Here is a 56921-nt window from a genome sequence, read left to right on the forward strand (position 1 = left end):
GACCGAGATGATCCTGCGCGCCGCCTCCGAGGGCGTCGTCGGCACGGACACCGACGGCCGGGTCGTCCTCGTGAACCCCGCCTTCGCGCAGATCCTCGGCTACCGCGCCGGCGAGCTCGGCGGCGCCGAGCTGCACGGGCTGATCCTCCCCAAGCGCGCCGACGGCGAGCCCTTCCCCTATGAGGAGTCGCCGCTCGCCGACACCCTCAAGTCGGGCCGCAAGCACCGGGTCCGCGGGCAGGTGCTCTGGGCGAAGAACGGCGACCGCGTGCCGGTCGACCTCACCACCGCGCCGGTGCGGGACGGGGACCAGCTCGTCGGCGCCGTCATGACCTTCACCGACCGCAGGCCGTACGAGCAGCTCGTCGAGGCCCACGCCGCCGAGCTCGCCGACCTCACGGAGAAGCACGACGCCGAACTGGCCGAGCGGACGGGCGAGCTCACCGCCCAGCTCGCCGAGCGGACGGACGGGCTCACCGCCCAGCTGGAGCAGCAGAAGGAGCGGTACGAGAGCGAGCTGGCCGAGGAGCGGCAGCGGGTCGCGGCCCTCACCGCCCGGCACGAGCAGCTGACCGCCGTGCTCGCCGAGTCCCTCCGCGGGCCGCTCGACGAGCTGCGCGCCGAACTGAGCGCCCTGGCCGCCGACGACGCCGGGCAGCTCTGGCCCGAGGCCAACCAGGTCCTCCACCACCTCGCCGCCGGCTACGCCCGGATGACCACCCTGGTCGACAACGTCCTCGGCTACCAGCGGCTCGACGCGGGCGCGGAGCAGCTGGACAAGCGCGTCGCCCTGCTCGACGGCATCGTCACCGCCGGCATCGACGGCTCCGTCGAGCTGATCGGCCCCGGGCGGGCCCAGTTCGCCGTCCACGCGCCGCCGATCGAGGCCGAGGTCGACCGGGCGCGGCTCACCACGGCGCTCTCGCACCTCGTCGCGGACGTCGCGGGCGTCGACGCGACCGGCAAGAGCAAGGCCACCCAGTCCGGCGGCTACGCGGACTCCACGATCGTCGTCGCCGCCGCCCAGCGCGGTGACGTCGTACGGATCGAGGTCCGCGGCCCGTACGCCGGCGGCGACCCGGTCCATCAGCCGATCGTCCGCGGGATCGTCGCCGCGCACGGCGGCGTGGTGCAGACCCACGAGGTGCCGGGCACGACCGGCGGCGCGTACGTCGTCGAGGTTCCGCTGGGCGCCGGGCGGGGCACCGTGCCGGCTCCGCCCGTACCCGTACCGGACCCGTCCGCGCCGGGGGCCGCCGAACAGCACGCCCTCGAGCCGGCGCGGGGCGGGACGCCCGGGCACCCCGGCCTCGAGCCCGCGCAGGCCGGACTCGCACCGGCCGGACTCGCGCTGCCCGGACCCGCGCTGCCCGGACCGGATGCGCACGCCGCACCGCACGCGCACGCCGAACCGGCGCGGACCACGCACACGCAGGGCGGACTCGCCCTGCACGGGCCCGGCTCGCCGAACGTCTCGCAGAACCTCTCGCCGAACGTCTCGCCGACCGGCTCGCCGCAGGCCGAGGCCCCGGCGGCCGAGCAGGCTCGCCCCGTCCCCCCGCAGTCCATCGGCCCCGTGTCCATGGCCCCGCAGCCCGCGCCCACCGCCGACGCCGAGAGGCCCGCGCTTCCCGCGCAGGCCCCGCCCGCCGACGCGAGCCTCGGCGGAGCCGCCCCGGGCGCCACCAACGGTGGCGGGCGGCGGCGGGCCCGGCGGGCCGCGTCCACGGACGCGTTCCTGCAGAGCCCGCTGGCGCCCGAGGGCGGCCCCGTGCCCGAGCCGACCGGACGACGCCGCGGGCGTACGGACGACACGCCGCCCGCCGGTACGCCGGGGGCAGCGGCCGAGCTGATCCCCGCCCAGAGCGCGGGGGCCGACGCCCCCACCGGCACCGGGCGGCGTCGTGGCCGGCCCGCCGAGGGCGCCGTCGTGACCGCCGCCGAGAGCGCGCAGGGGCGCCCGGCGCTCGGCGACACCGTGCCGCCGCAGGGCGTCCCGGTCGATGCCGCCGCCCCGGCGCTCGCGCCCGTACCGGCACCGGCTTCCGCGCCCGCAGCCGCACCCGCGCTGCCCGCCGTCGCGTCGGAGGGGGCCGCGCCGCAGCCCACCGGGCGTCGGCGGCGTGCGCTGGCCGCCGCACAGGAGCGGGCCGCCGCGGCCGACGCCGGACCGCGCACGCCGTTCGCGCTGCCGCCGGCCGGGGCCGACCGCGACGACGCCCCCGAGCACCGCCCCGACCACGAGGAGCGGCACGAGGCCGTACGCACGCTGCCGGAGGACGAGCACACGCCGTCGCAGCCGCACCCGCTGCCCGCGGCGGTCGCCCCGGTCACGGCGCCCACCGCCAGTGGCACCGGCACCGGGTCCGTACCGCTCCCGCCGGAGGTGCCGGTTGCCCCGGCGGCCCCGGCTGCTCCCGCCGCCCCGGTCCTGCCGCCGGCCGCGCCGGTGCCCGCTCCCGCTCCCGCTCCCGCTCCTCCCAAGGACACCGCGCAGGGGCGTGCCTTCAGCGTGCGGACGCTCGGCCAGGGCGTGCCCTTCGTCCAGCCCGCGGCCGCGACGACTCCGCCCGGCGGGACCCCGGTCGCTCCCTCCGGGCGGCGACGCAAGCTCGGCAACCCCGCGGAGGAGGGCCGGCCCGCGGTTCCGGAGGCCGTGGCCAAGGCCCAGCCGCAGCCGGAGCCGCAGCCTCAGGCGCCGCAGGCACAGCCGGAGGCTCCGGTGCCGTCGGTCCCCGCGCCCGTGCCCGCCGCTCCCAAGCTCGGCCCGACGCTGGTTCCGGCGCCCGCGCCCGAGGGGCGTGCCTACGCCATAGGGGCGCCCGCCGAGGGCTCGGCGGAGGGGCCGGAGCCGCTGGACGGCCCCGGCGGTGCGGTGGAGGTGTCGAACCAGCCGCTGCCGCAGCCCGTCGACGACGAACTGCCCCCGGAGCCGCTGGACAATCCGCGTCGGCTGCTCGTCTGGCCCGCTCCGGACGTGGCCACCCAGCAGGCGCTGAGCGACCGCGGCTACCGGCCGGTGATCGTGCACTCCCGCGAGGAGGTCGACGCGCAGATCGCCGCCTTCCCGGCCGCGCTCTTCGTCGACCCGCTGACCGGGCCCATCACCCGTACCGCGCTGCAGTCCCTGCGCCAGGCGGCCGTCGCCGCCGAGGTGCCGGTGCTGCTGGCCGCCGGGCTCGGGCAGGCGACCCGGGAGGCTGCGTACGGCGCCGATCCGGCCGTCCTGCTCAAGGCGCTCGCGCCGCGCGACAGCGAGCAGCACCCCTCGCGGGTGCTGCTGATCGAGGAGCACGACGACATCGCGCAGGCGCTCGCGGCGACCCTTGAGCGGCGCGGGATGGTGGTGGCGCGGGCGGCGACCGACACGGAGGCGGTCACGCTGGCGCAGCAGACGCGCCCGAACCTGGTGGTGATGGACCTGATGCAGGTACGTCGCCGCCGGGCCGGGATCATCGACTGGCTGCGCGCGAACGGGCAGTTGAACCGCACCCCGCTGGTCGTCTACACCTCGACCGACCTCGACGAGGCCGAACTGCCCACGCTGGCCTCCGGCGAGACGGTGCTCTTCCTCGCCGAACGGGCGACCAGCACCGAGGTGCAGGCCCGGATCGTCGACCTGCTCGCGAAGATCGGCACCAACTAGGGCGCGTTGCGGGACTTCCGCAACACGCCCTGGGCCCCCTCGGGGTGCCGGTCGGTGCCGTCCTCCCGTACGGCTACAGCTGGGTGACGTCCAGCTCGCCCTCCGCGTACTGCTTGCGGATCACCTTCTTGTCGAACTTCCCGACGCTCGTCTTCGGGACCGCCGGCACGATCGCCCAGCGCTCCGGGAGCTGCCAGCGGGCGATGCCGCCCTCGGCGGCGAGGAAGGCGCGCAGCTCGGCGTAGTCCGCGCTCGCGCCCTCCTTGAGGACGACGGTCGCGAGCGGACGCTCGCCCCACTTCTCGTCGGGGACGGCGACGACGGCGGCCTCGGCGACGGCCGGGTGGCCCATGAGCGCGTTCTCCAGCTCGACCGAGGAGATCCACTCGCCGCCGGACTTGATGACGTCCTTGGCGCGGTCGGTGAGGGTGAGGTAGCCCTCGGTGCTGATGACGCCGACGTCGCCGGTCTTGAGCCAGCCGTCCGCGCTGAACTTGTCCTCGGGACGGAAGGCCTCGCCCCCGGCGCCGCCGTAGTACGCGCCGGCGATCCAGTTGCCGCGGACCTCCAGCTCGCCCGCCGACTCGCCGTCCCAGGGCAGGATCTCGCCGGCGGGGCCGACCAGGCGGGCCTCGACGCCGGTCGGGAAACGCCCCTGGGTGATGCGGTACGGCCACTCCTCCTCGACGGTCAGACCGGCCGGCGGGTGGGCCATGGTGCCGAGCGGGGAGGTCTCCGTCATGCCCCAGGCGTGACAGAGGCGGACACCGAGCTTGTCGTACGCCTCCATGAGGGAGGGCGGACAGGCGGCGCCGCCGATGGTGACCTGGGCCATGGAGGTCAGGTCGCGGGGGCGGGCCAGGACCTCGGCGAGCAGGCCCTGCCAGATGGTGGGGACGGCGGCGGCGTGGGTCGGCTTCTCGCGCTCGATCATCTCGGCGAGCGGGGCCGGCTGGAGGAAACGGTCCGGCATCAGCATGTTGATGCCGGTCATGAAGGTGGCGTGCGGCAGACCCCAGGCGAGCACGTGGAACTGCGGCACGACGACAAGGGTCGTGTCCTTGTCGGTGAGGCCCATCGACTCGGCCATGTTGACCTGCATGCTGTGCAGGTAGATGGAGCGGTGGGAGTAGACGACGCCCTTGGGGTCGCCGGTGGTGCCGGAGGTGTAGCACATGGCGGCGGCGGAGCGCTCGTCCAGCTCGGGCCAGTCGTACGTGGCGGGGCGGCCGGCGATGAGCTCCTCGTAGTCGTGCACGCGGGGCGCGACGCCCTCCAGGACGGAGCGGTCGCCGGGGCCGGTCACGACGACGTGCTCGACGGTCGGCAGGTGCGGCAGCAGCGGGGCGAGGAGGGGGAGCAGCGAACCGTTGACGATGACCACCCGGTCGGCGGCGTGGTTGACGATCCAGGCCAGCTGCTCGGCGGGCAGGCGGAGGTTCAGGGTGTGGATGACCGCGCCCATCGAGGGGATCGCGAAGTACGCCTCGACGTGCTCGGCGTTGTTCCACATGAGGGTCGCCACGCGCTCGTCGGCGGTGACCCCGAGTTCGTCGCGCAGGGCGTTGGCCAGCTGTCCGGCCCGGGCGCCCGCCTCCGCGAAGGTGCGGCGCTGCGGCTCGGCCTCTCCGGTCCAGGTGGTGATGGTCGACTTCCCGTGGATCCTCGTCCCGTGCTCCAGGATGCGGGTCACGGTCAGTGGTACGTCCTGCATGGTGCTCAGCACGGCGTCCTCCCGGTGGGCGCTACGCGGCAGTAGGTGATGTGGGGGTGGGGAGATTCTGCGCACGTACCAGGCGGTATGTCACTACCCGGGAGTAGCCAATTGCCAGTGATGACTGGCGTAACTGAGGGTAACTTCCGCTGCGGCGGGGCCGGGCCCCGGGTCGGCGGCGCATCCGGGGGCGAAACGGGTCACCGTACGGGGGACAGCTCCGGGTCCTCGCGGAGCTTGCCCAGCGCCCGGGAGACGGCGCTCTTGACCGTCCCGACGGAGACGCCGAGCACCTCGGCGGTCTGCGCCTCGCTGAGGTCCTCGTAATACCTGAGGACGACCATCGCCCGCTGGCGGTCGGGGAGCTTCATCACCGCACGCCACATCGCGTCGTGCAGCACCTGCCGCTCCGCCGGGTCCGGCTCCGGGAGCCCGACCGGCTCCGGCAGCTCCTCGCAGGCGTACTCGTCGACCTTGCGCTTGCGCCACTGCGACGTGCGGGTGTTCAGCAGCGCCCGCCGGACGTAACCGTCCAGGGCACGGTGGTCCTCGATGCGCTCCCAGGCCATGAAGGTCTTGGTGAGCGCGGTCTGGAGCAGGTCCTCGGCGTCCGACGGGTTCGCGGTCAGCGAGCGCGCGGTGCGCAGGAGGACGGGGCCACGGGCCCGCACGTACGAGGTGAACGTCGGGTACGAGGCGAGCGGCGCCCGGCCGTTCGCGGCCTTGGAGGCGCCGGCGCAGACGGGGCCAGAGGGTGGCGGAGTCATGGCTCCACGCTATGAGCGGGCGACCGCCCCGGGGATCGGCCCCAGGTCCCGAACCGCGATCCCCCTCAGGTTGTAGGGGTGGGGATGTCTGCACCTCCTGAAGGTGGAGGGGCGGGCGCCTCTCGTCAGGGTCCGGGGACGGACCGGGGCGCGGCCGGGCGGGACCACGCCCCTCCGATGCGGGCGACGGGGGCGTCGACGGCGCTGCGGTCGGTCATCCGCCGACCGCCGCATCCGCCCCCTCCGATGCGGGCGACGGTGCGTCGACGGCGCTGCGGTCGGTCACCATCCGCCGACCGCACCGACCGCAGCATCGGCCGGCCCGGCGCGTGCGCCGAGGCCCTCCACCCGGGCGTCAGCTCCCGCGGCACCCGGCACCCGGCACCCGGCACCCGGCACCCGGCACCCGGCACCCCCGGCCACGGTCCGCGGAGCACACCCCGACGGCCCGGCACGGCGACGCCCGCCAGGCCCGCAGCACCGCCGGCGACGGCGCTCGCACGTGCCGAACGCCTTCCCGGCGAAGGACCGGGCCCGGAGGGCCCGTGAGCCCCCGTGCGGCCACCGTCGGGGCCGGATCGTCAGCCGTCCGCGCCCAGGACCAACCCGGACGTGGGAACCCCGGTGCCCGCCGTGACCAGGGTCCTGGCCGCCCCGGGTATCTGGTTCACGGACGTGCCGCGCAGCTGTCGGACCGCCTCCGCGATCCCGTTCATGCCGTGCAGATACGCCTCTCCCAGCTGGCCCCCGTGGGTGTTCAGCGGCAGCGTGTCCGCCGCCACGAAGTCCGCCGCCTCGCCCTTACCGCAGAAGCCGAACTCCTCCAGCTGCATCAGCACGAACGGGGTGAAGTGGTCGTAGAGGATGCCCACGTCGATGTCGCCGGCCGCGAGCCCCGAGGTGCGCCAGAGCTGACGGGCCACCACGCCCATCTCCGGCAGCCCGGTCAGACCGTCCCGGTAGAAGCTGGTCATCGCCTCCTGGTTGCGCCCGGCTCCCTGGGCGGCGGCCAGGACCACCGCGGGCGGGCGGCGCAGGTCACGGGCCCGCTCGACGGAGGTGACGACGATCGCCTGGCCGCCGTCGGTCTCCTGGCAGCAGTCGAGCAGCCGCAGCGGCTCGGCGATCCAGCGGGAGGCGGCGTGGTCGGCGAGCGTGATCGGCTTGCCGTAGAAGTACGCGGCCGGGTTGGTGGCCGCGTACCGCCGGTCCGTGACCGCGACGTGCCCGAACGCGTCCGGGGTCAGCCCGTACGCGTGCAGATAGCGCTGGGCGATCATGGCGACCCACGAGGCCGGCGTGAGCAGCCCGAACGGCAGCTGCCAGCCGAGCGCGGCGCCCTCCGCTGACGGCTCGCGCTGCTGCACCCCGGAGCCGAAGCGGCGCCCCGAGCGCTCGTTGAACGCCCGGTAGCAGACGACGACTTCGGCGATCCCGGTGGCGACGGCCAGCGCGGCCTGCTGGACGGTGGCGCAGGCGGCGCCACCGCCGAAGTGGACGCGGGAGAAGAAGGACAGCTCACCCATGCCCGCCGCCTGGGCGACGGTGATCTCCGGGCTGGTGTCCATCGTGAACGTGACCAGGCCGTCGACGTCGGCGGGGACGAGCCCGGCGTCGTCGAGCGCCGCGTGCACGGCCTCCACGGCGAGGGTGAGCTCGCTGCGGCCCGAGTCCTTGGAGAACTCGGTCGCGCCGATACCGGCGATGGCGGCCCGGCCGCCGAGCGAGTCCCGGGTGCGGACGCTCATCGCTCCCCCTCCCCCGGCAGCGCGACGGTGACGGTGCCGGTCACGTGGTGGCCCAGGCCGTTGGCCCCGATCACCCGCACCTGCACCACGGTGCCGTCCACCTCGGTGACCGTGCCGGTCAACGTCATCGTGTCTCCGGGGTAGTTGGGGGCACCGAGCCGGATGGCGACCTTGCGGAGCTCGGCCCGGGGGCCGAAGTGGTCGGTGATGTAACGCCCGACCAGGCCGTTGGTGGTGAGGATGTTCATGAAGATGTCCGGGGAGCCCTTCTCCCTGGCCAGCTCGGCGTCGTGGTGCACGTCCTGGTAGTCGCGGGAGGCGACCGCCCCGGCGACGATCAGGGTGCGGGTGATCGGCACGACGAGCGGCGCCAGCTCGTCCCCGGCCCGCACGGACCGTCCGGTCCCGCTCATGCCGCCTCTCCCTTCGCGAGCAGATCGCCCAGTTCGGCGAGGAGTTCCGTGCCGCAGCCCAGATACGCGTCGAGCTGGCGCCCCCACAGGAAGTGCCGGTGGACCGGGTGGTCCAGGTCCGCGCCCATGCCGCCGTGCAGGTGCTGACCGGCGTGCACGACCCGCTTGCCCGCCTCGGAGGCCCACCACGCGGCCGTCAGCGCGTGCTCGGCCGCCGGCAGGCCCTGGTCGTACCGCCACGCCGCCTCGTAGGCCGTGACCCGGATGGACTCCGTGTCCATGTGCGCGTCCGCGGCGCGCAGCTGCACCGCCTGGTTCGCGGACAGCGGCCGCCCGAACTGCTCCCGCACCGAGGTGTACGCGACCGCGCGGGCCAGCGAACCGGCGCAGACGCCCGCCTGAAGGCCGGCGAAGGCGATCCGGGCGGCGGCGAGGACGTCCGCGTACGTCCCGGCAGGGTCCTCCGCCGCGCCGCGGCCGCCGGGGCGTTCACCCGGTGTCCCCTCGCCGAGGCGTTCACCCGGTGTCCCGTCGAGGACGAGGCGGCCGGCGGACCAGGGGGCGGTGAGCTCGACCGGATCGGCGGGGCCGGTGGTGTCCGCCGTGCGCACCAGCCACAGGGCCCGGTCCTCGTCCGGCACGAGGACGTGCGTGGCGTCCCTCAGCCAGGGCACCCACGGGACGGTGCCGGTGAGCCGGCCGCCGGGCGCCGCCCGCACCGCCCCCTGGCCCTCGGCGGCCGGGAAGCATCCGGTGACCACCGTCGTGCCGTCCCGGAGCCCGGGCAGCAGCCGGGCGCGCTGCTCCTCCGTACCGTGCCGGGCGACGGCGAGCAGCCCGTACGCGCAGCTCGCCGTGAAGGGGACCTGCGCCGTCGTACGTCCCTGCTCCTCGGCGAGCAGGACGAGTCCGAGGAGTCCGGTCTCCTCGACGGCCTCGGGGAGGCCCGCGGCGCACAGCGCCTTCCACAGCTCGGCGTCGCTGCCGCCGCCGACGGCGGCGAGCCGCTCGGGGGTGGCGAGGTCGCCGAAGATCCGCGCGGCCAGCTCGCGAGCGGCCTGCTGCTCCTCGGTGGGGGTGAAGTCCATGTCAGCCCTCCCCTCCGGCGCCGGTCTCCGCCCGGAACACGGGGAGTTCGAGCTCGTCGTCCACCCGGAGGAACTCCAGTCTGACCGGCATCCCGATCCGCACCTTGTCGTACGGCACCCCGACGACGTTGCTGATCATCCGCACTCCCTCGGCCAGTTCGACGAGCCCCACCGCGTAAGGGGGGTCGAAGGCGGGGAAGGGCGGGTGGTGCATCACCACGTACGAGTAGACGCTCCCCTCGCCGCTCGCCTCGACGGTGTCCCACTCGCGCGAGCCACAGGCGTTGCACCCCGGCAGCCAGGGGAAGCGGAGGGTCGCGCAGCCGCCGCACCGCTGGATCAGCAGCCGGTGCGCGGCCACGCCGTCCCAGAATCCGGCGTTGTCGCGGTTGATCACGGGCCGGGGCCTGCGGGGCGCGGCCACCCGCGCCGGCTTGGGGGCCCTGGCCGCCGGGGCGTACTTGAGGACGCGGAAGCGGTGCGTGCCGGCGAGCTCGCCGGCGGCCCGCACGTCCATGCGGGTGGTGATGAAGTGACCGGTGCCGAGCTTCGTGGTCTTGCGCGGCGAGACGGACTCGATGACGTTGGCGAAGGTGATCTCGTCCCCCGGGCGCAGGGGCCGCAGATACTCCTGCTCGCAGTCGGTGGCCACGATCGAGGTGAATCCGGCCTCGTCGAGGAGGGCGGACAGCTCCTCGTACGCCCCGGAGCGGTCGGGGTGGCCGGACAGGCCGCCCATGGTCCACGCCTGGAGCATGGTGGGCGGCGCGACGGCCGCCGGCCCTCGGTAGGCCGGGTTGGCGTCGCCCATCGCCTCGCACCAGTGCCGGATCATGGGCTCGTTGACCGGGTCCTTGCCGACGGCGGCGTTGGACGCGGACCTTCCTTCGTACGTCTTCAGCCGCTCGTACAGCGGATCACTCACCGGGGCGCTCACCGGAGTGCCCACGGGGGTCTTCACCGGCTCGCCCACCGGCTCGCTCGCCGGGGCGCTCACCGGGGCGCTCACCGGGTCGCTCGCCGGGGCGCTCACCCGGTCGGTCTGCCCGCTCGCCGGGGCGCTCACCCGGTCGGTCTGCTCGGGGCTCATCGGCGCCCCCTCCCCTTCATGCCGAGCCGCATCGTCGCGACGATCTCGCGCTGCACCTCGCTCACCCCTCCCCCGAAGGTGTTGATCTGGGCGGCCCGGTTCATCCGCTCGAGCTCGCCGCCGGCGAACGCTCCCGGCGACCCCGCTCGGACCAGTCCGGCCCCGCCCGCGATCTCCTGACACATTCGGTACACCTCGACCGCCGATTCGGTTCCCGCGAACTTCACTCCGCTCGCGTCCCCGGGGGCGAGCCGACCGGCCCCCACGTCCCCCACCAAACGCCAGTTGAGCAGGCGCGTCGCCGCCAGACGGGCATGCGCCTCGGCGGCCCGGATCCGGATCCACGGCTCGTCAATCCGACGCCTCCCCGTCACCGGATCGGGTGTACGGGCGCTGCGGAGCGCCGACGCGTAGAAGTCCTCGGCCTGCATCCCGATCGCGGCGAGCGCGACCCGCTCGTGGTTGAGCTGGTTGGTGATGAGTCCCCAGCCGCCGTTCTCGGGCCCGACGAGGTTGCCGGCGGGGACGCGGACGGAGTCGTAGTAGGTGGCCGTGGTCATCAGGCCGCCGACGGTCTCGGTGGGCGTCCAGGAGAAGCCGGGCGCGTCGGTGGGGACGAGGATGATCGAGATGCCCCGGTGCCGGGGGGCCTCGGGGTCGGTGCGGCAGGCGAGCCAGATCCAGTCGGCGTTGTGGGCGTTGGACGTGAAGATCTTCTGGCCGTCGACGAGCCAGTCGGCGCCGCGGCCGGCCCCGGGACCCGGGCTGCCGCGGCCGTCGGTCCCGGTGCCCGGGCTGCTGCCACCGTCGGTCCCGGCCTCCGGGCTGCCGCCGCCCCCGTCCCGTACGGCGTTCCCGTCCGGGTCCCGTACGGCCTTCGTACGGAGGGAGGCCAGGTCGGTCCCGGCCTCGGGCTCGCTGTAGCCGATCGCGAAGACGGTCTCGCCGCGGAGGATGCGCGGCAGGAAGAAGCCCTTCTGCTCGTCCGTGCCGTACTTCATCAGGGTCGGGCCGACGGTGTTGAGGGTGACCATCGAGACGGGGGCACCGGCGCGGTAGGCCTCGTCGAAGAAGACGAACTGCTCGTCGGGGCCGCGGCCCTGCCCGCCGTACTCCTCCGGCCAGCCGAGCCCCAGCATGCCGTCGCCGCCTATCCGCCGCAGGAGCGCGCGCTGCGCGGCGGTGTCGGCGGCGGCCGGGGGCCCTTCGGGCATCAGGTCGCGGAAGTACGCGCGGAGCTCGGCGCGCAGCCGTAGCTGCCGTTCGGTCGGGGCGAGGTGCACGGCGACGCCTCTCGTCAGGACAGGACTGCCAGGACTGCCATGTAAGGTTTCTGACTGTCCGTCAGATCAGCACGGGCTGTCAAGGTCACCGGAAGACGCGGACGGCCCGTGCGCCGGTACCGAAGTACCGCCGCACGGGCCGTCGTTCACCCCGCGGTCTCTCCCCCCGTCGGGCCGGCTACCACCACGGAGAGAAGTTGACCACCGTGTTGTCCTGATCGATGTGCGTGAAGGCGGAGCCGTTCACGCTGGCGGTGTTGTTCTGGTTGGAGGCGCCGGAACCGGTCGCCACCTGCTGCGTGGTGGTCGAGTTGCCAAGGTTGTTGCCGCCGACACCGCTGCCGATGATCGTGGCCACGCTCGCATTCGATCCGTCGTTCGCGAACCCACCGTTGTCGGCCTGGGCCACCCCACCGAAGAGCGCGGCGGCGAGGGGCAGGGCGGCGACAGCGGCGAGAGCGCGGGCGGTACGGATGCTTGCCATGTCTGTTCCTCCGGGAACTGAAGCTCGAAGCTCTGAACTACGCATGTGACCTGGGCAGTTGGCCGACCGCCTCGGTCGTTGTGCTCGACGTCGCGAGTCCAGAGTTGCCCACCGAATCCCCGGCGAACCACCCCGGAGCGGATGATTCCCCCTCAAGCGTGAGGACAAGTCGATAAACCACCTCGACCTCGGCAAAGCCGCAGCTCAGGCGTGTCGCGGCCGGTGAGACGAAGGGGGGCCGGACGAGGCAAGAGGGGAAGCGTTTCGGCAGTTCTTCAGCCCATCCGCCCCTCCGCTTTTCCCTTCCGAAGTCCACGGCCGCCCCCTTCCCAAGCTCGAACTCATGTACGAAAATGAGCGCATGGCCGCTTCTGCCCGGCAGACCGCCGCCCTGGCCCTCGCGCACGCCCTGACCGCCGCGGAGCGCGGGCTCCCCGTCATTCCGCTGTCCCGCAGCAAGCTCCCCGCCCTGCGCTCGCCGCACCGGGGCGAGCACCGTCCGGTGCCCTGCCGCGGCGAGTGCGGCCGGCCCGGGCACGGCGTCTACGACGCCACCACGGACCCGGCCGCCGTGCGGGCGCTCTTCGCGGCGGCGCCCTGGGCGACGGGGTACGGCATCGCGTGCGGGCGCCCGCCGCACCGCCTGATCGGGGTGGACCTGGACGTGCGGGAGGGCGAGGGGGAGGAGGCCGGGACGGACGGGGTGGCCGCGCTGGCCGCGCTCGCCCGCGCGCACCGCTTCACGGTCCCGCCGACGGTCACGGTGCTCACACCGGGCGGCGGCCGGCACCTCTGGCTGACCGGCCCGCCCGACACGGTGATCCCGAACTCGGCGAGCCGCCTGGCCCCCGGCGTCGACATCCGGGGCGCGGGCGGCTACCTGGTCGGTCCCGGCTCGGCCACACCGCGCGGGACCTACCGCCTCGCACCGGGCACGGCCGATCTGCCACCGGCCCCCTGCCCCCAGGCCCTCCTGTCCCTGATCTCCCCGCCGGACCCCCCGATGCGCCCGGACCCCCCGAGACCCCCTGAGCACCCGGACAGGCGCCCGGCCTCCGGCCCGCCCGCGGACGGCCAGGGCCTGGTCCGCTTCGTGGCGGCCTCCCCACGCGGCCAGCGCAACACCCGTCTCTTCTGGGCCGCCTGCCGCGCCTACGAGAACGGCCCCGACGCCCCGCTCCTCGCGGCCCTCACGACGGCGGCCCTCGACACGGGCCTCCCGGAGTCGGAGATCGACGCGACGCTCACATCGGCGGCGGCGATCACGGCGCGGGCGACCCCGGAGCAGTGACGAGCTCCGGGCACACCACCCACGCGAGCTCCGGGCACGCCCACGAACGAAGGGGCGCCCCTGGTCGGGACACCCCTTCTGGTCAGCGACTTCGCTGATGTCGTGCGGTGGGTGTGGGATTTGAACCCACGGTGACTCGCGCCACGACGGTTTTCAAGACCGTTCCCTTAGGCCGCTCGGGCAACCCACCCTCGCTCCGGTCCACCGGTGACGGAGCGGGTACAGCGTACCGGCTGGGGGATGGAGGTCGCTTCGTGCGCCGGGGACGGGGGAGTTGGGTCAGCTGTCGCCGGTGCGCTCGCCGAGGGTGACCGTGGCCGTGGCGGTCCTGCCGTCGCGCTCGTAGGTGATCTTGACCTGGTCGCCGGGCTTGTGGGTCCAGATCTCGCTGATGAGGGTCGGGCCGCTGTCGATCTGGTGGTCGTCGAAGCCGGTGATCACGTCGCCGGGCTTCAGGCCGGCCTTGGCCGCGGGGCCGTTCGGGGTGACGGACGGGGTGCCGCCGGTGCCCTGCTCCGCGATGGTGGCGCCGGTGCCCTTGTCCTGCATGTTCACCGTGGCGCCGATGACCGGGTAGACCGGCTTCCCCGTCTTGATCAGCTGCTCGGCGACGTTCTTGGCCTGGTTGACCGGGATGGCGAAGCCGAGGCCGATCGAGCCCGCCTGCGTCTGGCCGAAACCGTTGCCCGCCGACTGGATCGCGGAGTTGATGCCGATCACGGCGCCGCTCGCGTTGAGCAGCGGGCCGCCCGAGTTGCCCGGGTTGATCGACGCGTCCGTCTGCAGCGCGCTCATGTACGAGTTCTTGCCGCCGCCCCCGTCGCCCGAGGCCACGGGACGGTTCTTGGCGCTGATGATGCCCGTCGTGACCGTGTTGGACAGGCCGAACGGCGCCCCGATCGCGATCGTCGAGTCGCCCACGGCCACCTTGTCCGAGTCGCCCAGCGGCAGCGGCGCCAGATTCGACGGGGCGTTCTTCAGCTTCAGCACGGCCACGTCATAGCCCTCGGCACGGCCGACGACCTCCGCGTCGTACGTCTTGCCGTCGGAGAACGTCGCGGAGAGCGTGCCGCCCTCCGCCGCCGAGGCCACCACGTGGTTGTTCGTGACGATGTGGCCTTCCTTGTCGTAGACGAAGCCCGTGCCCGTACCGCCCTCGCCGTCCGTACCGCCCGACTTGGCCTGGATGGTCACGACGCTCGGCAGCGCCTTCGCCGCCACCGCCGCCACCGTGCCCGGGTCGCGCTTGAACGAGGCCGGGGAGTCACCCGAGGAGACCGTCGTCGAGCTCGTCGCGTTCTCGTCGTTCTGCGACGCCGCCCAGTAGCCGATGCCGCCGCCGACGCCGCCGGCGATCAGTGCCGCGGCGAGCACCGCCGCGACCAGGCCGCCCGTGCGCTTGCGCGGCCCCGCCGGCGCGGGCTGCGCAGCCGCTGCGCCCCAGGCCGGGGCCACGGGCGGGGCGGGGGGCCAGCCGCCGGCGGAGGGCTGCGCGGGGGAGGGGTAAGGGGGCTGGTGCGCCGCCGGGGGCGTGTGGGCCGGGGCGGCGGCCTGGGCATGCGCCGGGGCCTGGGCTGCGGCCGGGTCCTGGATCGGCGGCATCGGCGCCGTCGGCGGCTCCGCCGACGCCGGGACCGACGGCATCGACGCTGTCGGCGACTCCGTCGACGACGGGATCGGCGTCGTCTCCGGCTCCGCCGAGAGCGGCGTCGGGGTCGGCTTCGTCTCCGCGTCCGCCGACGCCGGTTCCTGGGTCTCCGGCGCCGGCTCGGCCTTCCGCTCCGTCATGGCGGGCGGCGTGGGAGGAGTCGCGGGAGGGGTGGACGGGGCGCTCCGGTCCGCCGGAACCGCCGCGCCCTCGTTCTCGGTGCTCACAGCTCTCTCCTCAGTTCCCTGTCCACAAGACTGCACGGTCGCTGCGTCCAGCTTTTCCCACAGCGCGTCAGGCCACTGTAAGCCGGAGCTGTGCGTCCGCACCCCAATCCTTACATTGGGGCATAACGGACAGCCGTACCATGACGCGGTGACCCACGCACCGCAGCAACCGGACGCCCTCCCGATCCAGGTGATCGCCCACCGCGGAGCCTCCGAGGACGCTCCCGAGCACACCCTGGCCGCCTACGTGAAGGCCATCGAGGACGGGGCCGACGCCCTGGAGTGCGACGTCCGGCTCACCGCCGACGGGCACCTCGTCTGCGTCCACGACCGCCGCGTCGACCGCACCTCCAACGGGCGCGGCGCCGTCTCCGCCCTGGAGCTCGCCGATCTGGCCGCCCTCGACTTCGGCACGTGGAAGGGGCGCGAGGAGGCCCGCGAGAGTCCGGACTGGGGCGACCCCGGGGCGACCTCCGTCCTCACCCTCGAACGCCTCCTGGAGCTCGTGGCCGACGCCGGGCGGAAGATCGAGCTGGCCATCGAGACCAAGCACCCCACCCGCTGGGCCGGGCAGGTGGAGGAGAAGCTGCTCCAGCTCCTCGGCCGCTTCGGACTCGCCGCCCCCGCCGCCCCCGAGGACTCCCCCGTCCGCGTCATGAGCTTCTCGGCGCGCTCGCTGCACCGCATCGCCACGGCCGCGCCGACCCTGCCGACCGTCTCCCTCTCCCAGTTCGTCAGCCCCCGGCTGCGCGACGGGCGGCTCCCGGCCGGCGCGCGGATCGCCGGCCCGTCGGTCCGCATCGTGCGCCACCACCCCGCGGTGATCCTCCGGCTCCAGAAGAACGGGCACCAGATCCACGTGTGGACCGTGGACGACGCCGAGGACGTCGAGCTGTGCGAGCGGCTCGGCGTGAACGCGATCATCACGAACCGGCCGAAGCAGGTGCTGTCCCAATTGGGCCGCATTTAGCCCCTTGCGCCCCACCCACCGCAGGGGTGGGGGGGTGTGCACCGGCGCGTTCGGGACGTACGCGATCGTCACGAGTGCGTCACCGGAGTCGTACTGGCCGGTTTCCGGTCCAGGCCATTGGGGCATTCACCTCGTGGCGTGGGGCAAAGGAGGTCTCGGGGGTGGCGTTGGTGGTGGCACAGGAGGTGCCCACGTCGTCGAGCATGGCCGTACCCCATGGCCCTGCGGGCGTGGGTGAGGCGCGACACCGGATGCGGGAGCAGCTCTGCCGCAGCGGGATGGCCGAATCGGTCGTCGACGACGCGGTACTGATCCTTTCGGAACTGCTGAGCAACGCCTGCCGGCACGGCAGGCCGCTGGGGCGCGACGTGGAGGTCGGCGACGGGGACGTACGGGCGGCCTGGAGCATCGACGGGGCCGGCTGCCTGACGGTCGAGGTGACGGACGGCGGTGGCCCCACCAGGCCGGTTCCCGCCACACCGTCGGTGACGGCGCACGGTGGTCGCGGGCTGAACATCATCAGCGCGCTCGCGCAGGACTGGGGCGTACGGGACAGCGCGACGGGCGAGGTCACGGTGTGGGTGGTCGTCACCGAGGGCCATCGCCGCGAGGACTTCGCGGCGCGGGTCGGCGGTGGCTCGGGCCTCGACTTCCTGGACGCGTACGACGACCTGGAATGAAGGCCCGCCGCGGCGACCACGGCCCCCGGGGGCGTCCCACACGGCGGCCTCGGCCCCGAGCGCCCGGCATCCCGGCATGCGCATCCGGCTACGGCTAGGCTCGCGCCCGACACAGCACCGCCGCGATCGGGAGAAAGCCACACCATGGCCAAGAAGCGCCCCCAGACGAAGCCCGGCAAGGCCGGCAAGGCCGCCCAGGCACAGGTCACGAGCGGGGAGATCCCGGTCGTCGGCGCGCGCGAGCCGTGCCCCTGCGGTTCGGGCCGCCGCTACAAGGCCTGTCACGGCCGGGCCGCCGCGCACGCCGTCACCGAACTCGTCCAGCGCCCCTTCGAGGGCCTGCCGGGCGAGTGCGACTGGGTCGCCCTGCGCGAGCTCGTGCCCGCCGCGACCGTGCCGCTCACCCTCAAGGACGGGCTCCCCGAGGGCGTGCCGTCCGTGACGCTCGCGACCGTGCTGCCGATGGCCTGGCCGGCGCTGCGCCGCGACGACGGCTCCGTGCTGCTCGCGCTGCAGAACGAGTCGTCCTCCGGCGACCTGGCCCGCGACCTGGCCGACACCCTGGAGCGCGCGCTCGTGGCCGAGCCGGGTACGCCGGTCGCCCCGCGGCGCGTACCGGCGGAGGGACCGCGACTTCAGGACATGCTCGACGCGGCCAGCGATTTCGCGCCGGTCGTGCACACCGGTTTCGAATTCTGGATTCCGGAGTCCTCGGACAATTCCAACCCCGAGGTCGCCGCCTCCCTGGAGCGGGCCAACGCCGCCGCGATCCCCACCGTCAAGCTGACGAGCGTCGACTCCTCCTACTGGTGCGAGACCCCGGACAAGAACCACCTGCGCTGGGTCATGCCGCACCCGGAGGAGAAGCTGCTCGACGCGCTGGCCCGGCTGCAGGCCGCCGGCACCTCCTCGCTCGGCCCGGACACCCGCCTCGTCGGCTCGTTCCGGGCGCACGGCCTGATGGTTCCGGTGTGGGACCTGCCGACCTCGATGACGGCGGAGGACTGCGAGAAGCCCGCCGCCGAGTTCGCCGAGCGCCTCGCCGCCGCCCTCGCCACCGACGCCCCGCTCACCACCGAGGAGCGCCGGGCGCGCGGCGGTCTCACCAACCGTCAGGTGACGCTCAGCTGATACCCCGGGTGGTATCCGTGACTGACAGACCGACCAGTCGGTGACGTCCGCCACAACCCTTCGGCCAAGGGACGAAATCCCTGTCCGAATAACCGAGATCGAATTTGCGAACGGCAGATCTCTTGTTACCGTTCTGGAAGCCCGGTCGCTGGTGCATCCCCCGTCGCCAGCGATCGGGCGTTCTCATGCCCGAAGCCAGGAGAAGGTTCAACTACCTTCGGTCTCCGGGCTGTTGCTCCCCGAACGCAGCAACAGCGGTGTGCTGTCCCCCTCACCCGCTCCGGCGAATTCCGCCACGGCCGAATAGTCCCCGGTCCCGCCCCGGCCGCGTTCCTGCGGCGTCTCGCACATCCCCGGTTCGTCCCGCGCCTCGACCGCGCACCCCACCTGCACGGTCCGCCCACCGGGGGCCATCAGCGTGAGCACCACGTCGATCGCCCGGCCCGTCGCGTTGCGGTAATACGTACGCGCCCAGACGTCGGCGCCCTCCGCCACCACACAGGTCTGCGCCTCCACGCCGTCGGGCGAGGCGAGTTCGGGGCCGCAGCGCGTCGCCGAGTCGGCGGGCGGCTCCGCCGCACGAGAGGCCTCACGGAGGGACGCGGGCGGCTCGGGGGAGGAGCCACGAACGGCGGGCGCACGGGAGGACCCCAGGTCCAGTCCCGTGAGCAGTGCTTCCGGCTTCCCGTCCGCGGGCGGGCGGGCGACCCCTGCCGTACCCGCGCTCACGGCACCGTCGGCACCGCCGGATCCACCAGATCCGGCCGGATTCCCCGACGGGCCCGCGGAGGCCGCGATCGGCACCAGTACGGCGATCGCCACGGCGGCACCGAGTCCCAGACCGCGCAGCTTCGCCGGACTCATTCGCCCCATACCTCGGACCACCTGTTCTCCGGAACGGATCCCCCGGCGAAGATATCCGCGGCCGGCGGGCTCCTTGCCGGCCGCGCGCCCGTTTCCCCTGGATGTCGGGGAGTTCCGCACCCGTTCGGGTGAGACCCGGTGCGGGAGGCTCAGTGGGCGAACCGGCTGCCGCCGCCCGGCAGGCTCGTGCTGGCCTCGACCAGGGCGTCCACGACCGCCTCCACGTCCGGCAGCCACGGCCGCGCCGAGCCCTCCAGCGGCGCCCGTTCCCAGCGGACCTGCCCGGTCCCGGTGGTCGAGGGCGGCAGCGGCAGATAGCCGCCGTCGCCGTGGAAGCGCAGCGAACCGGGCACGCCGTCCTTCGCGTGGAGCAGCTCGCCGAGGCGTTCGAGGCCGTACGGGGCGACGAGGATCGCCCATCGGGTGGGCGTGGCCACGACCGGACCGAGCCGCATGTCCTGGGTGTCGAGCGCGGCGAGCGCCCGGGCGCCGGCGAGCGCCGGGAGGCTGATCGCGCAGGGAGCGCGGCCGCCGGTGGCCAGCAGGACCGGGGCCTCGGGGCGGCTGCTCCACCACCAGCGGATCATGCGGGCGTCCGTGGTGGCGGCGAGCAGGCCGGGGTCGAAGGGGTGGGCGCCGGGCACGACGCACTCGGGGTCGGGGCACGCACAGGCCGCGACGGCGGGCGCGGCCGTCCCGTCCGGCGTTGGGCCGCCCGCCGGCCGCCCGTCGGTCCGCGCCCCGCCGATCAGGGACCCCATCGCCCGTTCGCCGGCCGCGCGCCAGCCGGCCAGCGTGCCCGTCCGGCGCGTTCCGCGTGCCGCCGGTGCCGCCCGCAGGCCCACGCCGGGCAGGACGGGCCAGTCCCAGGCCGTGGCGCACAGGAGTGCCGCGTCGAGCTGGGTCATGCCGGCCTTCGTGCCGAGGTCGACACCCTCCGTGCCCGCCTCGCGCTTCCCGCGCCGGAACCGGAGCCTGCGTCGCCTTCCGAGGATCTCGCGCATGAGCGCTCGTTCCTTTCCGTTGAACGCCGAATCCACATCACACTACGTGCAGATCACTTCACTGTGCGTATCGCTGTGCATCTCAGCGCGTACGAGCTCGCGGGCGCTCCGGAAGGAGGCATGTTCCCCGCCACTCGGGGTAAGGGCGCGTCCTGCGGCAATGCGGACGCCCGGGTTCCGCGTCCGTTCCCAGGGGCGTGTCCAACTGCCCCTGCCCGTCACCGATTACGTACCCGTCACGCTCAAAATGACGCGCTTTCAAACGACGCCAGTCGACCGCAAATGGTGCACACCGGGGGTAATTTTCGGCCAACTTCCCCTACTCTTCAACCCTCTCGCCACATCCCACAGACACCAGAAGTCCCACGGTGACAATGCTGGACATCGATCTACATGTACGTGTAGATGTGGATCGATGGATAGCGGCGCAGAATGACCTTGGGGGTTTGCGATGCTATTGCAGGAAACGCGCAGGTCGGAAAGCCGAGTGCCATGAGTACACCGCGCGCGCCGAAAGTGGCCGGAATCGATTCCACCGTTCCTCCTCCCCCGCACACTGCGGCACCGATCGGCGCGCCGCTCCCCTCGACGCCGGTCGCACCGTCGGCCGGTGGGCACATCCAGGACCGCCTCGCCGGCTGGGTCTCCGACCTCACCCTCCTCCACGAGCTCACCGAGTCCCTGATCAGGACCGACGGGCTCGACGACGCCCTCCAAGAGGTGCTGCGCGCCGGCGCCGCCCTCGTCGGGGCCCGCCGCGGCATGGCCGTCCTCGAACCCGCCGACGGCCTCGGCCCGACGGGCACCGTGGGCCTCGGGCTCGCCCACGCCGAGCTCGGCACCATCGAGACCGTGCCGCGCAGCGTCACCTCGTACGGGCGGATCCTCGACGGGCTCGACCCGCTGCCCGAGGGCGCCCTGCCCCGGCCCGTCGCCCACCCCGACCTGCGCTCCGAGGAGGACCTCGACCCGCGCCACCGCGAGGTCGCCGCGCGCCTCGGCTACGCCGCCAGCTACGCCCTGCCGCTCGCCACCGAGAAGGCCGGGAAGCTCGGCGCCGTCGTCTGGCTCTACGACGAGCCCGCCGCACCCGCCGAGCGCCAGCGCCACCTCGTCGGTCTCTACGGCCGCTTCGCCACCGAGCACCTCGCCCGCCTCCTGGAGGTCGAGCGTGCCCGCACCCAGGTCGCCACCGTCGCCGAGGAGCTGCTGCCCAGCCGACTGCCCCGGGTCCCCGGCGTCCAGCTCGCCGCCCGCCACCGCACCGGCCCCCGGGGCGGCGGCGACTGGTACGACGCGCTGCCGCTGCCCGAGGGCGCCCTCGGCCTCGCCGTAGGCTCCGTCACCGGCAGCGGGCCGAGCGCCCTGGCGGCCATGGGCCGACTGCGCGCCTCGCTGCGCGCGTACGCCGTGATGGAGGGCGAGGACCCGGTGGCCGTGCTCTCCGACCTGGAGCTGCTGCTCCGCCTCACCGAGCCCGCCCGCTCCGCGACCGCGCTCTTCGCCTACTGCGAGCCGACCGCGCGCCGGATCGTGCTGGCGGGGGCCGGGCACACCCCGCCGCTGGTCATCGGCGAGCACCGCACCGAGTACGTCGAGACCTCGCTCTCCGCCCCGCTCGGCATGCTGTCCTGCTGGGAGGCGCCCAGCGTCGAGCTGACGCCCGCCCCCGGAGAAACGGTGCTGCTGTACACCGACGGGCTGCTGCGCCGCACCGGCGATCCGATGGACCGGGCCTTCGCGCGGCTCCACGCCGCGGCGGCGAGCGTGCCGAGGGCGGACCGCGCGGACCCGGGCGCGGTCGCCGACCACGTCCTGCGGACCGTACTGCCGGACGGGCTCGACGCCCCCGCCGCCGAGGGCGAGGACGTGGTCCTGCTGGCCGCCCGCTTCGAGTGACGTCTCCGTGAGAAGCACCACTCCGGCGACCGGTGTGACCCGGCGGTAATGGGTCTTCCGCCCCTGGGACCCTTCCGCACGACCGTACGATGGTGAAGGTTCAGTGTCGTACCCCAAGGAGGCAGACCCGTGGCCGATGAGCTCACGACGGAGCACCCGGAGACCCCGGAGGAGTCCGAAGAGCAGGCGATCAAGCAGCGCAAGAACGGCCTGTACCAGGGCGTCTCCGACGAGCTCGCCGAGAACATGAAGTCCGGCTGGGCCGACACCGAGCTGCACGGCCTGGAGCCGATCGCGCAGGCCGCCCACACCGCCGCCCGGCGCGCCGCGCTGTCCGCCCGCTTCCCGGGCGAGCGCCTGGTGATCCCGGCCGGCAACCTGAAGACCCGGTCCAACGACACCGAGTACGCCTTCCGCGCCTCCACCGAGTACGCGTACCTGACCGGCGACCAGACCCACGACGGCGTGCTCGTCCTGGAGCCCGTCAAGGACGGCCACCGGGCCACGATCTACCTGCTGCCGCGCTCGAACCGCGAGAACGGCGAGTTCTGGCTCGACGGCATGGGCGAGCTGTGGGTCGGCCGCCGCCACTCCCTCGCCGAGGCGGAGCAGCTGCTCGGCATCCCGGCGAAGGACGTGCGCGAGCTGCCCGAGCGGCTGAAGGAGGCCACCGGCCCGGTCCGCAACGTGCGCGGCCACGACGCCGGCATCGAGGCCGCCCTCGCCGACAAGGTCACCGCCGAGCGCGACGAGGAGCTCCGGGTCTTCCTGTCCGAGGCGCGTCTCGTGAAGGACGCGTTCGAGGTCGCCGAGCTGCAGAAGGCCTGCGACTCCACCGCCCGGGGCTTCGAGGACGTCGTCAAGGTCCTCGACAAGGCCGAGGCGACCAGCGAGCGCTACATCGAGGGCACCTTCTTCCTGCGCGCCCGCGTCGAGGGCAACGACGTCGGCTACGGCACCATCGCCGCCGCCGGCCCGCACGCCTGCACCCTGCACTGGGTCCGCAACGACGGCCCGGTCCGCTCCGGCGACCTGCTGCTGCTCGACGCCGGCGTGGAGACCACCGAGCTCTACACCGCCGACGTCACCCGCACCCTGCCGATCAACGGCCGGTTCACGGACGTCCAGCGCAAGATCTACGACGCCGTGTACGAGGCGCAGGAGGCCGGCATCGCCGCGGTGAAGCCCGGCGCCGCCTACCGCGACTTCCACGACGCCGCCCAGCGCGTGCTCGCCGAGAAGCTCGTCGAGTGGGGTCTCGTCGAGGGCCCGGTCGCGCGCGTCCTGGAGCTCGGCCTGCAGCGCCGCTGGACCCTGCACGGCACCGGCCACATGCTCGGCATGGACGTCCACGACTGCGCCGCCGCGCGCACCGAGGCGTACGTCGACACCACGCTGGAGCCGGGCATGTGCCTGACCGTCGAGCCGGGGCTCTACTTCCAGGCCGACGACCTGACCGTGCCGGAGGAGTACCGGGGCATCGGCGTCCGGATCGAGGACGACATCCTCGTCACCGAGTCCGGCAACCGGAACCTCTCGGAGGCGCTGCCGCGCCGCTCCGACGAGGTCGAGGCGTGGATGGCCGGCCTGAAGGGCTGACCGGACGAGACCGCACGGGGAGAGCTCCCACCGACCGGGTCGGTGGGAGCTCTCCCCGTCTCAGGGACCGTGCCAACCGGCAGGGACCGTATCGACCCTCAGGGACCGTGCCGGTCGTCGGAGCCCGTGCCGACGCCTACGCCAGTGCCAGCGGCGCGTCCGCGCGCCACTTGATGATCTTGTCGAAGCTGACGAGCGCGCCGCCCCGGCCCGTACGCCCGAAGTGGACGTGGTCGGCGAGCTCCTCGATCAGGCGCAGTCCCCGGCCGCTCTCCGCGTCCGCGGCGGCCTGCGCCGGGGCCTGACCGGAGAAGCCCGGACCCGAGTCGGCCACCTCGATGCGGCAGGTCTCGCCGTCGAGATAGGCGGTGACCCGGTACGCCTCCGAGGCCTCGCCGCGGCCCAGGGTGCCGCCGTGCTCGACGGCGTTCGCGCAGGCCTCCGTGAGGGCCACCGACAACTCGTACGAGACGTCGGGATCGACGCCCGCCGTCTCCATCGTGCCGAGGAGCAGCCGCCGGGCGAGCGGCACGCTCGCGGCCTCGCGCCGCAGATGGAGGGACCACCAGATGCTCATGCTCCAGCCTCCTGGCTGCGGCTCGACATGCTGCGGCACGACATACCGATACGTATTGCCGGGCGCGGTGGTCCATAAGCCCCCGGAGACTTCAAGAGCCCTCGTTCGGCGGATGCGCGAGCACGGGTGCCGGTGTATGTCGCCCCGAAGTCGCCCAAGAGTGACCTTCCGGACCTGCCTCATGGCGGGGCGGGGCCTGGTGCGATGATGGGCCCGCCATGTCTGCCCCCGCGCTCGCGCCACGCATGCTGAGGGCCGCGGTCTTCACCGCGGTCTGTGTCGTGCTGTCCGCGCTGGGCCACGCGCTGGCCGCCTGCGCGGGGATCGCCCTGTGGTCGATGGCCGCCGGACTCCTCGGTGTCTTCGGCGTCACGGTGCTGTTCTCGGGACGGGAGCGCTCGCTGCCCGTCATCGTCGGCGCGCTGGCCGCCGGACAGGTCGGCCTGCACGCCCTGTTCGGGCTCGGGCAGCGGCCGCCGGCACTCGGCTCCCGGGCCGACGAGACCCTGCTCCGGCTCGCCGCCAAGCTGGTCTGCGGCCGCGGCACCGCGGCGATGAGTCCGGCCGACGCGGCCCGGATCGTCGGTGACGCGGGGCTCGTCCCCGCCCCCACCGCGGCAGGGGCGCACCACCACATGGCCGGCATGACGGACGCGGCGGCCGCCACGGCCCGGACCGCCGAACTCATGCCCAGCCTCCCGATGCTGCTCGGCCATCTGCTGGCCGCGCTCGCCACCGGCTGGCTGCTGCGCCGCGGCGACCTCGCCCTCGGGCGGCTCGTCGCGCTGTCCGCGCAGGGCGCCGTCGAGCTCGCCGAGTGCGCGCTCGTCCGCTCGCTGCGCGCCGCGCTCTTCCTCGTACGGGCCCTGCTCGCCGGTCTGCCGGGCGTCCCGGCAACCGGGCCACGCGGGCCCGCCCGTACGCCTTCGGACCCCTCGCCGCCGCCGGTGGCCGAGGCACTTCAGCACACGGTGATCCGACGCGGCCCGCCGGCCGCCCGCTGCGTCCTCGCAGCCTGACGCGGACCGCTCCCCTCCGCACCCTCCGGTGAGCGGGTCGGTCCGCGGTCGCCCGCGCGCCCTCGGATCCGTCCGGGGACCGTGCGGTCCGCGCCACACCCTGTCCTGCGGATGTCTTCCGCACCTCGCTTCCGAGCTGGAGTGTTTCTGCCATGAGCGTTTCCCGCACGTTCCTCTCCCGCGCCGCCCTCGCCGGTGGTGTCGCCGCCTCCTCCGTCCTCCTGCTGTCCGGCACCGCCTTCGCGCACGTGAGCGTGCAGCCGCAGGGCGAGGCCGCCAAGGGCGGCTACGCCACCGTCAACGTGAAGGTGCCGAACGAGCGCGACAACGCCTCCACGGTGAAGGTCGAGGTCAATTTCCCGACCGACCACCCGCTCGCCTCCGTGATGCCCCAGCCGGTCCCCGGCTGGAAGGTCGAGGTCACCAAGGCGAAGCTCGCGAAGCCGCTGGAGCTGCACGGCAAGAAGATCAACGAGGCGGTCGCCAAGGTGACCTGGACCGCGGACGGTTCGAAGATCGGCCCCGGCCAGTTCCAGCAGTTCCCGCTCTCCCTCGGCCGGCTTCCCGAGGACACCGACAAGCTCGTCCTCAAGGCGATCCAGACCTACGACAACAACGAGGTCGTGCGCTGGATCGAGGAGCCGAAGGACGGCGCCGCCGAGCCCGAGAACCCCGCGCCGGTCCTGAAGCTGTCCGCCGCCACCGGCGACCACCACGGCGGTGCCGCGGCGCCCGCCGCCGACGACAAGGCCGGGCACGACGGCAAGGCCGGGCACGACGGCAAGGGCGGCGAGCACACCGAGGCCGCCGCCTCCTCGACCGACAGCGCGGCCCGGGTGCTCGGCGTCGTCGGCATCCTCGTCGGCCTGGCCGGCATCGCCTTCGGCGTGCTCGCCGGCCGCCGCCGCTCGGCCTGACGTCCCTCCACCCTCACCAGCAAGACCGAAAGAAACACATGTCCGACAACACGAAGGGCGGCGGCCGTCCCGGCCGCCGCGCCCCGCTGATCATCGCCGCCACGGCGATCGTCGCGGCGATCGGCATCACGGCCGCCGTCGGTCTCGGCGGCGGTGACGACACGACCTCCGGCGGCAAGAACGCGCCGGTCGCCGAGGTCTCCGGCGGCTCCGACACCACCAAGGCCGCCACCGTCCTCGACCGGCCGTTCACCAAGCCCGACCTCGTCCTCACGGACACCAAGGGCCAGAAGTACGACCTGCGCGAGAAGACCAAGGGCAAGCCGACGCTGATCTACTTCGGCTACACGCACTGCCCTGACGTCTGCCCGCTGACGATGAGCAACATCTCCATCGCACGCAAGCAGCTCCCCAAGGCCGACCAGGACAAGCTCCAGGTCATCTTCGTCACCACCGACCCCGAGCGTGACACGGCCGCCGAGCTCGGCAAGTGGCTGCCGGCCGCCGGCGACCCCTCGTTCGTCGGTCTGACCGGCGACTTCTCGGCGATCCAGGCCGGTGCCCGCTCGATCGGCATCGGCATCGACCCGCCGAAGAAGGACGCGAACGGCAACGTCGTCTCCATGCACGGCGCCCAGGTGATCGCCTTCTCGCCGACGACCGACCAGGGCTACGTCCTGTACGGCGAGGACACCACCGCCGACGCCTACGCCAAGGACCTGCCGAAGCTCATCAAGGGGGAGAACCCGTGACCCGCCGCACCACCGCCCTGGCCGCCACCGTGACGCTCGCCGCCGCCCTCGCGCTGACGGGGTGTTCGTCCGACGGCTCGTCCGACTCCGCGAAGTCCGGCAAGCCCGAACTCGAGGTGAGCGGCGCCTTCATGCCGCAGCCCGTGATGGACATGGCCGGCGGCTTCCTCACCATCACCAACAGCGGTGACACCGCCGACAAGCTCACCTCCGTCACCAGCGGACTCTCCGACGACATCACGCTGCACGAGACGAAGGACCAGAAGATGCAGCAGGTGACGTCCTTCGACATCCCGGCGAACGGCGACCTCAAGCTCGAACGCGGTGGCAACCACATCATGTTCATGGAGCTGAAGAGCAAGCCGAAGCAGGGCGAGAAGGTCGCCGTCGAGCTGCACTTCGAGAAGTCCGCTCCCCTCAAGGTCGAGCTTCCCGTCGAGGCGCCCAACCACAACCCCAAGCAGCACTGAGCTCTTTGAGGGAGTGACACACCCATGACGCCCACCGCCCCGCGCCTCGGGCCGGCCCTCGCCCGGCTGCTGCTCGTCGCCGCCGCGCTCCTCGGCACGCTGCTCGCCACCGCGGGCCCCGCGTCCGCGCACGCGGCGCTGACCGGCAGCGACCCGCAGGACGGGGCGGTGGTCGCCACCGCCCCCAAGGAGGTCAACCTCACCTTCTCCGAACAGGTCGCCATGAGCGACGACTCCATCCGGGTCCTCGACCCGGCGGGGAAGCGGGTCGACACAGGGGAGATCCGCGACCTGTGCAGCGGCTCCGTCGTCCGCTACGGGGTCGCGCTGCTGCCCGGACTGCCCGACGGCACCTACACCGTGGCCTGGCAGACCGTCTCCGCCGACAGCCACCCGGTCGCCGGCGCCTTCACCTTCTCCGTCGGCGCGCCCTCCAAGACCTCCGTCGCACTGCCCGACACGGCGGTCGGCGGCGGGCTCGTCGGCGCCCTGTACGGGATCGCACGCTACCTCTCGTACGCCGGATTCGTCGTCCTCGTCGGCGGCGGCGCCTTCGTCCTGGTCTGCTGGCCCCGCGGGGCGGCGGCGCGCCCGGTGCAGCGGCTCGTGGTCCGGGGCTGGCTGGCGCTGACCGCCGCCACCCTGGCGCTGCTGCTGCTCCGCCACCCGTACACGAAGACGGGCAGGCTCGGCGACGTCTTCGACCTGGGCGGGCTGCAGGCCGTGCTGCAGACGAAGACCGGGGCCGCGCTCTCCTCGCGGCTGCTGCTGCTCGGCGCGGCGGCGCTGTTCGTGGCCGTCCTCTTCGGCGCGTACGCCCGGCGGACGGACGAGAAGGAGCACAAGGACCTGACCTTCGGGCTCGCCATCGGCGGCACCGTCGTCGCCGCCGGCATCGCCGGCACCTGGGCGCTCGCCGAGCACGCCTCGACCGGGCTCCAGCCGGGCATCGCCATGCCGGTCGACATCCTTCACCTGCTGGCCGTCGCGGCCTGGCTCGGCGGGCTCACCACCCTGCTCGTCGCCCTGTACCGGGCCCCCTCGGTCGAACGCGCGGCGGTCGAGCGCTACTCGAAGGTGGCGTTCGGCTCGGTCGTCGTCCTGGCGGCCACCGGCATCTACCAGTCCTGGCGGCAGGTCGGCACCTGGTCGGCGCTCACCGACACCCGGTACGGTCAGCTGCTCCTGGTCAAGATCGGCCTGGTCGCCGTTCTCGTGGGCATCGGGTGGGTGTCGCGGCGCTGGGTGCGGCGACTGGCGGAGCCGGTGGTCTCCGGGACCGAGTCCGAGTCCGCTTCCCCTTCCTCCTCCGCTTCCGAGTCCGCGTCCGAGTCCGCGTCCGAGTCCGCGTCCGAGTCCGCGTCCGCATCCGAGGAGGCGGCCGAGGAGGCGGCCGAGGAGGAAGCGGGAGAGGCGCCACCCGTGGTGCCGGAGGCCTCCGACGAGGTCGACGCCGGGCGGGCCGAGCAGCTCGCGCGGCAGCGGGCCGCGGTCGCCACCGCGCTGCGGAAGAAGGCGCGGGACGCCGACCCCGAGCGGGCCGGGCTGCGTCGTTCGGTGCTCACCGAGGCCGCCGTCGCGGTCGTGCTGCTCGCGGTGACGACGGTGCTGACCTCGACCGAGCCCGGCCGTACGGAGGAGGAGGCCGGCCGCGGCAGGGCCACGGCCGGCTCGTCCGCCGTTCCCGACCGCCCGATCGACGTCCGCCTCCCCTTCGACACGGGCGGCGCGGACGGCAAGGGCACCGTGCAGCTCACCCTCGACCCCGGCCGGACCGGCGCCAACGCGCTGCACATCTACGTGCTGCGGCCCAACGGGCGCCCGCTGGACGTCCCCGAGGTGAAGATCGCCTTCACCCTCAAGGAGAAGGCCATCGGCCCGCTGCCGGTGCTGCCCGACCGGATCCAGACCGGACACTGGAGTGCGAGCGGCGTCCAGCTCCCGATGCCGGGCGAGTGGTCGATGCACGTGACGGTCCGCACCTCCGACATCGACCAGACCACCATCGAGAAGAACGTGAAGATCGGCTGACCCGTGAGCAAGCCCGCAAGCAACCCCGAGACCAACGACCACCTCGACATCTCCCGGCGGCGGCTCCTCGGCACCGTCGGGGCGGCGGGCGCGACCGGCCTCGTCCTCGGTGCGGCCGGCGGCGTGGGGATCTCGGCCGCCGGGGACGACTCCGGCTCCGCCGGCTCCCCCGGCTCCCCCGCCCTCACCTCGGTCGGTGCGACCGAGGTGATGTTTCACGGGAAACATCAAGCGGGGATCACCACTCCGCTTCAGTCCCGGGGGCACCTGGCCGCCTTCGACCTCGCCCCGGGCGCGGGCCGCAAGGAAGCCGCCGCGCTGCTGCGCCGCTGGTCGGCCACGGCCGAGGCACTGATGGCGGGCAGGCCCGCGACGGCCGACACGGGCATCGCGCTCGACGCCGGACCCTCGTCCCTGACCGTGACCTTCGGCTTCGGCCGTACCTTCTTCGACCGCACCGGGCTCACCGCCCGCCGACCGGCCCAGCTCGACCCGCTGCCCGCCTTCTCCGCCGACGCCCTCGACCCGAAGCGCTCCGAGGGCGATCTGTGGGTGCAGATCGGGGCGGACGACGCACTCGTCGCCTTCCACGCGCTGCGCGCGCTCCAGAAGGACGCCGGTGACGCGGCCCGGGTGCGCTGGCAGATGAACGGCTTCAACCGCTCCGCCGGGGCCACGGCCAAGCCGATGACGGCCCGCAATCTCATGGGCCAGGTCGACGGCACGGGGAACCCCAAGCCGACGGACCCCGACTTCGACCGACGGATCTTCGTGCCGCAGGGGGCTTCCGGCAACCAGGACTGGATGGCGGGCGGCTCGTACGCGGTGGTGCGCCGGATCCGGATGCTGCTCGACGACTGGGAGAAGCTGTCCCTGGACAAGCAGGAGAAGGTGATCGGACGGCGCAAGGCGGACGGCGCGCCGCTGACCGGCGGCACCGAGACGACCGAGCTGGACCTGGACAGGATCGGCCCGGACGGCAAGGTCGTCATCCCCGACAACGCCCACTCCCGGATCTCCGCCCCCGAACAGAACGGCGGGGCGGCGATGCTGCGCCGACCGTTCTCCTTCCACGACGGGATCGCGAGCGACGGAACGCCGGACGCGGGGCTGCTCTTCGTCTGCTGGCAGGCGGATCCGCTGCGGGGGTTCGTCCCCGTGCAGCGCAAGCTCGACCGGGGGGACGCCTTGTCCCCGTTCATCCGGCACGAGGCGAGCGGCCTGTTCGCGGCGCCGGGCGGGGCGGCGGAGGGTGAGTACGTGGGACAGCGCCTGCTGGAGTCCTGAGGCGCCGACCGCAGGGCGGAACGGGAGGCCGCCCGGGGCACAAGGCCGTTAGGGTGACCGTATGTCAGCCACCCGGTATACGTATCTCGGTCCTGAGGGCACCTTCACGGAGGCCGCGCTGCGTACGCTGCCCGAGGCCGCGACTCGGGAGCTCGTGCCGATGGTCTCGGTCCCGGCGGCGCTCGACGCCGTACGGAACGGCGAGGCGGCGGCGGCGCTCGTGCCGATCGAGAACTCGGTCGAGGGCGGGGTGACCGCGACCCTGGACGAGCTGGCCTCGGGCGAGCCGCTGATGATCTACCGCGAGGTGCTGCTGCCGATCGCCTTCGCGCTGCTCGTCCGGCCCGGGACCAAGCTGTCGGAGATCAAGACCGTCACCGGCCACCCGGTCGCCCAGCCTCAGGTGCGGAACTGGATGCGGGCGCACCTGCCGGACGCGGTGTGGGAGTCGGCCGCGTCCAACGCGGACGGGGCGCGGCTGGTCCAGGAGGGCCGCTTCGACGCGGCCTTCGCGGGCGAGTTCGCGGCGGCGACGTACGGCCTGGAGGCCCTCGTCACGGAGATCCACGACGCCGAGAACGCGGAGACGCGCTTCGTGCTCGTGGGCCGCCCGGCCCGGCCGGCGGCGCCGACGGGTGCGGACAAGACCTCGGTCGTGCTCTGGCTGGGCGACGACCACCCGGGCGCCCTGCTGGAGCTCCTGCAGGAATTCGCCGTGCGCGGCGTGAACCTGATGCTGATCCAGTCGCGGCCCACGGGTGCGGGCATCGGCAATTACTGCTTCGCCGTCGATGCGGAGGGACACATCGCGGACCGGCGGGTCGGCGAGGCGCTGATGGGCCTGAAGCGGATCTGCCCGAAGGTGCGCTTCCTCGGCTCGTACCCGAGGGCGGGTGCCTCGCGCGAGGACGTGCGGCCGCTGCGGCGCGGGACCTCGGACGCGGAGTTCACGGAGGCGTCCGACTGGCTGACGCGGGTCCAGGACGGCCGGGCCTGACACGGGTCCAGGACGGCCGGGCCTGACACGGGTCCAGGACGGCCGGGCCTGACACGGGTCCAGGACGGCCGGGCCTGACACGGGCACGGGACGGCCGGGCCTGACCGCCGACGCGGCTCGGGGCCCGCGGGCCTGACTCACCCCTGGGAGCGGTGGTTCGTCCACAGGTTTGAACCACCGGTCCTACCTGCATACTTTTCGGTTACCCACAGAAGTTATCCACAGGCACGCTTCTCGACCTGGGGACAAGTCGACAAGGTCGCCGATCCCGGTCGACAAATGCCTGTCACCCCCATTCCGACGTGCCACTCTTTGGAGCGAGCAATTCCCACTCGAAGGAGTGGGAAAAAGATCGCGAAGATCACGGGTCTTCGCCGTCCACAGATCTTTCGCACAGCCTGTGGATAACTCACCCTCACTGTGCATTGCTGTGGAGAAGCCCGGGATGAAAGAAACACGGGAAAATAAAGCAATTCGGGCAAAGTGACACGCATTGCCATATCGAGTAGGGCCGCTCCCAGTGGCACCGGTAGCCTGGTGGGGTGATTGACCTTCGCCTGCTCCGTGAGGACCCCGACCGTGTTCGCGCCTCCCAGCGCGCCCGTGGAGAGGACGTCGGCCTCGTCGACGCCCTGCTCTCCGCCGATGAGCGGCGCAGGTCGTCCGGCGTCCGCTTCGACGAACTCCGCTCCGAGCAGAAGGCGCTCGGCAAGCTGATCCCGAAGGCCTCCCCCGAGGAGCGCGCCACGCTCCTGCAGAAGGCCGAACAGCTCAAGACCGACGTCAAGGCCGCCGAGGCCGAGCAGAACGAGGCCGACGAGACGGCCCGCGCCCTGCTGCTGCAGCTCGGCAACATCGTCCACGCGGACGTGCCGGTCGGCGGCGAGGAGGACTTCGTCGTCCTCGAGACGCACGGCACCATCCGCGACTTCGCGGCCGAGGGCTTCGAGCCCAAGGACCACCTGGAGCTCGGCGAGGCGCTCGGCGCCATCGACGTCGAGCGCGGCGCCAAGGTCTCCGGCTCGCGCTTCTACTACCTGACCGGCGTCGGCGCGCTCCTGGAGCTCGCCCTCGTCAACGCGGCGATCGCGCAGGCCACCGAGGCCGGCTTCATCCCGATGCTCACCCCCGCGCTGGTCCGCCCGCGCGCCATGGAGGGCACCGGCTTCCTCGGCCAGGCCGCGGAGAACGTGTACCACCTGGAGAAGGACGACTACTACCTGGTCGGCACCTCCGAGGTCCCGCTCGCCGCGTACCACATGGACGAGATCATCGACGCCGACAAGCTGCCGCTGCGGTACGCCGGCTTCTCGCCGTGCTTCCGCCGCGAGGCCGGCACGTACGGCAAGGACACCCGCGGCATCTTCCGCGTCCACCAGTTCGACAAGGTCGAGATGTTCTCGTACGTCGCTCCGGAGGACGCCGAGGCCGAGCACAAGCGTCTCCTGGAGTGGGAGAAGCAGTGGCTGACCTCCCTGGAGCTGCCCTTCCAGGTGATCGACGTCGCCACCGGCGACCTGGGCGCCTCCGCCTCGCGCAAGTTCGACTGCGAGGCCTGGATCCCGACCCAGGGCAAGTACCGCGAGCTGACCTCCGCGTCCAACTGCGACGGCTTCCAGGCCCGCCGCCTCTCCGTGCGCATGCGCGACGAGAAGGAGGGCAAGAAGACGGTGCAGCCGCTGGCCACCCTGAACGGCACGCTGTGCGCCGTCCCGCGCACCATCGTGGCGATCCTGGAGAACCACCAGCTGGCCGACGGTTCGGTGCGGGTGCCCGAGGTGCTGCGCCCCTACCTCGGCGGCCGTGAGGTCCTGGAGCCGATCTCCAAGTGAGCCCCTTCCCCTACCGCCTGGTCGCGACGGACCTCGACGGCACGCTGCTGCGGGCCGACGAGTCCATCTCCGACCGCACTCGGGACGCCCTCACCGCCGCCACGGCGGCGGGGGCGGCACACATCGTCGTGACCGGGCGGGCGGTGCCCTGGACCCGGCACATCCTGGACGACCTCGGCTACGAGGGGCTCGCCGTCTGCGGCCAGGGCGCGCAGGTCTACCACGCCGGCGAGCACCGGCTGCTGACCTCCCTGACCCTCGACCGGCAGCTCGCCGGGCTCGCCCTCTCCAAGATCGAGGCGGAGGTCGGGCCGCTCGCCGTGGCCGCCAGCCGCGACGGCCTGGAGGGCGAGGTCCTGATCGGCCCCGGCTACCGGGTCCAGGAGGGGCCGCTGCCGTACGTGTCGTACGAGGACCCCGCGGAGTTGTGGTCGGCCCCGCTCACCAAGCTCTACGTGCAGCACCCGACGCTCACCGACGACCAGCTGACCCGGATCGCCCGCGAGACGGTCGGCGGTCTCGTCGACGTCGTCATGGCCGGCCCGGGGATCGTCGAGGTCGTGCCGCTGGGCCTCAGCAAGGCGACCGGCCTCTCCCTGGCCGCCCGCCGGCTCGGCGTGAAGGCCGCGGAGACGATCGCCTTCGGCGACATGCCCAACGACATCCCGATGTTCGGCTGGGCGGCCCACGGCGTGGCCATGGCCAACGCCCATGAGGAGCTGAAGGCGGTGGCCGACGAGGTCACCGGCTCGAACGAGGAGGACGGCATCGCCGTCGTCCTGGAGCGCCTGCTCGGCGTCTAGACAGGCCCTGCCGCCGCTCCCGGCGCCGCACGGCCCGTGGGTCGTCGAGGCTCGGGCCCGTGCGGCACCGGCATGGGCGGAGGATGCGCGGATCGAACGCGCGCGGGGCTGACCCCGACTACGGCTTAGCAAGCCGCTGCCTTACCACTCGGCCAATCCTCCGGGCGGGGCGGCCCGCGCGGTTCGCCGCCGCGCGCTCGAAGCGGCCGCCCCCGGTCTCACGCCCTCAGTGTGCGCCGGGGGCCCGGCCCCGCACCAACGGTTTTCTCCCCGGCGCCGACCGTGTGACCGGCCAGAACGCCAGCCCGATGACCAGCGAGATCGCATGGCCCAGATCCGTGTACGTGTGGTTGGTGACCAGCGGTACGGCGAACAACGCCACCGCTCCGGCGAGGTACGGCCAGCGCCAGGGCCGCGGCAGACGGTAGGTCAGGATGCCGACCGAGGCCGCGAGGCCGTAGCTCACCCCGATGTCGACGACGTGCGCCATGCTGCGCGGCACGTCGTGGTCCTGGATCGCCGCCAGCACCACGTTCTGGCTGATCAGGGTGGCCGCGACATGCGCGGTGGTGACGACGGCCAGCCACTTCACCGTGCCGAGCCAGCGCTCGACCGGCGCGTGGAACAGCTCGAAGAGCACGGCGTAGAAGGGCAGGCTCGCCGGATTCTCGATCCAGAAGGCGCTGCCGAGCAGCGCCCGCATCGGATGACGGGAGAGCTCGTGGAGATTGCTGCTGCTGCGGTGCAGCAGATAGTGCCCGAGAGCCTCCGAGGAGAGCGCGACGACCAGGCTGGTGAGCGTGATGATCGCCAGCCAGACATGCGTACCGGGTGACGAACGCACCCACGACCTGATCGGTCGGGACGGTTCGCCACCCGGCACATGAGAGGGAGATTCACTCGGCACATCTCTGTGCCTATCACCCCTTTATGGGGGAAACCTGAGAGAAAACCCCGAACTCAGAAATTGATCATGTGTCCCGCGATGCCGTGGATGGCTTCCTTGACGGCCTCGCCGAGGGTCGGGTGCGCGTGGACGTTGCGGGCGACCTCGTGGACGGTGAGGTCCCACTGCTGGGCCAGCGTCAGCTCGGGGAGGAGCTCGGTGACGTCCGGACCGATCAGGTGGGCGCCGATGATCTCGCCGTACTTGGCGTCGGCGACGATCTTCACGAAGCCGGTGGAGTCGCCCAGGCCGTGGGCCTTGCCGTTCGCCATGAAGGGGAACTTGGCGACCTTGACGTCGTACCCCTTCTCGCGGGCCTGCGCCTCGGTGTAGCCGAAGCTGGCGATCTGCGGCTGGCAGTACGTGGCGCGCGGGATCATCGGGTAGTCGAGTTCCATGGTCTCGGCGTCCGCGATGGTCTCGGCGGCGATGACGCCCATGGCCTCGGCGGTGTGCGCGAGCATCAGCTTCGCGGTGACGTCACCGATGGCGTAGATGTGCGGCACGGAGGTGCGGCAGCGGCCGTCGACGTCGACGGCACCGCGCTCGGTCAGCGCGACACCGGTGTTCTCCAGGCCGTACCCGGCGACGTTCGGGGCGAAGCCGATGGCCTGCAGGACCTTGTCGGCCTCCAGGACCTTCTGCGCGCCGTCCTTGCCGGTGACCGTGACGCGGACCTGCGGGCCGGACTCGTCGATCGCGTCGACGCGGGTGGAGGTGAGGACGTCGATGCCGAGCTTGCGGTACTGCTTGGCGAGCTCCTTGGACACCTCCTCGTCCTCCAGCGGCGCCATGCGGTCGAGAAACTCGACGATGGTCACCTTGGTGCCGTAGTTGTTCAGCACGTAGGCGAACTCGATGCCGATCGCGCCGGCGCCCGCGATGATGATCGACTGCGGGGCGTCCTCGGCGAGGATCTGCTCCTCGTAGCTGACGACGCGGTCGCTCAGGGAGGTGCCGGGCAGCAGACGCGCGGTGGCGCCGGTGGCGATGATGCAGTTGTCGAAGCTGATGGTCTGCGTGGTGCCGTCGGACTTCGCCACCTGGAGGGTGTTCGCGTCGAGGAAGGTGCCCCGGCCGTCGAACTCGGTGATCCCGTTCTTCTTCATCAGGAAGTGGACGCCCTTGACGCGGCCGTCCGCGACCGTGCGGCTGCGGCGGAACGCCTCGCCGTAGTCGAAGGACACGGTGCCGTCGACCTTGATGCCGAAGGTCTTGGCCTCGTGGTTGAAGATGTGGGCGAGTTCGGCGTTGCGCAGCAGCGCCTTGGTGGGGATGCAGCCGACGTTCAGGCAGACACCGCCCCAGTACTTCTCCTCGACGACCGCGACCCGCTTGCCCAGCTGGGCGGCGCGGATGGCGGCGACGTAGCCGCCGGGGCCAGCTCCGAGTACGACGACGTCGAAGCGGTCTGACATGACTGACTCCCGAGGGTGGTGAGGGTGTTCGGCACACGTACGAGCCCACAGTAGTCCGGTCGCTGCGGGCCGGCCGGGGACGCGAGGGAGGTCACTTGTAGGATGACTGGGCAACCGGGCGAATAGGGGTTTCGATGGCACTGAAGGCGGCGGGACGCACCTCCCTGGTGGACTCCGTGGTGGAGCAGCTGAGGGCACAGCTCGCCGAGGGCGAGTGGGCGGTCGGCGACCGCATCCCCACCGAGCACGAGCTCGCCCAGCTGCTCGGCGTCGGCCGCAACACCGTCCGCGAGGCGGTCCGGGTCCTGGTGCACTCCGGTCTCCTGGAGTCACGGCAGGGCAACGGCACCTTCGTCCGCTCCACCGCCGACCCGGCCGCCGTCCTCCAGGGCGTGCGACACGCGGGCGCCCGTGACGTCCTGGAGCTGCGGGCCGCACTGGAGGCCGAGGCCGCGCGGCTCGCCGCGGTCCGGCGGGACACCCACGACCTGCTGCGGCTGAGGGCGGCCCTGGCCACCCTGCGCGAGGAGGGCGACCGTGACGCGGACGCCGACCTGGCCTTCCACCTCGCGGTCGTCGAGGCCACCCACAACACGGCCTTCCGCGAGGTGTACCGCTTCTTCTCCACCCAGGTGCACGAGGTCCTGGTGGACGGGCTCGGCGACCGGGCGATGCCGCCGGTCGACATCGACCTGCACGAGGCGGTCGTCGTGGCCATCGAGAACGGCGACGCGGAGGCCGCGGAGGCGGGCGCCCGGGAACTGCTGCGGCTGCCGATGGAGACGCACGCGGCGCTGTCCGAGGAGCGGTCGGGCGGTGCACTGTGACGGCCGACGCGAAGCTGCCCGCCGGATCGGGGCCGTCGGGGTCGAGGCCGTCCGCGGCAGGGCTGTCCGGATCGGAGCCGTCGGGGGCGGGGCCGTCCGGATCGGTGCTGTCCGGACCGGGGCCGTCCGCGGCACTGTCGGTATCGGAGCCGTCGGGGTCGAGGCCGTCCGCGGCAGGGCTGTCCGGATCGGAGCCGTCGGGGGCGGGGCCGTCCGGATCGAGGCCCTCCGGATCGAGGCCCTCCGGATCGCGGCTGTCCGCATCGGAACCGTCCGGAGCCCGGCCTGGGGTCGGCGCCGCGGTCGGGGGCCGGCCGTTCGCCGCGGAAGCGGCCGCGCGGCGGGCGCGGCTCGCGCACCCGGCGCTGCTCATGGGCGGCATCGTGCTGGCCTCGCTCAACATGCGCGCCGCCCTCGCGAGCGTGTCGCCGCTGGTGGGCGAGCTGGCGGAGACGTACGGGCTGTCCTCGGCCGCCAGCTCCCTGGTGACCTCGGTGCCGGTGCTGTTCCTGGGGCTCGGCGCGCTCGTGGCGCCCTGGCTCGGCCGGCGCCTCGGTGCCGAGCGGGTGCTGCTCGGGGCGCTGCTGCTGCTCGGCGCGGGCATCCTGGTGCGGATCCTGCCGTCGGCGGCCGCGCTCTACTGCGGCGGCGTGCTGGTCGGAACGGCGATCGCACTCCTGAACGTGCTGATGCCGGGCCTGATCAAGCGGGACTTCCCGGACCGGGCCGCGTCGATGACCTCCGTCTACACGGGCGCGATGATCGCGGGCGCGACCGTCGTCGCGGCCTCCTCCGTCCCGCTCGAACGCGCGCTGGGCGGCTGGCAGGCCTCGCTCGGCTTCTGGTCGCTGCTCGCGGCGGGGGCGGCGCTCGCCTGGCTGCCGCAGGTGCTGATCGCCCGGGGCCGTACGGGCCGCGAGGGGCGGACGGCCGGCCCCGTGACGCCGGCCCGCTCGGTGTGGCGGTCGGCGCTGGCCTGGCAGGTGACCCTGTTCATGGGACTGCAGTCGCTGTGGACGTACGTCCTGATCGCCTGGATGCCGACGATCTTCACGGACCACGGGATGAGCCGGTCGGCCGCCGGTGTCGTCTTCGCCTTCAACAACCTGCTGCAGGTGGTGGGCGCCTTCGCCGTGCCACTGCTCGCCGGCCGGATGCGGAGCCAGCGCCCGCTGGTCGTCCTGGTGACCATGCTGGTCGCGAGCGGCTACGCGGGCCTCATGGGCGCCCCGGTGCAGGGCGCCTGGCTGTGGTCGGCGCTCCTGGGCGTCGGCCAGGGCGGGGCGGTGGGCCTGGCGCTCACCCTGATCGTGCTGCGCACGGGCGACGCGATGACCGCGTCGCGGCTGTCCGGGATGGCCCAGACCGTGGGCTATCTGATGGCCGCCGCGGGCCCGTTGGCCGCCGGGGCGCTGCACCAGGCGACGGGCTCCTGGACACCGCCGATCGTCGCCGTGCTCGGCGTGTGCGCGACGGCGCTGGCCGTCGGTCTGCTCGCGGCCCGGAGCCGTACGGTCTGAGTCCCGTACGGCTCCGGTGCCGCGGCCGGTGGGGCTACTCCTCGCCCGCGAGGGTCATGGTGCGCAGCTTGCGGCCCGCGAACCAGGTCGCGCCGACGGTCACCGCGACCAGCAGCACCACCGCCGTCGGCAGGGCCACCTCGGAGGTGATGAGGCTGTCGCCGGTCACCTTCTCGGCGAGGGCGAGCGCCCACTGCTGGACGCTGAGGGTGCGGGCGCCCGCGATCAGGGAGCCGAACAGGGCCTCCCACACCAGGGCGTAGACCAGGCCGATGACGACCGCGTGCCGGCTGACCGTGCCGAGGAGCAGGAACAGCGCGCTGTACGCGATGGAGGCCACCAGGGCCGCCACGGTGTAGGCGACCGCGACCTGCTGCCCGTTGCCGTTGAGGACGAAGCCGGCGATCAGCGTGGGCACGGCGGAGAAGACCATGGTCACGGCGACCGCGACGAACAGCTTGGTGACGATGATCGTCGGGCGTTTCACCGGCTTGGCCAGGAGGTAGACGATCGAGCCGTCGTCGATCTCCGGGCCGATCGCGCCGGTGCCGGCGATCACGCCGATCAGCGGCACCATCGTGGCCAGCGCGAAGCCGCCCAGGACGTTGGCGGCGACCTGGTCGTCGGCGCCGTTGAACATGCGGACGGCGGCGGCGATCACGATCAGCATCGCGGGCAACGCGAAGAGGATCAGGGCCCGTCGGCGGCCGAGGAGGGCCCGGTAGGTGAGCCGGGCAACAGTGGGGTTGTACATCGGTCGGGCTCCTTTCAGGCCGCTACGAGATACGAGAAGACGGATTCGAGGGACTCGTCGGAGGGCGAGACCGTCAGGAGCCGGATGCCGCGCTCCTTGGCGACCTTGGGCAGCAGCTCGGTGAACCGGCCGAAGTCCACGGCCTGGACGCGCAGGGCGCCCTCCTTGTGGTCGACCTCGATGCCGGCCGTCGACGGGTCGGCGATCAGCGCGGCCGCCAGCGCCCGGTCGTCACTGGACCGGACGAGATAGCGGTGCGGCCGGTCGGTCATCAGCCGGCGGATGCGGCGGAAGTCGCCGGAGGCCGCGTGCCGTCCGGCCACGATCACCTCGATGTGCGAGGCGAGCTGCTCGACCTCCTCCAGGATGTGCGAGGAGAACAGCACCGTGCGGCCCTCGGCGCCCATCCGGCGCAGCAGGTCCATCAACTGCATGCGCTGGCGCGGGTCCATGCCGTTGAACGGCTCGTCGAGCAGCAGCACCGACGGCTCGTGGACGAGGGCCGAGGCCATCTTCACGCGCTGCCGCATGCCCTTGCTGTACGTGGCGATCTTGCGGTCCTGGGCGTACTCCATCTCCACCGTGGCGAGGGCCCGTTGGGCCTCCTTGTCGCCCAGGCCCTGCAACTCCGCGTTGGCGACGACGAATTCGCGGCCGGTGAGGAAGTCGTACATCGCCTCCCGCTCGGGAACGATGCCGATCTTCTTGTAGACCGACTCGTTGCGCCAGATCGCCTCGCCGTCGAGGGTGACGGTGCCGGTGGAGGGGTCGAGGAAGCCGCCCATCATGTTGATGAGGGTGGACTTCCCGGCGCCGTTGGGACCGAGCAGGCCGGTGACGCCGGGGCCGATGGTCATGGTGACGTCGTTGACGGCCACCACGTTGCCGAACCAGCGGGAAGCGTGGTCGATGTGGATCGAGGTCACAGCCCGACCTTTCGGTAGCGGCGCATGAGCACGCCGTACGAACCGGCGATGAGCGCGAGGACGACCAGCAGATAGACCACGCCGGCTCCGGCGCCCGGAGCGGCGTCCGCCCCGCCGGGGAAGGCGGAGGGAGCGCCGAGGAAGGCGGTCTGCACGCCGTCGATGAGGGTGATCGGCGAGAAGAGGCCGATCCACTTGATGGCGTCGAGGTTGTCGGTGCCGTAGGCGATTCCCTGGAGGGTGGAGACCGCCCCGTAGGAGATCACCAGGATCGCGATGACGGCGGCGACACCGAAGCCGCGACGGGGGGTGAGGGCCGCCATGACGAGGCCGATGCCGCCGAAGAGCAGCGAGAGCAGCGCCACGGAGACGAGGCCCTGGCCGAACATCTGCGTCTGCTCGCCGAAGTCCATCTTGGCGAGCAGCGAACCGATCCAGAGAATCAGCAGCGGGGAGGCGGTGAGGATGAACATCGCGGAGGCCATCGCCCCGTACTTGGCGAGCACGTAGTCCACGCGCTCGATCGGGCGGGCGAAGTAGAGCGGAACGGTGCGGAACCTGAGGTCCCGGGAGACCGACTGCGGGGCCTGGGCGGCCACGAAGATGGCGATCACCATCTGGAGGTAGATCGCGTACTGGGTGTACTCGATCGACAGCTTCGCGGACTTGGTGACGACCGCGACCGCGACGATGATCAGTGCGGGCACGCACATCACCGCGAACAGCAGCATCGGCAGCACCTTGGACTTGGCGCTGCGGCCGAGTCCGTACGCGCCGCGCAGCGACTGCGAGAACAGCGCCCGGCGGGCCGAGGAGCGGCCGAGGCGCGGGCCGTCGTAGCCGCGGTAGCCGATGTTGTGGATCTGCGTGGTCTCGGGGGTCCGCGCGGTGTCGGGGGTCTCGGAACTCATCGCGCCGGCACCTCCTCCTGCTGCTCGGCCTGCGGCTTGAACACCTCGGCGATGTGGTGGCGGCGCTGCTCCATGCGGACGAGGCCGAGGCCGAGTCCGGCGACGGTGTCCCGGACGAGGTCGTAGGTGTCCTCGCCGGTGGCCTCCAGGAGCAGGATGTGACCGGCGCCGGGCAGCCCGTCCTCCACGCCCGCGTGCAGGGTGACGCCCGCCGCGGTGAGGGCGGCGCGGAGCGCCTCGGTGCCGTCGGGGTGGGCGTCGGAGTCCGTGACCTCGACCGCGAGGGTCGTGGTGCTGCGGGTGAAGTCGCTGGTCGAGCTGGAGCGGAGCAGCCGGCCGCCGTCGATGACGACGACGTGGTCGCAGGTGCGCTCCAGCTCGCCGAGCAGGTGCGAGGTGACGAGGACCGAGATGCCGAAGTCGGTCCACACCCGCCGGATCAGGCCGAGCATGTCGTCACGGCCGACCGGGTCGAGGCCGTTGGTCGGCTCGTCGAGCAGCACCAGCTGCGGGTCGTGGACGAGGGCCTGGGCCAGTTTCACGCGCTGCTTCATGCCGGTCGAGTAGCCGCCCATGGGGCGGTAGCGCTCCTCGTACAGGCCGACGTGGCGCAGGGTGTCCGCGGTCCGCTCGCGGGCGGCGGTCGCGGGCAGCCCGGACATGCGCGCCATGTGGACGACGAACTCGGTCGCCGAGACGTCGGGCGGCAGGCAGTCGTGCTCCGGCATGTAGCCGACGCGCTCGCGGATCTGGGCGCCGGAGGTCGCGACGTCGAGTCCGAGGACCTCGGCGCGGCCTTCCGTGGCGGGGGACAGACCGAGAAGGATCTTGATCATCGTGGACTTGCCGGCTCCGTTGGCACCCACCAGTCCGGTCACACCGGGCCCGATGTCCAGGGAGAGCCGGTCGAGAGCGGTCACCCGGGGGAACCGCTTGCTGAGGCTTTCGGTAGCGATCACAGTCACGCATTCGACGGTAGTGGCGTGCGTCACGGCGGGCGTCAGCCCAACGGCTCGATCCATGTCCGACTCCAGGCGTACACGCCCGTAGGGGAGGAGCGACCAAGGTCTCGTTTTCCACAGGCCTGTGCACGCCTCTTGACGCAGCCGCCGAGCATTGTCACATTCATCGATGTCAAGTTACGGACGCGTAGCGCATCCGGACGCTCACACAGGACGGGCGGGGTGGCATGGCAGCGGCAGGTACGGCAGCGGGCGCGGCGGTGACGCGCGGACTCACCGCGGAGCTGCGCGGGTTCAGAGAGGTGCAGCGGCTCGCATACGCGTGCGCGGAGGCCGTCGCGGCGCAGCTCAAGCCGGGCGTGACCGAGCGCGAGGCGGCCCGGATGCAGCGGGAGTGGCTGTACGAGCGCGGGGTGAAGGACTGGTTCCACCGGCCCTTCGCCTGGTTCGGGGACCGCACCGCCTTCGTCGACTTCAGGATCCCGCTCCAGTTCTTCCCGACGAACCGGCGCCTGGAGGCCGGGATGCCGTTCATCCTGGACATGGCCCCGGTCCACAAGGGCTACACGGCGGACATCGGCTACTCGGGCTCCCTGGGCCTCAACCCCGTCCACGACAAGCTGCTCGCCGATCTCAGGGAGCATCGCGAGCTGATCCTGCGCGAGGTGCGCGAACGCCGCACGCTGCGCGAGATCTACGAGGACGTGGACCGGCTCATGGTCCGCCAGGGGTACGCCAATCGGCACCGGGCCTATCCGTTCGGCGTCATCGCCCACAAGATCGACCGCGTGAAGGAGCGCCGCTGGGCGCCCACGCTGTTCGGCTTCGGTACGCAGTCCCTCAAGGGCCTGGCGAGCGACGCCCTGCACGGCCACCGGGACGGCTGGTCGCCGCTGTGGTCGCCGTACAAGTTCTCCGACCACCCGCCCATGCCGGGCCTGTGGGCGGTCGAGCCGCACCTCGGATTCCGGGGGACGGGCGCGAAGTTCGAGGAGATCCTGGTCGTCACCGACTCCAAGGACCCCGAGCAGAGCGCGTTCTGGCTGGACGACGACCTGCCGCACGTGCGGCGCTGGAACGAAGGAGCGGTCTGATGGGGGCGAACACCGGACTGGGCGGCGCGCGGGAGCGCTGGGTCCGCACCGGCGGGATAGATCTGTGCGTGGCCGAGCTGGGCGACGAGAGCCGGCCGACGGTGCTGCTCGTGCACGGCTATCCGGACTCCAAGGAGGTCTGGTCGGAGGTCGCGCCCCGGCTCGCCGAGCGGTTCCACGTGGTGCTGTACGACATCCGGGGACACGGCCGCTCCACGGCGCCGACCCCGCTGCGCGGCGGCTTCACGCTGGAGAAGCTGACCGACGACTTCCTGGCGGTCGCGGACGCGGTCAGCCCGGACCGGCCGGTGCACCTGGTCGGCCACGACTGGGGCTCCGTGCAGTCCTGGGAGTTCGTGACGGTCCCCCGCACCGAGGGCCGGATCGCCTCCTTCACCTCGATGTCCGGCCCGTCCCTCGACCACTTCGGGCACTGGATCAAGAGCCGGATGACGCGGCCCACCCCGCGCCGGGTCGGCCAGCTGCTCGGCCAGGGCGCCAAGTCCTGGTACGTGTACATGCTGCACACCCCCGTGCTGCCGGAGCTCGCCTGGCGCGGGCCGCTCGGCCGGCGCTGGCCCAAGATCCTGGAGCGCGTCGAGCGGGTCCCCGCCGGCGACTACCCCACGCCGTCCCTGCCCGGCGACGCGGCGCACGGCGCCTGGCTCTACCGCGACAACGTGCGGGCGCGGCTCTCCCGCCCGCGGGCCGACGCCTTCGCGCACGCGCCCGTGCAGCTGATCACGCCGACCGGCGACGCCTTCCTCTCCGAGCGGCTCTACGACGACCTGGCCGACTGGGTGCCGGACCTCACCCGGCGGACCCTGCCGGCCAAGCACTGGGTGCCGCGCACCCGGCCCGACCAACTGGCCTCCTGGATCACCGAGTTCGTCGAGGCGAACGAGGACCCGGCGACCAGGGCGCCGAGGACGGCGGCGACGAGCGGGGTGCGCCCGGAGTACGCGGAGCGCTTCGGCGGCCAGCTGGTCCTGGTGACCGGCGCGGCCAGCGGCATCGGCCGGGCCACGGCCTTCGCGTTCGCCGAGGCCGGCGCCCGGGTGATCGCGGTGGACCGGGACGCCGAGGGCGCGGCCCGTACGGCCGAGATGTCCCGGCTCATCGGGGCGCCCGAGGCCTGGGGCGAGACCGCCGACGTCGCCGACGAGCAGGCGATGGAGAAGCTGGCCGCGAAGGTGGCGAGCGAGTACGGCGTGGTCGACGTGCTGGTCAACAACGCGGGCATCGGTCTGACCGGCTCCTTCTTCGAGACCACGAGCGAGGAGTGGAAGCGGGTCCTCGACGTCAATCTGTGGGGCGTGATCCACGGATGCCGCGTCTTCGGCGCCCAGATGGCCGAGCGCGGCCAGGGCGGCCACATCGTCAACACGGCGTCCGCGGCGGCCTTCCAGCCCTCGCGCGCCCTGCCCGCGTACAGCACGTCCAAGGCGGCGGTGCTGATGCTGAGCGAGTGCCTGCGGGCCGAGCTCGCGGACCGGGGGATCGGGGTCTCGGCGATCTGCCCAGGCATCGTGAACACCAACATCACGGCGACCGCGCGGTTCGCCGGCGTCACGGACGAAGCCGAGGAGAGGCGGCGCCAGAAGAAGGCCTCGCGGCTCTACGGGCTGCGCAACTACCCGCCGGAGAAGGTCGCGGACGCGATCCTGCGGGCGGTGCTGCACGACCGGGCCGTCGTCCCGGTGACCCCGGAGGCCCGCGGCGCCCACCTGATGGCGCGGCTGGCCCCGGGCGCGCTGCGGGCGCTGGCCCGCTGGCAGCCGCCGGCGTAGGCGCTCCGCGCGGGGGCTTCCTGTGCGGGGCGGTCGTACGATCCCTCGCAGGAGGGCCCTGGCAGGTCGGGGTGGAGGAGCGGTCGGTGGGAGCGGGTTTGCCCGAGCAGTCAGCACAGCCGGAGTACCGGATCGAGGATCTGGCCCATCACAGCGGGGCCACGGTCCGGACCATCCGCGCCTACCAGGACCGCGGCCTGCTGCCCCGACCGGAGCGGCGCGGCCGGTCGAACGTGTACCGGGACACGCACCTCGCCCGGCTGCGCCAGATCGCGGACCTGCTGGACCGCGGCTACACCCTGGCCTCCATCAAGGAGCTCCTGGAGGCCTGGGACGCCGGGCGCGGGCTCGGCGGGGTGCTCGGTCTGGTCGCCGAGGTCGACGGCCCGTGGACGGACGAGGAGGCCGACCGGATCTCGCGGTCCGAGCTGGACGCGCGCTTCGGCGGCGAGCCCGACGAGGCGGCCGTGCGGGAGGCGATCGAGCTCGGGGTCCTGGAGCGCATCCCGGACCGGGACACCGAGGAGTACCTCGTGCCGAGTCCGCAAGAGCTTGCGGTGGCCGCCGAGTTGTACGCGGCGGGCGTTCCGCTGGCGGCGATCACCGGGCACCTGAGGGAACTTCGCGGGCAGGTCGAACACATCGCCTCGCGCTTCCTGGAGTTCACGACGGAGCACGTCTTCGCGCGCTATCTGGAGCACCGGCCGCCGACGGACGCGGACGCGGCCGAGGCGGCCACCCTGGTGCGGCGGCTGCGGCCGCTCGCCCAGCAGACGGTGGACGCCGAACTGGCCCGCGCCATGCGCCTGTTCGCCACCCGCCACCTGCAGTTCCACCTGTCGCCCGACGCGCCGCCGCCGACGGGCCGTGAGCCGCGTTCGGTGGCGCTGCCACCGGAGACGATTCGGGCCGTGGAACGCCTCGTCGGCCCGGAGAACGTGGCGGCGTTCGTCACGGCGGCGACCGAACGAGAGGTGCAGACCAGAACATTGGACACTCTTGCCTCAAATGCCGCACATGACAGGCAAATCGGCCAAGACGCCTGAGGGCGGCGGGCTGTTGTCCACAGAATTGCCAAGTGGCCTGTGGATAAACCCACTTGGCTGTGGATCAAACCTGGGGCTTCAATGCATTCATGAATGACGAGAAGCGCACCGTGAAGGTGTCGAAGTACCTCTCGAAGCACCTGCGCCACCAGCCCGAACGCATCGGGCTCGTGCTCGACCCGCAGGGCTGGACGGAGATCGACGCGCTCCTGGAGGCCGCCGCCGCCCACGGCTTCCCGATCACCCGCGCCGAGCTCGACCACGTCGTCGCCGCCAACGACAAGAAGCGCTTCGCGATCGAGGGCACCCGCATCCGCGCCAGCCAGGGCCACACGGTCCCGGTGGACCTCGGCCTGCCGGCCGTCGAGCCGCCCGCGTACCTCTACCACGGTACGGTCGCGGCCAGCCTGCCCGCCATCCGGGCCGAGGGCCTGCGGCCCATGGCCCGCCACCACGTGCACCTCTCGCCCGACCGCGAGACCGCCACCCGGGTGGGCGCCCGCCGCGGCCGTCCCGTGGTGCTGAGCGTCGACGCCGGCGCCATGCACCGCGCCGGCCACGTCTTCCACGTCAGCGCCAACGGCGTCTGGCTCAGCGACGGCGTCCCGCCCGAGTTCATCCGCTTCCCCGGCTGACCGCCCTGCCCGGTTCCGGGCAGAGCTCGTCCCCCAGCACACCCTCACCCCTGGCTCTCGCGCAGCGTGCGGTGACACACGGCTCCGCGGGACCGCCCGTCACGCACGTACGCTCGTCGGTATGACCTTGCGCCTCAGCACCGTGATCCTTCCCGTCGACCGCTGGCACGAGGGCGGGCGTGCCACGTGGCAGCGGGCCGAAGACCTGGGCTTCCACGCCGGCTACACCTACGACCACCTGTCCTGGCGCTCCTTCCGCGACCGCACCTGGTTCGGCGCCCTGCCCACGCTCACCGCCGCCGCCACCGCGACCGAGCGGATGCGCCTCGGCACGCTCGTCACCTCAGTCAAGCCTTGTTCACCTATCGCAGCCTGACCTGGGGAAACATACGTAGGGGCGACTTGGTCGCGCCCGAAGCGGATCAGATCGCGATGATTCGGACGCGGTTACCGCACAGCTTGGTCATGTCGTCGACGTCCGACGTGAGCATGGCCACCGGGCCTGGCTGGCGGATCGCCAGCTCAGCGACGGTGGCATCGATCGCGTACTTGTGGCCGTGCAGGCCGGCCTCTTTCAGCAGCCCGGCGGCGGCCCTGGCCGCCTGCTCGGTCACCGCTTCGACCTTGACCTGGGAGAGGACCCAGTTCAGTCGGGCGGTGTTCACCCGGGCGTGCATGACTTCCACGATGGTGTTGGCACAGACCACGAGATCGGCAGCCATCGAGTGGAAGGACCGGATCATCGCGAGCACGGCCCGGTCTTGCGAGATCCAGGCAGACAGCCCTTGGGAGTCCAGTACGACGGTCTCGATGCGGTGGCTCACGCGGCGCTCGCCGGCTCCTCGTGCCCGGCCGGGCCGAAGATCCTGGCCCGGGCCGCGGCCAGCTCCTCGTCGGTGAACGCGCCGTGCTCCTCCTCGTAGCGGCGCAGCTCCTCACCGAGCAGCTGGTGTCTGATCTGGCGGGCGACCGCCTCCGCGACGTAGCCGGAGACGTTGTCCGTGAGCCTCTTCAGCTCCGCCACCTGTTCGGTGGGCAGAGTGACCGTGATGCGGGTCGTATCAGCCATGGAGTCAGCATACTGCGGTATGCAGGCCGTCTGTCGGGCTTCTCCGCGTACGACCTCAGCGTCGTCCCGCGCTGAGCAGTTCACTCAGGCGGTCGCCGATCACGGACACCCCAGGGCGCGGGTCGCTCTCGTAGTACCAGGGCTTGCGTCGGCGTAGCAGCGCGTCGCCGTGCTCGCTCCAGGTGAATCCGGGCTTCCTCAGCAGTTTCCGGAACACGGTGTCCGCCGTCTCCGGGTGAGCGGCGGCCAGCCGGCGGATCGGCAGTGGCGTGATCGACTCCTCGCGCAGGTACGTGCGCAGCAGGTCCTGGTGCTGTCTGCGACCCGTGAGGGCGGGGTCTGCGAAGAGGTCCCGCAGCATCCCGTAGTCGGCGTAGAAGTTGAGCCCGTCGACCTGGTCGTAGATGACGCCGACGGTGTCCGAGTCCGCCAGTTCTGACGGCAGCTCGAAGAAGGGCAGGTCGAGGCCGGGGAACCGCTCGCGTCGGGCACGGCTGGGCTGTGCGGCGACGGCTGCCTTTTGGCGGTGGTGGTAGTAGGCGTTGAGGAGGTCCTCGGCTTCGGCAGGCGGAAGGACCAGTTCGTCGCCACCGCAGAACTCGACGAACGCTGCCCGGTCCTCCCGCATCAGCTTCCACCCCTGCTCGATCTTCTCGGGGTTGCGGAAAACCAGTTCGGGGTGGTGCGTGGCCAGTTGCAGGGCTGCTTGGGCGATCTCGGTGGCGCTGGACCTGGGGTAGCTCGTCATCGCCCCGGACACCAACCACGCCCCGTCGGCCGAGTGGACGGGTACCAGGCAGGTATGGAGGAATCCCCCCTTGGACACTCCGCGGAAGGCCACCCGGCCGACGTTCGAGTACGTGCGGTACTCCAGGTCGTCTACAAGGTTGAGCAGGACGATGGCATCCCCGTCCTTGCGCCGAATCTCGAAGATGCCCTCGACCGGGCCACGCCAGCCGAGCAGCATCTCCCGCTCGGCCGTGGTCAAGTCCTTCCGGCCGGCGACGAACCGGTCCACCACGGTCGAACCGTCCGGCAGGCGGTACCGCAGGATGAAGTGGTCGGTGATCCGGATCGCCTCACCCTCGTCCAACTGCCTTTCAGGCCCAGCGGCCTCCAGCAGGAGGGGTGTCAACCACCGGTCGAAGCGGGCACTCTGCGCGAAAGTGACCAGCCGCCCCTTCAATTCGGTGCTGCGCTTGATGAGATCAGCCAATGACGGTTCATGGGCGCCCTGACGTGCGCCCTGTGCGGCCTCGGCCACGTTCAGCCCTTTCGTACGAGCCGGTTCCGTGTGAAGTGAGAGGTGTCCGGCCTCAACCGGCCCAGTGACGGTACGCCTCGATCCACTCCGCGCCCTCGGGAGCGGGGCTGGGCAAAGGCAGCTCCAGGATTCCGATCGGCTGCCGAACCCGGCCGCCAGTGCACATGGCGACGATCCTGCCGTCTGGCGTGAGGTCGATGCCGCGCACGATCACCTCGACGCCGAGAACGGCGGTGGTGAAGGGCAAGGCCAGGTGCTCTTCAAGCAGCGTGAACAGACCGGTCAACTGCTCGTCTTCGGTGTAGGCGTCGACGGTGGCCTCTTCGATCATGGCCTCAAGCTTGGCCGTGTCCCACCCATCCATGAGGCAACGCTAGCGGCCCCCAGGGTGACACCGGGCGGCAACGATGCCACTGGTGCCTCACCTCGGAGCGACGAGGACGCACAGTGGCCTGCGGCACGCGCCGGCGCGGGCCGTTGCCGGATACGGTGGAAGTCCAGTGAGGACATGAGAGGTTCGGATGCGACAGGGCGACACCGAGTACCTGGCAGCGCTGGACGAGACGATGGAAATCCTCCGGCGTTGGGCGCGGGAGGGCCGTACCGACGGCTGGTACAAGTCCCTCAGTGAAGAGCTGAAGGCCCAGGGGCACAACGTCCACTATCGTGGCCCGATCATCAGCCAGCTCCTCGGTGACGCCTGCCGCCGGGACAGCAAGGGGACTGATCCCATGCTCTCCGCCATCGTGATCCTCAGGGCGACCGGCAGGCCCGCCGGCCAGTTCTTCGAGCTGGCGAACGGGGCTCCGTTCCACCGGACGCACGCGGACTGGACCTGGGAGCAGGAGCGCGCCCGCGTCTTCGCACGCTACCGCGAGAGCTGAAGGGTGCCGGTACCGCTCCGGAGCGCACACGCGCAACACGGGACCACCTCAGCCCCGACCGGGAGCCTGGCGCTCTGTTGCCCGCAGTCACCGGCGCATAGGGTCGCAGGCATGCGACTGAGCACGGTAATCCTTCCCGTCCACCGATGGAGCGAGGGTCAGCACATCTGGCGGCGGGCCGAAGACCTCGGGTTCCACGCTGCCTACACCTACGACCACCTGTCCTGGCGCAGCTTCCGGGACGGTCCGTGGTTCGGAGCGGTACCCACGTTGACCGCAGCGGCGATGGCTACGCAGAGTATGCGTTTGGGCACCCTCGTGACCTCGCCGAACTTCCGGCACCCGGTGACCCTCGCCAAGGAACTCATCTCGCTGGACGACATCTCCGGCGGACGCGTCACCCTCGGCATCGGCGCCGGCGGCAACGGCTTCGACGCCACCGCGCTCGGCCAGGAGGCCTGGACGCCGCGTGAGCGTGCCGACCGCTTCGCCGAGTTCGTGCCGCTGCTCGACCGGCTGCTCACCGAGGACGCCGTGACCCAGCAGGGCGCCTTCTACTCCGCCGACGAGGCCCGCAACATCCCCGGCTGCGTGCAGCGGCCCCGGCTGCCGTTCGCGGTCGCCGCGACGGGTCCGCGCGGCCTGAAGCTGGCGGCGCGGCACGGCCAGGCCTGGGTGACGACGGGCGACCCGAAGCTCTACGAGGACGGGACCCCGGAGCAGTCGCTGGCCGCCGTCCGCGGCCAGATCGAGAAGCTCGGCAAGGCATGCGCCGAGATCGGCCGGGACGTCGCGGAGCTGGACAAGATCCTGCTCACCGGCTTCACCCCGGAGCAGAACACGATCCTGCGCTCCGTGGACGGCTTCGTCGACTTCGCCGGCCGCCACCGGGAGCTCGGCTTCACCGAGATCGTGGTCCACTGGCCGATCCCCGACTCGGACTTCGCCGCCGACCTGACCGTCTTCGAGAAGATCGCCACGGAGGCGCTCGCCCAGCTGGGCTGACGTCCGCCCCGCCGAACGCCCAGCTGGGCTGACGTCCGCCCCGCCGAACGCCCCGCCGGGCCGCCGGCCCCCGGACGAGCGGGGCGGGGGCGTCACCGGGGGCGCACATCTCGTTACTCAGATGTGCGCCCCCTCGCACGCCCGTGCAGATTGTGCGGGAGAATGGTGCGGTGACCTCACCCCACTCCGCGCGCCCCGAAGCCCCGGCCATCCGGCTGATCGCCACCGACCTCGACGGCACCCTGCTGCGGGACGACAAGTCCCTCTCCGAGCGGACGATCGCGGCCCTCGCCGCCGCCGAGCGGGCCGGCATCGAGGTCTTCTTCGTGACCGGCCGCCCGGCCCGCTGGATGGACGTCGTCAGCGCCCACGTGCACGGCCACGGCCTCGCGATCTGCGCCAACGGCGCCGCGGTCGTCGACCTCCACGCGGGTGGAACGTTTCTCGAGGTCCGCCCGCTGGAGCGGCCCGTCGCCCTCGAGGTCGTCCGCGCGCTGCGCACCGCCGCCCCCGGCACCAGCTTCGCCGTCGAGCTCACCACCGGCATCCACTACGAGCCGGAGTACCCGCCCTTCTACCTCGACCCCGGCGCCACCGTCGCCACCGCCGAGAAGCTGCTCTTCGAAGAGGCGCCCGGCGCGGCCGCCCCGGTGATCAAGCTGCTCGCCCAGCACCCCGAGCTCGACCCGGACGTGTTCCTCGCCACCGCCCGCGCGGCCGCCGGCGACCTGGCCTCCTTCACCCGCTCCAGCCCCACCGCGCTCATCGAGATCAGCGGGCTGGGCGTCTCGAAGGCCTCCACGCTCGCCCTCTGCTGCGCCGAGCGCGGCATCGCGCCCGAGGAGGTCGCCGCCTTCGGCGACATGCCGAACGACATCGAGATGCTCAGCTGGGCGGGCCGCTCGTACGCCATGGGCAACGCCCACCCCGAGGTGATCGCCGCCGCCTCCGGCCGCACCGTCGGCAACAACGACGACGGCGTGGCCGTGGTCATCGAGCAGCTGGTCGCCGAGGCCGAGGCCGTACGGAACGGCTGAGCCGCCACGAGGGCCCGGACTCACGCCCCGGGCCCGGTGCCGGCCCCCACGGGCCCGGCGAGGCCCGGTGCCTGACACCGCGAGCCAACATGACCGACGAACCCGGCGCCGGACGCACGAGCCCGGCGTGACCGGCGGGGCCCGGTGCCGCACACCGCGAGCCGGCGTGACCGGCGAACCCGGCGCCGGACGCACGAGCCCGGCGTGCCCGGTGTGCCCGGCGGGCCGCCCCCTACGGCGTGACCGGCGGGCCGCCCCTAGAGCGGGGCCTCCCAGATCACCGTCGTACCGCTGGCGTCCTCTCCGATGCCGGGTCCGCACCAGCTCGCGCCGCCGAGCGATTCGGCGCGGCGGGCGAGGTTGCGCAGGCCGCTGCGCCGGCCGCTCTCGGGAAGGCCGATGCCGTCGTCCGCGACCGAGAGCCGCACGCCCTGGGTGCCGTCGGGCAGCGAGACGGTGGAGTCCACGACCACCTCGATCCGGGTCGCCTCCGCGTGCCGGAAGGCGTTCGAGAGCGCCTCGCGCAGGGCGGCGATCAGGTTCTTGCCGGTGAGGTCGCCGACCGTCGCGTCGACCGCCCCCACGAAACGGTGCGCGGGCTTGAAGCCCAGCGGCACCGCCGCCATGTTGATCTCCCGCAGCACCCGGGTGCGCAGCCCCGACGGGGCCTCCGTAGGCCCCTGCTGGAGGGCGAAGATCGCGGTACGGATCTCCTGGATGGTCACGTCCAGCTCGTCCACGGCCTTGCCGACGCCCTCGCGCACGGCCGGCACGATGGACTTCCGCTGCGCGCTCTCCAACATCATCCCGGTGGCGAAGAGCCGCTGGATGACCAGGTCGTGCAGGTCACGGGCGATCCGGTCGCGGTCCTCGAAGACCGCGAGCCGCTCCCGGTCCCGCTGAGCCTCGGCCATCATCAGAGCCAGCGCCGCCTGCGAGGCGAACTGGGTGGCCAGGGTCCGCTCGGCCTCCGTGAACTGCCGGGCCCCGCGTGCCCGCGGGGTGGCGAGCGCGCCGAGCACCCGTCCGCCGCTCTGCAGCGGCAGCAGCATCGCGGGACCGTACCGCGCGGACAGGCTGGTGAGCATCCGCGGGTCCGTGGAGGCGTCCGCGACGAACACCGCCTCGCCCTCCGTCAGCAGCTCGACCACCGGGCTCTCGGGCGGGATCACCACCCCGAGCGACGTGCTCGCATGGGCCGAGGAGACGGCGACGATCTCCAGGCCGCCCTCCTCGGCCGGCAGCAGCACGATGCCCGCGGCGGAGTCGGCGAGCCGGCGGGCCTGCTCGGCGACGACCGTGAGCGCGTCGTCGGCGTCACCGCCGGAGAGCAGGGCGGTGGTGACGGCGACGGACCCGTCGATCCACCGTTCCCGCTGCCGGGCGGCCTCGTAGAGACGGGCGTTGCCGATGGCGATCCCCGCCTCGGTGGCGAGCACGCGGACCATGTGCACGTCGTACTCGTTGAACTCGACGCCGCCGTTCTTCTCGGCCAGGTAGAGGTTCCCGAAGATCTCGCCCTGGACCCGGATCGGCACGCCGAGGAAGGTGCGCATCGGGGGGTGCCCGGGCGGGAAGCCGGCCGAGCGCGGATCGGCCGACAGATCGGCGAGCCGGATCGTCTGCGGCTCCCGGATGAGCGCGCCGAGCAGCCCCGCGTGCCCGTCGGGCCGGTGCCCGATACGGCGGGCGACGTCGTCGTCGACGCCGAACGTGACGAAGTCGGAGAGGCCGTCGCCCTCCTCGTCCACGACCCCGATCGCGGCGTAGCGGGCGTCGGCGAGTTCGGCCGCCGTCTCGCAGATCCGGTCGAGCGTGGAGTGCAGTTCGAGGCCGGTGCCGACGGAGCGCATCGCCTCCAGGAGCTGCGGCACGCGCGCGGTGAGCTCGGTGGACAGGCCGTGCAGGCTGCGGGTGGCCTGGGTGGCGGCTTCGAGCGGGTCCGGGGCGTCGGGCACGGCGGCGGTCATGGGGATGAGCCTAGTAAGTCCTATTTGGCGAGAAAAGTCGGGCGAGGGGTCGGGAGACAAGGGGCCTCGGTGAGCGCGGGGCGGGCGGAGACAGCGGCTCCGGCGGTCGTCTCCGTACTCGTGAGCAGCAGGTCGCTCTCCCGCTCCTGCTCCAACATCCTCCGCAGCGGCCCGTCGGCGGCCGCGAGCTCCGCGAACGTGCCGCGCTGGACGGTCCTGCCCCGGTCCAGGACCACGACCTCGTCGACGGCGTCGAGACCGTGCAGACGGTGGGTGATCAGAACGGTGGTCCGGCCCTCGGTGGCCCGCAGCAGATCGTCGGTGAGCGCGTCGGCGGTGACCAGGTCCAGGTGCTCGGCCGGCTCGTCGAGGACCAGGACGGGGAAGTCGGCGAGGAACGCCCGGGCGAGCGCCAGGCGCTGCCGCTGGCCTCCGGAGAGCCGCGAGCCGTGCTCCCCCACGAGAGTGTCGAGGCCGTCGGGGAGCGCGTCCACCCAGTCCAGGAGCCGGGCGCGGCGCAGTGCCTCGCGCAGCTCGGTGTCGCTCGCGCCGGTCCGGGCGAGGCGGAGGTTCTCCCGCAGGGTGCTGTCGAAGAGATGGGCGTCCTGCGCGCACAGGCCGACGAAGCCGCGGACGTCGTCCCCGTCGAGCTCCTCGGCGGGCACGCCGCCGAGCAGGTACGTGCCGGACTCGGCGTCCAGGAAGCGCAGCAGCACCTGCGCCAGGGTCGTCTTGCCGGAGCCGGACGCGCCGACCACGGCGACCCGGCGCCCGGCCGCCAAGGTCAGCCCGAAGTCCGCCAGGGCGGGCCGCTCCTGACCGGTGTACCGCGCCGAGAGTCCGGTGAGCTCCAGCGGGAACGGGCTCACCGGGGGAGTGCCGGGCGTGGCCGGCTCGTGCACGGGGGCGGGCGCGTCGAGCACGTCGAGGACCCGCTCGGCGCTGCGCCGGACGCGCTGGCGGTACTGGACGGCGAGCGGCAGTGCGGTGACGGCCTCGAAGGCGGCGAGCGGGGTCAGCACGACGACCGCGAGCGCGACGCCGTCCAAACGCCCGTCCCGCACGCCCTGCACGCCCACGAGCGCGGCGGCCGCGACCGTGAGGCCGCAGACGAGCGCCGAGAGCCCGGCGCCGAGCCCGGTCGCGGCGGACTGCCGCGAGGCGATCGACGTGAGGGTGCGGTCGGCCGCAGCGGCTCGTCCGAAGCGGTCCTTCAGGGCGCCGGCCACGGTCAGTTCGGCGCAGCCGCGCAGCAGGTCGACGACGGTGGTGGTGAGCGCGCCGCGCGCGGGGGCGAGCTGCCGCTCCGCCCGCCGGGCGAGAGCGCCGCCGGCCAGCGGCACGACGACCCCGGCGAGTACGAGCCCCGCGGCGAGCACGGCCCCGGCCTCGGGCAGCAGCCACGCGGTGAACCCCACAGCCCCGGCGCCCACGAGGGCGGCGGCCCCCGCGGGCAGCAGCCAGCGCAGCCAGTAGTCCTGAAGTGCGTCGACGTCCTGCACGAGCCGCGCGAGCAGGTCACCGCGTCGGGTGCGGCGCAGTCCGGCGGGCGCGATCCGCTCCAGGCGCCGGTAGACGGCGACGCGCAGGTCGGCCAGCATCCGCAGCACGGCGTCGTGCGAGACCAGCCGCTCGGCGTACCGGAACACGGCCCGCCCGATGCCGAAGGCGCGGGTGGCGGTGACGGCGACCATCAGATAGAGCACGGGCGGCTGTTCGGAGGCCCGCGAGATGAGCCACCCGGACACGCCCATGAGCCCCACGGCCGACCCCAGCGCGAGGCTGCCGAGCAACAGGGCGAGCCCCATCCGCCCCTTGAGCTGCCCGGCCATGGCCCGCACGCGCCGGAAGACGGACCGGGGAGACCCGTCCGGGCCGCCCCCGCGTCCGAGATCCCCGGCGGCCGCTTCCGGATCCCCCGGAACGTCCCCGCCCCGCGTCACGGTGTCCGTCGCCGACGGCCCGGCGGCGCCCGACCCGGCGGCCGGTTCCCCGTCGCCCGCCACCGCTCCGTCGTCCGCTCCGTCGGCTCCGGCCGCCACGCCCGTGCCCGCGCGGGCGGTCGCCTCCGCGGACGATGTCGGCAGGGGCGTCCCGTCGGCCGGCAGTCCGGCCACCTGCGGACGCCCCCCGACCGCCTGCGGCAGGTCGGCGGCCTCGTCCGCGCGCTCCGCCGGAGCCAGCCGCACGACCCGGTCCGCGACCGCGAGCAGCGCCGGGCGGTGGACGACCAGCAGGACCGTGCGGCCGGCGGCGAGGCGACGCACGGCGGCGACGACCGCGGCCTCCGTCTCGCCGTCCAGAGCGGCGGTGGGCTCGTCCAGGAGGAGGAGCGGGCGGTCGGCCAGGAAGGCGCGGGCCAGGGCGAGGCGTTGGCGCTGACCGGCGGAGAGACCGGCACCGTCCTCGCCGAGGACGGTGCCGACACCGTCGGGGAGTTCGGAGACGAAGTCGTCCGCGCCCGCGTCCCGGAGGGCCTGTCGCACCGCTTCCTCGGAGGCGTCGGGGCGGGCCAGGCGCACGTTCTCGGCGATCGTGCCGGCGAAGAGGTAGGGGTGCTGCGGCACCCAGGCGATCCGGGAGCGCCACTGCTCCGGGTCGAGCGACGCGAGGTCCACGCCGCCGACGCGGA

Annotated in this window: 48 protein-coding genes, 2 tRNA genes and 2 pseudogenes (2 of these 52 running past the window's edge); 26 read left to right on the forward strand and 26 right to left on the reverse strand. The window is 72.8% G+C overall.

Annotation, left to right across the window (positions count from 1 at the left end; genetic code table 11):
* Window positions 1-3646, forward strand: partial view of a PAS domain-containing protein gene (locus tag AB0M16_RS19105; protein ID WP_365344260.1) — the 3' portion only. Its footprint begins 446 nt before the window's first position; 3646 of the gene's 4092 nt are visible here — the last part of the coding sequence; its start codon lies off the left edge, out of view; it ends in the stop codon at window positions 3644-3646.
* A gap of 73 nt (window positions 3647-3719) precedes the next feature.
* Here the strand turns inward: AB0M16_RS19105 and AB0M16_RS19110 are convergent, their stop codons facing one another.
* From AB0M16_RS19110 to AB0M16_RS19145, 8 genes are all read right to left on the reverse strand, one after another.
* Window positions 3720-5372: a long-chain fatty acid--CoA ligase gene (locus tag AB0M16_RS19110; RefSeq protein WP_365344262.1), complete on the reverse strand. Its 1653-nt coding sequence runs from the start codon at window positions 5370-5372 to the stop codon at window positions 3720-3722.
* A gap of 188 nt (window positions 5373-5560) precedes the next feature.
* Window positions 5561-6127, reverse strand: coding sequence for a SigE family RNA polymerase sigma factor (locus tag AB0M16_RS19115; protein WP_365344264.1), 567 nt, complete (start codon window positions 6125-6127; stop codon window positions 5561-5563).
* Between the two features lie 581 nt (window positions 6128-6708).
* Window positions 6709-7875: a lipid-transfer protein gene (locus tag AB0M16_RS19120; RefSeq protein ID WP_365344266.1), complete on the reverse strand. Its 1167-nt coding sequence runs from the start codon at window positions 7873-7875 to the stop codon at window positions 6709-6711.
* Window positions 7872-8288 (reverse strand): MaoC family dehydratase, encoded by a 417-nt coding sequence (locus tag AB0M16_RS19125; RefSeq protein ID WP_365344268.1) that lies wholly within the window; start codon window positions 8286-8288, stop codon window positions 7872-7874. The genes AB0M16_RS19120 and AB0M16_RS19125 overlap by 4 nt, the downstream gene beginning before the upstream one ends.
* The gene (locus AB0M16_RS19130; protein ID WP_365344270.1) at window positions 8285-9376 is read right to left on the reverse strand and encodes an acyl-CoA dehydrogenase family protein; all 1092 of its coding nucleotides are present in this window, start codon (window positions 9374-9376) and stop codon (window positions 8285-8287) included. The genes AB0M16_RS19125 and AB0M16_RS19130 overlap by 4 nt, the downstream gene beginning before the upstream one ends.
* Before the next feature lies 1 nt (window position 9377).
* A complete protein-coding gene (locus tag AB0M16_RS19135; protein ID WP_365344272.1) occupies window positions 9378-10466 on the reverse strand; it encodes a bifunctional MaoC family dehydratase N-terminal/OB-fold nucleic acid binding domain-containing protein in 1089 nt (362 codons plus the stop codon).
* The gene (locus AB0M16_RS19140; RefSeq protein WP_365344274.1) at window positions 10463-11749 is read right to left on the reverse strand and encodes an acyl-CoA dehydrogenase family protein; all 1287 of its coding nucleotides are present in this window, start codon (window positions 11747-11749) and stop codon (window positions 10463-10465) included. The genes AB0M16_RS19135 and AB0M16_RS19140 overlap by 4 nt, the downstream gene beginning before the upstream one ends.
* Window positions 11750-11927: 178 nt before the next feature.
* Entirely contained in the window at window positions 11928-12233 is a 306-nt protein-coding gene (locus tag AB0M16_RS19145; protein ID WP_365344277.1) for a hypothetical protein, read from the reverse strand.
* A gap of 361 nt (window positions 12234-12594) precedes the next feature.
* On the opposite strand from AB0M16_RS19145, the gene AB0M16_RS19150 reads away from it, so the two are divergent.
* The gene (locus AB0M16_RS19150) at window positions 12595-13524 is read left to right on the forward strand and encodes a bifunctional DNA primase/polymerase (protein WP_365344279.1); all 930 of its coding nucleotides are present in this window, start codon (window positions 12595-12597) and stop codon (window positions 13522-13524) included.
* Window positions 13525-13629: 105 nt separating this feature from the next.
* Here AB0M16_RS19150 and AB0M16_RS19155 read toward each other — a convergent pair.
* Together AB0M16_RS19155 and AB0M16_RS19160 are read right to left on the reverse strand one after the other, a co-directional pair.
* Window positions 13630-13714: transfer RNA gene (locus tag AB0M16_RS19155), tRNA-Ser, on the reverse strand.
* An 89-nt stretch (window positions 13715-13803) separates the two neighbouring features.
* Window positions 13804-15399 (reverse strand): trypsin-like peptidase domain-containing protein, encoded by a 1596-nt coding sequence (locus AB0M16_RS19160; protein WP_365344282.1) that lies wholly within the window; start codon window positions 15397-15399, stop codon window positions 13804-13806.
* Between the two features lie 148 nt (window positions 15400-15547).
* On the opposite strand from AB0M16_RS19160, the gene AB0M16_RS19165 reads away from it, so the two are divergent.
* The 3 genes from AB0M16_RS19165 to AB0M16_RS19175 all read left to right on the forward strand — a co-directional run bounded on the left by AB0M16_RS19165 (window position 15548) and on the right by AB0M16_RS19175 (window position 18180).
* The gene (locus AB0M16_RS19165) at window positions 15548-16369 is read left to right on the forward strand and encodes a glycerophosphodiester phosphodiesterase (RefSeq protein WP_365344284.1); all 822 of its coding nucleotides are present in this window, start codon (window positions 15548-15550) and stop codon (window positions 16367-16369) included.
* 74 nt (window positions 16370-16443) lie between these two features.
* Entirely contained in the window at window positions 16444-17049 is a 606-nt protein-coding gene (locus AB0M16_RS19170) for an ATP-binding protein (protein WP_365344286.1), read from the forward strand.
* Window positions 17050-17193: 144 nt separating this feature from the next.
* Entirely contained in the window at window positions 17194-18180 is a 987-nt protein-coding gene (locus AB0M16_RS19175) for a DUF5926 family protein (protein WP_365344288.1), read from the forward strand.
* Between the two features lie 207 nt (window positions 18181-18387).
* Here AB0M16_RS19175 and AB0M16_RS19180 read toward each other — a convergent pair whose 3' ends face one another.
* Together AB0M16_RS19180 and AB0M16_RS19185 are read right to left on the reverse strand one after the other, a co-directional pair.
* On the reverse strand, window positions 18388-19044 hold the full coding sequence (locus AB0M16_RS19180; protein ID WP_365344290.1) for a hypothetical protein: 657 nt from the start codon (window positions 19042-19044) through the stop codon (window positions 18388-18390).
* Between the two features lie 149 nt (window positions 19045-19193).
* The gene (locus AB0M16_RS19185) at window positions 19194-20048 is read right to left on the reverse strand and encodes a bifunctional DNA primase/polymerase (RefSeq protein WP_365344292.1); all 855 of its coding nucleotides are present in this window, start codon (window positions 20046-20048) and stop codon (window positions 19194-19196) included.
* A 492-nt stretch (window positions 20049-20540) separates the two neighbouring features.
* On the opposite strand from AB0M16_RS19185, the gene AB0M16_RS19190 reads away from it, so the two are divergent.
* A complete protein-coding gene (locus tag AB0M16_RS19190) occupies window positions 20541-21947 on the forward strand; it encodes a PP2C family protein-serine/threonine phosphatase (RefSeq protein WP_365344295.1) in 1407 nt (468 codons plus the stop codon).
* A 129-nt stretch (window positions 21948-22076) separates the two neighbouring features.
* A complete protein-coding gene (locus AB0M16_RS19195; protein ID WP_365344297.1) occupies window positions 22077-23546 on the forward strand; it encodes an aminopeptidase P family protein in 1470 nt (489 codons plus the stop codon).
* Between the two features lie 136 nt (window positions 23547-23682).
* Here the strand turns inward: AB0M16_RS19195 and AB0M16_RS19200 are convergent, their stop codons facing one another.
* On the reverse strand, window positions 23683-24123 hold the full coding sequence (locus tag AB0M16_RS19200) for an ATP-binding protein (RefSeq protein ID WP_365344299.1): 441 nt from the start codon (window positions 24121-24123) through the stop codon (window positions 23683-23685).
* A 218-nt stretch (window positions 24124-24341) separates the two neighbouring features.
* On the opposite strand from AB0M16_RS19200, the gene AB0M16_RS19205 reads away from it, so the two are divergent.
* The 9 genes from AB0M16_RS19205 to AB0M16_RS19245 all read left to right on the forward strand — a co-directional run bounded on the left by AB0M16_RS19205 (window position 24342) and on the right by AB0M16_RS19245 (window position 34231).
* Window positions 24342-25142 carry a hypothetical protein gene (locus AB0M16_RS19205; RefSeq protein ID WP_365344301.1) on the forward strand — a complete coding sequence of 267 codons (801 nt, stop codon included), beginning with the start codon at window positions 24342-24344 and terminating at the stop codon, window positions 25140-25142.
* A 152-nt stretch (window positions 25143-25294) separates the two neighbouring features.
* Window positions 25295-26059 (forward strand): YcnI family protein, encoded by a 765-nt coding sequence (locus AB0M16_RS19210; RefSeq protein WP_365344303.1) that lies wholly within the window; start codon window positions 25295-25297, stop codon window positions 26057-26059.
* A 38-nt stretch (window positions 26060-26097) separates the two neighbouring features.
* Complete coding sequence (locus AB0M16_RS19215; RefSeq protein WP_365344305.1) at window positions 26098-26811, forward strand: SCO family protein; 714 nt, start codon at window positions 26098-26100, stop codon at window positions 26809-26811.
* Window positions 26808-27281 carry a copper chaperone PCu(A)C gene (locus AB0M16_RS19220; RefSeq protein WP_365344307.1) on the forward strand — a complete coding sequence of 158 codons (474 nt, stop codon included), beginning with the start codon at window positions 26808-26810 and terminating at the stop codon, window positions 27279-27281. Before AB0M16_RS19215 ends, AB0M16_RS19220 begins: the two co-directional genes overlap by 4 nt.
* Before the next feature lie 24 nt (window positions 27282-27305).
* Window positions 27306-29312, forward strand: coding sequence for a copper resistance protein CopC (locus AB0M16_RS19225; RefSeq protein WP_365344309.1), 2007 nt, complete (start codon window positions 27306-27308; stop codon window positions 29310-29312).
* 3 nt (window positions 29313-29315) lie between these two features.
* Window positions 29316-30599, forward strand: a complete 1284-nt coding sequence (gene efeB / locus AB0M16_RS19230) for an iron uptake transporter deferrochelatase/peroxidase subunit (protein WP_365344311.1) — start codon at window positions 29316-29318, stop codon at window positions 30597-30599.
* 61 nt (window positions 30600-30660) lie between these two features.
* Entirely contained in the window at window positions 30661-31596 is a 936-nt protein-coding gene (gene pheA / locus AB0M16_RS19235) for a prephenate dehydratase (protein WP_365344313.1), read from the forward strand.
* A 542-nt stretch (window positions 31597-32138) separates the two neighbouring features.
* Window positions 32139-33428, forward strand: a complete 1290-nt coding sequence (gene serS / locus AB0M16_RS19240) for a serine--tRNA ligase (protein ID WP_365344315.1) — start codon at window positions 32139-32141, stop codon at window positions 33426-33428.
* On the forward strand, window positions 33425-34231 hold the full coding sequence (locus tag AB0M16_RS19245; protein ID WP_365344317.1) for an HAD family hydrolase: 807 nt from the start codon (window positions 33425-33427) through the stop codon (window positions 34229-34231). Before serS ends, AB0M16_RS19245 begins: the two co-directional genes overlap by 4 nt.
* Before the next feature lie 77 nt (window positions 34232-34308).
* Here AB0M16_RS19245 and AB0M16_RS19250 read toward each other — a convergent pair.
* From AB0M16_RS19250 to lpdA, 3 genes are all read right to left on the reverse strand, one after another.
* Window positions 34309-34393: transfer RNA gene (locus AB0M16_RS19250), tRNA-Ser, on the reverse strand.
* Between the two features lie 64 nt (window positions 34394-34457).
* Window positions 34458-35138, reverse strand: coding sequence for a rhomboid-like protein (locus tag AB0M16_RS19255; RefSeq protein ID WP_365344319.1), 681 nt, complete (start codon window positions 35136-35138; stop codon window positions 34458-34460).
* A 53-nt stretch (window positions 35139-35191) separates the two neighbouring features.
* Complete coding sequence (gene lpdA / locus AB0M16_RS19260; protein ID WP_365344321.1) at window positions 35192-36595, reverse strand: dihydrolipoyl dehydrogenase; 1404 nt, start codon at window positions 36593-36595, stop codon at window positions 35192-35194.
* 134 nt (window positions 36596-36729) lie between these two features.
* Between lpdA and AB0M16_RS19265 the strand changes: the two genes are divergently transcribed.
* Window positions 36730-37422 (forward strand): GntR family transcriptional regulator, encoded by a 693-nt coding sequence (locus tag AB0M16_RS19265; protein ID WP_365344323.1) that lies wholly within the window; start codon window positions 36730-36732, stop codon window positions 37420-37422.
* Window positions 37423-37751: 329 nt separating this feature from the next.
* Window positions 37752-38942 (forward strand): annotated as a pseudogene (locus AB0M16_RS19270) (MFS transporter); the annotation flags it as partial.
* Between the two features lie 34 nt (window positions 38943-38976).
* Here the strand turns inward: AB0M16_RS19270 and AB0M16_RS19275 are convergent.
* The 4 genes from AB0M16_RS19275 to AB0M16_RS19290 are packed head-to-tail and all read right to left on the reverse strand — an operon-like array spanning window position 38977 to window position 42492.
* Entirely contained in the window at window positions 38977-39696 is a 720-nt protein-coding gene (locus AB0M16_RS19275) for an ABC transporter permease subunit (RefSeq protein ID WP_365344326.1), read from the reverse strand.
* A gap of 14 nt (window positions 39697-39710) precedes the next feature.
* Window positions 39711-40622, reverse strand: coding sequence for an ABC transporter ATP-binding protein (locus AB0M16_RS19280; protein WP_365344328.1), 912 nt, complete (start codon window positions 40620-40622; stop codon window positions 39711-39713).
* Complete coding sequence (locus AB0M16_RS19285; RefSeq protein ID WP_365344330.1) at window positions 40619-41533, reverse strand: ABC transporter permease; 915 nt, start codon at window positions 41531-41533, stop codon at window positions 40619-40621. Before AB0M16_RS19285 ends, AB0M16_RS19280 begins: the two co-directional genes overlap by 4 nt.
* Window positions 41530-42492, reverse strand: coding sequence for an ABC transporter ATP-binding protein (locus AB0M16_RS19290; protein WP_365344415.1), 963 nt, complete (start codon window positions 42490-42492; stop codon window positions 41530-41532). Before AB0M16_RS19290 ends, AB0M16_RS19285 begins: the two co-directional genes overlap by 4 nt.
* Window positions 42493-42722: 230 nt before the next feature.
* On the opposite strand from AB0M16_RS19290, the gene AB0M16_RS19295 reads away from it, so the two are divergent.
* The 5 genes and pseudogenes from AB0M16_RS19295 to AB0M16_RS19315 all read left to right on the forward strand — a co-directional run.
* Window positions 42723-43589, forward strand: a complete 867-nt coding sequence (locus AB0M16_RS19295) for a M24 family metallopeptidase (RefSeq protein WP_365344332.1) — start codon at window positions 42723-42725, stop codon at window positions 43587-43589.
* Window positions 43589-45379, forward strand: coding sequence for an SDR family oxidoreductase (locus AB0M16_RS19300; protein ID WP_365344334.1), 1791 nt, complete (start codon window positions 43589-43591; stop codon window positions 45377-45379). The genes AB0M16_RS19295 and AB0M16_RS19300 overlap by 1 nt, the downstream gene beginning before the upstream one ends.
* Before the next feature lie 98 nt (window positions 45380-45477).
* Window positions 45478-46425 carry a MerR family transcriptional regulator gene (locus tag AB0M16_RS19305; protein ID WP_365344336.1) on the forward strand — a complete coding sequence of 316 codons (948 nt, stop codon included), beginning with the start codon at window positions 45478-45480 and terminating at the stop codon, window positions 46423-46425.
* Between the two features lie 89 nt (window positions 46426-46514).
* Window positions 46515-47060, forward strand: coding sequence for an RNA 2'-phosphotransferase (locus AB0M16_RS19310; RefSeq protein ID WP_365344338.1), 546 nt, complete (start codon window positions 46515-46517; stop codon window positions 47058-47060).
* Between the two features lie 121 nt (window positions 47061-47181).
* Window positions 47182-47406: pseudogene (locus AB0M16_RS19315) on the forward strand (LLM class flavin-dependent oxidoreductase); the annotation flags it as partial.
* Between the two features lie 76 nt (window positions 47407-47482).
* On the opposite strand, the gene AB0M16_RS19320 reads toward AB0M16_RS19315, so the two are convergent.
* The 4 genes from AB0M16_RS19320 to AB0M16_RS19335 are packed head-to-tail and all read right to left on the reverse strand — an operon-like array spanning window position 47483 to window position 49757.
* Complete coding sequence (locus AB0M16_RS19320) at window positions 47483-47884, reverse strand: DNA-binding protein (RefSeq protein ID WP_365344340.1); 402 nt, start codon at window positions 47882-47884, stop codon at window positions 47483-47485.
* Window positions 47881-48129 carry a hypothetical protein gene (locus AB0M16_RS19325; RefSeq protein ID WP_365344342.1) on the reverse strand — a complete coding sequence of 83 codons (249 nt, stop codon included), beginning with the start codon at window positions 48127-48129 and terminating at the stop codon, window positions 47881-47883. The genes AB0M16_RS19320 and AB0M16_RS19325 overlap by 4 nt, the downstream gene beginning before the upstream one ends.
* 55 nt (window positions 48130-48184) lie before the next feature.
* On the reverse strand, window positions 48185-49393 hold the full coding sequence (locus AB0M16_RS19330) for a hypothetical protein (RefSeq protein ID WP_365344344.1): 1209 nt from the start codon (window positions 49391-49393) through the stop codon (window positions 48185-48187).
* Between the two features lie 52 nt (window positions 49394-49445).
* A complete protein-coding gene (locus AB0M16_RS19335) occupies window positions 49446-49757 on the reverse strand; it encodes a hypothetical protein (protein ID WP_365344346.1) in 312 nt (103 codons plus the stop codon).
* A gap of 157 nt (window positions 49758-49914) precedes the next feature.
* Here AB0M16_RS19335 and AB0M16_RS19340 point away from each other — a divergent pair, with 157 nt between their 5' ends.
* From AB0M16_RS19340 to AB0M16_RS19350, 3 genes are all read left to right on the forward strand, one after another.
* Complete coding sequence (locus tag AB0M16_RS19340) at window positions 49915-50277, forward strand: hypothetical protein (RefSeq protein WP_365344348.1); 363 nt, start codon at window positions 49915-49917, stop codon at window positions 50275-50277.
* Window positions 50278-50388: 111 nt separating this feature from the next.
* The gene (locus tag AB0M16_RS19345; protein WP_365344350.1) at window positions 50389-51282 is read left to right on the forward strand and encodes an LLM class flavin-dependent oxidoreductase; all 894 of its coding nucleotides are present in this window, start codon (window positions 50389-50391) and stop codon (window positions 51280-51282) included.
* A 170-nt stretch (window positions 51283-51452) separates the two neighbouring features.
* Window positions 51453-52319 carry a Cof-type HAD-IIB family hydrolase gene (locus AB0M16_RS19350; RefSeq protein WP_365344352.1) on the forward strand — a complete coding sequence of 289 codons (867 nt, stop codon included), beginning with the start codon at window positions 51453-51455 and terminating at the stop codon, window positions 52317-52319.
* Between the two features lie 257 nt (window positions 52320-52576).
* On the opposite strand, the gene AB0M16_RS19355 is transcribed toward AB0M16_RS19350, so the two are convergent.
* Both AB0M16_RS19355 and cydD read right to left on the reverse strand, forming a co-directional pair.
* On the reverse strand, window positions 52577-54289 hold the full coding sequence (locus AB0M16_RS19355) for a GAF domain-containing protein (RefSeq protein WP_365344354.1): 1713 nt from the start codon (window positions 54287-54289) through the stop codon (window positions 52577-52579).
* A gap of 20 nt (window positions 54290-54309) precedes the next feature.
* Window positions 54310-56921, reverse strand: partial view of a thiol reductant ABC exporter subunit CydD gene (cydD, locus tag AB0M16_RS19360; RefSeq protein ID WP_365344356.1) — the 3' portion only. Its footprint extends 1174 nt past the window's final position; 2612 of the gene's 3786 nt are visible here — the last part of the coding sequence; the start codon falls outside the window, past its right edge — the gene reads right to left on this strand; it ends in the stop codon at window positions 54310-54312.

The sequence above is a fragment of the Streptomyces sp. NPDC051921 genome, assembly GCF_040680975.1.
Lineage (GTDB): Bacteria > Actinomycetota > Actinomycetes > Streptomycetales > Streptomycetaceae > Streptomyces.

Bases quoted from the DNA above. Each gene is read 5' to 3' on its own strand.
- AB0M16_RS19115 (WP_365344264.1), bottom strand. From the start codon at position 6,127: ATGACTCCGCCACCCTCTGGCCCCGTCTGCGCCGGCGCCTCCAAGGCC.
- AB0M16_RS19120 (WP_365344266.1), bottom strand. From the start codon at position 7,875: ATGAGCGTCCGCACCCGGGACTCGCTCGGCGGCCGGGCCGCCATCGCC.
- AB0M16_RS19125 (WP_365344268.1), bottom strand. From the start codon at position 8,288: ATGAGCGGGACCGGACGGTCCGTGCGGGCCGGGGACGAGCTGGCGCCG.
- AB0M16_RS19130 (WP_365344270.1), bottom strand. From the start codon at position 9,376: ATGGACTTCACCCCCACCGAGGAGCAGCAGGCCGCTCGCGAGCTGGCC.
- AB0M16_RS19135 (WP_365344272.1), bottom strand. From the start codon at position 10,466: ATGAGCCCCGAGCAGACCGACCGGGTGAGCGCCCCGGCGAGCGGGCAG.
- AB0M16_RS19145 (WP_365344277.1), bottom strand. From the start codon at position 12,233: ATGGCAAGCATCCGTACCGCCCGCGCTCTCGCCGCTGTCGCCGCCCTG.
- AB0M16_RS19150 (WP_365344279.1), top strand. From the start codon at position 12,595: ATGGCCGCTTCTGCCCGGCAGACCGCCGCCCTGGCCCTCGCGCACGCC.
- AB0M16_RS19175 (WP_365344288.1), top strand. From the start codon at position 17,194: ATGGCCAAGAAGCGCCCCCAGACGAAGCCCGGCAAGGCCGGCAAGGCC.
- AB0M16_RS19180 (WP_365344290.1), bottom strand. From the start codon at position 19,044: ATGAGTCCGGCGAAGCTGCGCGGTCTGGGACTCGGTGCCGCCGTGGCG.
- AB0M16_RS19185 (WP_365344292.1), bottom strand. From the start codon at position 20,048: ATGCGCGAGATCCTCGGAAGGCGACGCAGGCTCCGGTTCCGGCGCGGG.
- AB0M16_RS19190 (WP_365344295.1), top strand. From the start codon at position 20,541: ATGAGTACACCGCGCGCGCCGAAAGTGGCCGGAATCGATTCCACCGTT.
- AB0M16_RS19200 (WP_365344299.1), bottom strand. From the start codon at position 24,123: ATGAGCATCTGGTGGTCCCTCCATCTGCGGCGCGAGGCCGCGAGCGTG.
- AB0M16_RS19205 (WP_365344301.1), top strand. From the start codon at position 24,342: ATGTCTGCCCCCGCGCTCGCGCCACGCATGCTGAGGGCCGCGGTCTTC.
- AB0M16_RS19210 (WP_365344303.1), top strand. From the start codon at position 25,295: ATGAGCGTTTCCCGCACGTTCCTCTCCCGCGCCGCCCTCGCCGGTGGT.
- AB0M16_RS19215 (WP_365344305.1), top strand. From the start codon at position 26,098: ATGTCCGACAACACGAAGGGCGGCGGCCGTCCCGGCCGCCGCGCCCCG.
- AB0M16_RS19225 (WP_365344309.1), top strand. From the start codon at position 27,306: ATGACGCCCACCGCCCCGCGCCTCGGGCCGGCCCTCGCCCGGCTGCTG.
- pheA (WP_365344313.1), top strand. From the start codon at position 30,661: ATGTCAGCCACCCGGTATACGTATCTCGGTCCTGAGGGCACCTTCACG.
- lpdA (WP_365344321.1), bottom strand. From the start codon at position 36,595: ATGTCAGACCGCTTCGACGTCGTCGTACTCGGAGCTGGCCCCGGCGGC.
- AB0M16_RS19265 (WP_365344323.1), top strand. From the start codon at position 36,730: ATGGCACTGAAGGCGGCGGGACGCACCTCCCTGGTGGACTCCGTGGTG.
- AB0M16_RS19275 (WP_365344326.1), bottom strand. From the start codon at position 39,696: ATGTACAACCCCACTGTTGCCCGGCTCACCTACCGGGCCCTCCTCGGC.
- AB0M16_RS19285 (WP_365344330.1), bottom strand. From the start codon at position 41,533: ATGAGTTCCGAGACCCCCGACACCGCGCGGACCCCCGAGACCACGCAG.
- AB0M16_RS19295 (WP_365344332.1), top strand. From the start codon at position 42,723: ATGGCAGCGGCAGGTACGGCAGCGGGCGCGGCGGTGACGCGCGGACTC.
- AB0M16_RS19300 (WP_365344334.1), top strand. From the start codon at position 43,589: ATGGGGGCGAACACCGGACTGGGCGGCGCGCGGGAGCGCTGGGTCCGC.
- AB0M16_RS19310 (WP_365344338.1), top strand. From the start codon at position 46,515: ATGAATGACGAGAAGCGCACCGTGAAGGTGTCGAAGTACCTCTCGAAG.
- AB0M16_RS19325 (WP_365344342.1), bottom strand. From the start codon at position 48,129: ATGGCTGATACGACCCGCATCACGGTCACTCTGCCCACCGAACAGGTG.
- AB0M16_RS19335 (WP_365344346.1), bottom strand. From the start codon at position 49,757: ATGGATGGGTGGGACACGGCCAAGCTTGAGGCCATGATCGAAGAGGCC.
- AB0M16_RS19340 (WP_365344348.1), top strand. From the start codon at position 49,915: ATGCGACAGGGCGACACCGAGTACCTGGCAGCGCTGGACGAGACGATG.
- AB0M16_RS19345 (WP_365344350.1), top strand. From the start codon at position 50,389: ATGCGACTGAGCACGGTAATCCTTCCCGTCCACCGATGGAGCGAGGGT.
- AB0M16_RS19355 (WP_365344354.1), bottom strand. From the start codon at position 54,289: ATGACCGCCGCCGTGCCCGACGCCCCGGACCCGCTCGAAGCCGCCACC.